Origin of the sequence: Algibacter sp. 2305UL17-15 (assembly GCF_040720935.1) — a bacterium.
Lineage (GTDB): Bacteria > Bacteroidota > Bacteroidia > Flavobacteriales > Flavobacteriaceae > Jejuia.
In genome coordinates this window covers 173015-229912 of the sequence record NZ_JBFDAE010000004.1, presented here as the reverse complement: position 1 = coordinate 229912, position 56898 = coordinate 173015, and the positions used below count along the sequence as shown (strand labels likewise).

The window sequence follows — 56898 nt, the reverse complement described above, 5'->3', positions numbered from 1 at the left end:
TTAATACTGTTCTTAACCAATTGTAGTAATGGCGATGATACTTCTACCGACCACTTAATTAGCCCTTCAGATGCAAACGCAATAAGCCAAGTTTTAGTATTCCCTAATGGAAGCATAGCAAACAACGGTAATCCTTTAAGTCCATCATCTGAAAACAATGCCCCAACTTTTTCCAGCCTAACTAGTTCCTTGAATACTTCTAATGGTACAACCATACCTTTGTCTTTCTCGTATTCGAATGCTAATTCAAATTTAGCTGGATTTATATTCAGGTTGAAGGTGCTTCAGACTTTTTTACAGTCCCAATTAATACTGCATTTAATAGCTCAGGAAATTTACAATTACCAATCGGTATTCCTGAAAACATAATGGTGAGTTTTGTGTGAATACTTGTGTTTATGCGATAGTGGCTTAGTAAGCAATGTTTCTAATACCTGCATTAGTGTCATAAGAAGTGACATTTCTTTTTCTGGTGGTTCCGGTTCTATAAGTTGCAAAATAAATGGAGCGCAATTTTCAGCGGAGAATAAGCAAGGAGGCTCAGAATAGGTTGTTGCATTTTTATTCAACAGCTCAAATACATTAATTATTTCAGGGTTTTCCGATATAAACAACACAAATAATTCTCAAATGGTTTCGTTGTCTCTACGTACAGAAGGCGGCTTTCTTAATACAATTAATACAGGTTATGAATGGAATTCTATCAATCAAAGTCTAGGTGATTTTCTACTTGGTCAATACCAATTTGTTGATGGAAGTGAAGAAGTTATTACTGATACAGATTATGGCGATGGTTCAATATATGTAAAAATCACTTCAATCGACAAAGTAAATAAAACAATATCATTGGAGTTTAATTTTACATCATTTGACAATGGCAACAATAAAATTTATTCAATTACTGATGGTGTCTTTAAAGATGTAGTTTACTCAACTAGTTTTTAATTACTAAAACAAAATTTAATATTGGCTATTAGTTGATTCTTTAGAATCAAAAACAATGAAAACAAGATTAAATTTCCTGTTCCTCCTTTTTATCTTATCTGGATGTTTATTGTCAAAAAGCTTCGATTTTATTTTTATTTTTCAAATTATCCCCTTTTTTCATGAATGTTATACTATCCTTTTTGTGCTTCATATTTTGACTTTGTACCAGCCAAAAAATTTAAAAAGATGAATACAATAAAAAGAGGTTTCTGCATGAAAAATGAATTTACATCTACCAAAGTAAAAAATTTTAGACAAAAAATACTTTGTATGAAACAAAATACGGGAATTTACGGATTGCAGTCCTAAACCATATCCCGTAATATTGAATAACAAAACCCGTCCCAAAATCTTCCTTTTTAAATTACCTGCCAAAGTTATTGTAACAATTGCTATTAACTCTTAAATAACAATAAAGATGATATTAGTCTATCATAAATTTTCTTTCGGCGTTTTGGAATTATTTTCTTCAAAACCTCTTTTTACCCACGCTAAACATTTTAATACACTAATCTTAAATATTCAACCATGAAAAAATCAATTTTTATCTTTCTTATTGCCATTGCGGGACAATTTACAGCACAAGCACAAATGACTGAAGCAGGTTCTTTTGGAGCGGGTTTAGCTTGGACTTCCTTAAATTATGGTGCTTCGCTTAAATATAATTTTACCGAGAAACACACTGGGCAAATCATTGTAGGATCTGCAAATTATGGCTATAGTTTTTCAGGTCAGAGTAGCTTTTCATTCACAGGAAGATATGCTTATAATTTTGAAGAAGGAGATGTGAGCTTTGCAAGCTACCAACCTTATTTATATGGCCAACTGGGATACTGGACTTATAAATATGATTTTGGAGCATTTGGCTCTGAGAGTCAAAATTCCATAGCTATTGGAGCTGGTGGTGGTGTAGAATGGTCTTTTAATGATTTTGTTGATGGATTAGCTTTCTCTTTTGAATTAGGCTATACCAATGTTTCCTTTGATGGCGTAGGCTCCATTGGAGGGTTTAATGGTGGTGGTGGTATCCATTATTACTTTTAATTTTTGTAGTTGAGCCTTAAGATAGCTCTGTTTTCTATTTAAAGATGCAAGCTTAAAGAAGTATTGAGTCTTGCATCTTTTTTCCAAAAATTCCAAATATCAAATAGTATGATACGACTAAAACCATTATACATTCTCATCTTATTCCTATTGCTTTCAAACATTGTAGCACATGGGCAAAATCTTGATAACTATATTAACACCATTAGTAGTTCTCTTGAAACAGTTGAAGCTTCAAAACTGGAGTATTCGCAAGACTTAAAACTTACCACTACAAATTATATTGATTATAGATTAACTGAGGTTGACACAAAAGGTAAAAGCGAAGAAACCGTATATAATTTCAGTTTTGCAGATATTGATATCAACACCGTTAGAACCATCACGAAAAAAGACGTTATTTTAATTCAATTATTAATTAAAGGAAAACAAAAATTAATAAAAGAAACAAGTAATAACGGAGAAAAAGTTACTTACACAGATAACCTTTCACTTTATGCAAAAAATATAGAAAATGGAAGAGTTTTAGTGGATGCCATTAAAAATGTAATACCAGTTAACGAAACTCTCGAAAAAAACAAACTTGCGCTAACCACATATAGCGACCATATAGATTGGCTTCAAAAAAACATTCAAGATGTAGAGACTCCTAAAACGCAATTTATTCAAAAAATTGAAACAGGTAAATTAAACAATGGGCATTTAAAATTGTCCACAACTATAAATTCCAAGAGCAAAACCACAACCTACGACTACGAGTTCAATCTTGCCACCTTAAATCCCAACAGTCTAACCTTTAAAATAAATAGTGATGAATTTTATATTGAAGCCAGTAACAGACGAAACATAAAAGCGATTAAAGAATTTAAGGATGGAGAGCAACAAAATTACACTAATAAAATACGGTTTTATAATAGCAGTATAGAAAATGCAAAAGACACTTATAAAGTGCTTAAAGCCGCAATTCCTCTTGCTGAAAAAGCTTTTTTAAAAGCGAAGCCCAATACCGCTTCTACACCAAGCGCTTACAAATACATCAATACCGCAATACAAAACGTAGTTACCAACGAGCAAACCTATACGCAACATATAAAAGGTTATTGTGTAAGCAAAATAACCGTCAAGGAAGCCAATTTAAAGGAGACGGTTGAAAACGTGTACAGCTTTAATTTTAGCGATATTAACCTGGACAATATTGATTACAACTCTAGTAAAAACCAATTATATGTTGAAATAAATACGAGAAAGCAAGCTAAATTCATCCGTTTTTTAGAAAACAACGAACTTCAGAACTACACCAATTCCTTTAAAATTTATGTGAATAGTATTGAGGAAGCAATGATTACCAAAGAAGCATTGCAAAATATTATAAAAAACTGTGAAGACGCAACACCAAAAACCAATTTCAGTTCTATTGCAAATGCTTTGGAAGCCTTACAAAAAGAAATAACGCTGGTTAAAATTGGAGACAATAATTACGATCAATCTTTAGAGGTTGTCAGTACTTCGCCTTATGTCGTTAAAATAACATCGGTATTCTCTAACTTAAAAAGTAGCAAGGAAACCATTTATGAATTTGGGCTTGCCGATATCAACTCTAAAAACATAGCTATAGTTACATCTGGCAAAGAAGTTCTGGTAGAATTAAATACCAAACATCTTGAAAAAATAATAAAAACCTATCAAGATGGGAGCATAAAAAGTTATGCCTATAAAATTGCTGTTCAGGCTACAGATATTGAAAATGCTAGAAGGATAGTGACCATACTAAAATATATTACTCAAAAATTAGAATAACCAACTCAAAATTATAACATATGAAAACCATATTAAAAACTACACTTTTAGTATTCATACTAACAGCTTTTGGATGTTCTACTACCAATGATAGTCTAGACAATGAGTTTTTAGGGAATGAAAAGTTATTTGCAAAGGTTAATGGTGAAAGTTTTGTTTCTGGCGACGATTATATAGGGGCTAGTTACAGATCGACATCTAGTGCAAGTGCTTTAGCAATAATAGCTACAGATGTTGAGAATCTAAGTTTTGGTAAAGCCATAGGCATTACGTTTTCAACTGCCGATAGTGAATTTGAACTTCGTAGTGGGCTTGTATTTACAAGTGACGACCAAGACATCTTGCTTGTTGGTGTATATACTTTTACCGGCAACGATGATGATTTTCAAGAAAACACCTCCATGCGCCTTGAAATAACTAAGGTTGATACGGTCAATAAATTGATTTCAGGAAAATTCAATTTTACGGCTATTTATAAAAATAGTAGTGGAAATCAAAAAACTTATAACGTAACTGATGGAGAGTTTAATGACGTCTTATATAGTGATGATTCATAATGAAACCGAAAATATCACAAATAGCTTCTTTGCTGTAAACCATAATTAATACTTAGACATGAAACCAAAAACAATAACAATATTCATTATTTCACTATTCACGTTAATCTACAGTTGTTCAAACAATGATGACGCCACAAATTCAATTCCTTTGGAAGGTTCATATCTTGAAGCAAAAATTCAAGGAAAATCTGTAGTGATAAAAAAAGGCGAATTGGGGCACACATTAAACGGTGTTGCACTTGGCATTGGTTCAGAATTTACCTTTACAATTCTTGGCAATATCATAAATTTAGACAGGACAGTAAATCTAGATATTGAATTTACTGGAGAGAATTTTGAAAACTTAAAAGCAGGTGACACTTTTTCACTTGACACTAATGCTGATATTGGATACGCTAATTACAGTACACTTTCCGATGATGATAATGACACCTATGGCTCTACAACTCTAAATTCAGAACGTTATATAAAAATCACAGTAATTGATACTGAAAATCGTATAATTTCAGGTGAATTTAGATTTTCCAATATCAAAGATTCTTCCTCTGATAAAACATATACTATCGAAGGTAGCTTTAATGAAGTGACATACTAGTCTAACTTTTAAAACGATAAAAATGAAATCTAAACTGCTTTTATCACTTTTTCTGTTTTTAACTTTACATACGTTCTCCCAACAATACACCTCTCCTGTACCCAAAACATGGTATATTGACACTCCTGATGGTGCTGGCTGGAAAAATTTTTCTCATATAGAGTATGAATTTAATAATGATTGTTTACCAACTACAGTAACTGCACAGGCTCTTAATTTCGTTACCGACAATCTTGAAAACAGTACTCTACTCTTAATTACTTATGAAAATGGAAACCAAAAGGCTACTGGCATCAACCATACTTGGAATGGGACTGATTGGGATGAAACACAAAAATTTGTGCACACCTACACCAATGATATTATACTTGAAACGATAAACTATGATTGGGATAACGGAGATTGGGAAAAAACAAAGAAAATTTCATATAGCTATGACGGTTCAAATCGTACTACAGAAATTATTACATACCTATGGAACGATAGTATTGATGACTGGGTAAATTCAGAAAAGCAAAATTACATCTATTATAACAATACAATGTATTACGAAACGGAATTAGGTTATGAACATGATGGTACAGATTGGGTAAATTCCTATAAATCAACCTATACATTTTCTGCATCTACACTTATTGAAGACCAAGAGCACCAAGACTGGGTTAATGGAGATTGGGAAGAAGACTTTTTTATTGAATATAATTATGATGTAAATGGGTTTTTAACCGAAGAATTATGGCATGATTGGAACGAGAGCTCTAACCAATATGTTGAAAAAACCAAAGAAATTATTACCAACAATGCTCAAGGGCATCGCACAACTGTGATAAGCCAAAGCTATATTTTAGGTTCATGGACAAATACGTCTAGGCAACGCTTTACCTATCCAACATGTTCTGCTTTATCAACACAAGAATTTAATGATCAGGCTCTTACTTTATACCCAAACCCTACTAAAGATCAAATACATATAAATTCCCCAAACCAGCTTAAGGAATATTCTATAATAAATGTAAATGGTCAAGTTTTGAAAAAAGGAAGGTTTGAAAATAACAGTAACTCTTTAGACATTTCAAATTTCCCGAAAGGCATTTACTTTTTGAACTTTAAAACAGAAACTGGAGTTATCTCAAAAAAAATTATAAAAAATTAAAATACAGCTATTAATTAATCCTTTAAAATTATGAATTATGAAAACAAAATTGACTTTTTTAGTAATTGCTTTACTATTCACTTGTTTAGTAAAAGCCCAAACTGTAATTACAGTTGACAACTCTATTGGCGCAAATGCCCAATATAGCGATTTACAAAGTGCCATTAGTGCCGCCAACTCTGGAGATATAATTTACGTACATGCTTCAGAAACTAATTATGGAGACATAAATATAGATAAATCCATTACCCTTATTGGTTTTGGTCATGGCAGTACTGACAAGAAAACACTAATTGATGAAATCACACTGCTAGACAATGCCTCAAACACTAGAATATCAGGGTTTTATATTACTAATGACCTAAATGCTAATAATAATACTGTTGAACTAAACAACATAACTATTGAAAATAATTATTTTGAAGACGGTAATTTCTATTCAGGTGATGGATATGCTGGAGTAAATCAAATGATTATTAGGGGAAATATACTCTATGGAATAGCAAGCACTACTAGCATATGGTCTAACTTTAAAAATACAATCATTTCTAATAATATTATTAGAAGATGGGTTTATATTAAGTACCATGAGTCGGTTACAGTTAAAAATAATATTTTTCTTGGTCGCTACTTTCCTGTAAACCATGGCAATGCTTCGGGAGATTTAGAAGTGCAAAATTGTATTTTTTATGAGTCTTCGAGTTCTACTACAAACATAAACAGTACTGGGGTGGTTTACGAAAACTGCCTAACCTATAACATTGGTTCTGGAAGTTATAATACCATCTCTGGGACATCTAACTTAAATAATCAAGACCCTCTTTTTGTTGAAGATAATGATAATAAAGTTTTTGAAGTTATAGACGATTTTCATCTCCAAGCTGGTTCTCCTGCAATTGATTCAGGAGCTGAAGGTGTAGATATGGGAATTTATGATGACAGTACTTTTACATTTAACAACTTTGGTTACACCAATGGTATTCCAAGAGTAAAAATTACCAATATCACAGATAGAATTGCTCCAGGAGCTAACTTAAGCGTTACTATATCCACAAATGCCAATTAAGATGAAAAAGATTTTATTGTTACTTTTTACTTTGTTCAGCTTAACAAACCATTCGCAAAGTATAACATCAGCAGAATACTTTTTTGATACAGATAATGGTGTCACATCAGGAACGCCTCTTACGGTAGATAGTAATACAGGACAACTTATCCAAACATTTACGATTCCAACTACAGGTCTCACAGATGGCTTCCATAGCCTTTACGTAAGAACATACAATAGTGCTAAAAATTGGAGTTTATATGACAGGCAAACATTTTACCTAAAAAGTTTTGACACCTTTACCATTTCCGATGCCGAATACTTTTTTGATGAAGATGAAGGTATTGGCACAGGTACACCTTTAGCTATAACCGCTGGTTCTGGACAAGTAACGCAAACCTTTCCAGTCTCAACGGCGGGTTTGTCAGAAGGGTTTCACAGTTTTTATTTGAGAACGAAGGACAATGCTGGCCATTGGAGCCTATACGACCGACAAATCATCTACATCAAGGACTTTGATTTTTCGCCCGATGACGTTTCGGCTGCAGAGTATTTTATTGATACAGACCCGGGTACTGGCAATGGTATGTCCATCACCTTTGATAATGCATCGGAAACCACCCAAGTGCTGAATATCGATTCAACAGGTATTCCCGAGGGCGACCATATTTTTTATGTTCGGGTACAAGACTCTAATGGAGATTGGTCTATTTACGATTCGGCAGTTTTTACAATAGATAGTAATTTAAGTACAGAAGATAGTTTATTTGAATTGGTAAACCTTTATCCTAGTCCTTTTAGCAATCAACTGACTATCAATACACCAAATAACATTGAAATAACAAAAACTGAGATTTACAATGCTTTGGGTCAAACAGTATATTCCAGCACAGAGAGCATAAAAACATTAGAATTATCAACCCTTAAAAGCGGCATGTACATTTTAAACCTAAAAACAACTTCAGGCAAGGCCTCATTCAAAATCATAAAGAAGTAAATTGCTATTCCCAAAGCGGTCTGCTATAATTGGGGATACATAAAATGCGAACTGAAAAGTTCGCATTTTTTTATAAACTTATTTTAGAAGTTTCATTTATTCAAGAGATGCCCTCATAAACTCCTCTGCCTTTTCTACCATATTTTTACTGCCACAAATAAACGGTACACGCTGATGCAATTCGGTTGGCTCAACATCCATAGTTCTTGTAAACCCATCACTTGATTTACCATTAGCTTGTTCTGCTAAATATGCCATCGGGTTACATTCATACAATAAACGTAACTTTCCGTTAGGGTTTTTAGAACTTTGGGGATATAAATAAATACCGCCCTTAATCATATTTCTATGAAAATCTGAAACCAAAGACCCAATATATCTTGAAGTATAAGGTCTTTCTCCTTCTTCTTGTTGGCAGTATTTAATATAATTTTTTATCCCTTGTGGAAAATGGATATAATTCCCCTCGTTAACCGAGTAAATATTGCCATCTTCTGGAAACTGCATTGCAGGATGTGATAAATAAAATGAGCCAATTGCTGGGTTTAAGGTAAATCCGTTAACACCATCGCCTGTGGTATAAACCAACATTGTAGAAGTACCATAAACCACATAACCTGCGGCTACTTGCTCACTTCCCTTTTGTAAAAAATCTTCTAGCTGAACGGGAGTACCAATAGGCGTTACCCTTCTATAAATTGAAAATATGGTTCCCACAGATACGTTTACGTCAATGTTAGATGAACCATCCAAAGGGTCAATCAAAACCACATATTTGTTTTGATTATTTTCATCTTGACTATTAATAGTAATAAAATCATCCTCTTCCTCACTCGCTAAACCACAGATAATATCCCGTCTTGTAAGGGTTTGGATAAATTTTTCATTGGCATACACATCCAGTTTTTGCTGGTCTTCACCTTGAATATTTGTATCGCCGGCAGCACCAATAATATCTACCAACCCCGCTTTATTAACTTCATGGTTTACTATTTTGGCCGCTAAACGTATGGAATTCAATAAACTGGATAATTCTCCAGAGGAATATTTGAAGGAGGATTGATTTTCAATGATGAATTCTCCAAGGGTTTGTTTTTTATGAGCCATAGATATAGATATTTAATGTTGCTAATATCCGTAAAATTTAACAAACTACAACGTTTTCGCCCTACATATATGTTATAAAATCTGAACTTTAAACTATATTTGAAATTAATTTAACTTTTATGGAATTCACGATTAGAAACGCCCAAAAAAGCGACATGCAACAGGTGCATGGTTTGATTAAAGAACTTGCTATTTTTGAAAAAGAACCCGATGCAGTTGAAGTCACAATAAAAGATTTGGAAGAAGACGGTTTTGGAGCGCAACCCCAATTTCATTGTTTTGTAGCCGAAGTAAATTCTAAAATAGAAGGTATTGCGTTAGTTTACAACAGATATTCTACTTGGAAAGGAAGAGCTATTCATTTAGAAGATTTAATTGTAAGTGAGTCCATGCGTGGCAAAGGATTGGGTTCTAAATTACTGGACGAAGTTATTAAATACGGACATCAATTAGGCGTAAAACGTATCAATTGGGAAGTATTGGACTGGAATGAACCGGCTATTGAATTTTACGAGAAAAATGGCGCCATCGTCATGCGCGATTGGGATGTTGTGCAATTAAGCGAAGAGGGCATAAAAAATTATATTTCAAAATTAAACGGCTAAATTGGCTCCTAACTTATTGAGTTATCTTGCGCCAATAACCCAATAACAAATATTTTAATAACATAAAAAAATGCAAATATTTAAGTTTGGCGGTGCTTCAGTTAAAGATGCCGAAGGTGTAAAAAACTTAGCCAAGGTATTGCAAACTGTAGGTTACAAAAACACACTTATTGTGGTATCTGCAATGGGTAAAACTACCAACGCCCTGGAAATTGTAATTAAAAATTATTTTGAAAACAAGGCAGAACTAAAAAGTGCTTTACAGGATGTTATAAAATACCACAACAATATCTTATTAGATGTATTTGATAACGAAACCCATCCTATATTTAAAAAAGTTTCAAACTTATTTAGAGAAATAGACGATTTTTTACGCACCAACAAATCGCCTGATTATAATTTTGTGTACGACCAAATTATCGGTTATGGCGAATTGGCTTCAACCACAATCATAAGTGCTTATCTTGAAAAGATTGGCATAAAAAATAATTGGACAGATGCACGAGAGCACATAAAAACAGACAATTATTACAGACGTGCCAATGTGAATTGGGAAGCAACGCAGCAAAACATTGCTTCAACGTTCAATAAAAACAGAATAAACATTACCCAAGGTTTTTTGGGAAGTGACGCCAATAACTTCACAACAACTTTAGGTCGCGAAGGAAGTGACTATACAGCAGCTATTTACGCCTATTGTTTGAATGCCGAAAGTGTCACAATCTGGAAAGACGTGCCCGGGGTTTTAAATGCAGACCCTCGTTATTTCGAAAATGCGCAATTACTCCACCAGATATCATATACCGAAGCTATAGAATTGACGTTTTACGGTGCTTCAGTAATTCACCCTAAAACCTTACAACCATTACAGCGTAAAGAAATTCCGCTTTATGTAAAGTCGTTTTTAAATCCAGAAAACCCTGGAACAAGAGTTGGTAAGGGCATCACTTTAAAACCCAAAATCCCTTGTTTCATTGTTAAAAAAAATCAAGTATTAATCTCCCTCTCTTCTCTCGATTTTTCGTTTATTGTAGAGCATAATATAAGCGACATATTCGGTTTATTGCATCTTTATAAAATGAAGGTTGATGTCATTCAAAATTCCGCAATAAGCTTTTCAGTATGTATAGACAATATCTATGATAACTTAGAAAAATTGTTGCAACACCTAAAAGCAAAATTTAGCGTAACTTGTCACGAGAACGTTTCGCTTTACACGATTAGACATTATAACACTACTGTTTTAAAGGCACTAGAGGAAGACAAAACAGTATTATTAAAACAATTAACACAAGAAACAGTTCAAATAGTTACAATACCAATTTAATTATAAAGTGAAATAAATAGTTATTTATTACTTTTACAGCCATGGGTAAACAAAAAGATACTGGATTGGTAACCGCAAAAGAAGTCGCAAAAGCCATACAACTTGACAAGTATGGATTTATAGGTACTTTTATAGGTTGGATTTTAATGAAAGTTCTTAAAATATCCACGCTCAATAAAATTTATAAGCGGAATAAGCATTTAGGCGATGTCGAATTCTTAAATGGCATTTTAGATGATTTTCAGATTAAATTCGAAATCCCAGAAGAAGATTTAAAGCGTCTGCCAAAAGATGGTGCGTATATTACAGTTTCCAATCATCCGCTGGGAGGTATCGATGGCATATTGCTTTTAAAATTGATGTTGGAACAGCGCAAGGATTTTAAAATTATCGCAAACTTTTTGTTGCACCGTATTGAACCCCTAAAGCCTTACATCATGCCCGTAAATCCTTTTGAGGACAGAAAAGATGTAAAATCAAGTCTTGCAGGGTTTAAAAATGCCATTATGCACTTGCGCGAAGGACATCCGTTAGGAATTTTCCCCGCAGGAGAAGTATCCACGTATCGCGATGGCAAATTAGTTGTTGACAGACCCTGGGAAGAAGCCGCAATGAAACTTGTAAAAAAAGCCGAAGTGCCTATTGTTCCAATTTATTTTCATGCTAAAAACAGTAAGCTTTTTTACAAATTGTCAAAAATCAGCGACACCTTCAGAACCGCTAAACTGCCTTCGGAACTGCTAACCCAAAAGCGACGCACCATCAAAGTTCGTGTGGGGAAACCTATTTCTGTTACCGATCAAAAAGAACATCATACTTTAGAAAACTTTTCAGAGTTTATCAGAAAAAAAACCTATATGTTGTCCAATGCTTTTGAAGACAAACCTAAGATACTAGACAATATTTCATCGACACTAAAAGGTCCTAAACATCCTAAAAATATAGTTACTCCGGTTGACAATGGGTTAATGACAAAAGAAGTTGATGCACTTAGAAAAGGAGACGCTAGGCTTTTAGAAAGTAAAAATTATGAAGTGTTTTTAGCCCAGGCCGAAAAAATACCGAATATTCTTAGAGAGATAGGCAGACTAAGGGAAATTACCTTTAGGGAAGTTGGAGAGGGCACCAATGAAGCTATTGATTTAGATCCTTTTGATAATTATTACCACCATATGTTTTTGTGGGATAACGAAGCTAAAGTACTAGCAGGCGCTTACAGAATGGGCTTAGGCTCTAAGATATTCGCGAAATATGGTATTGATGGGTTCTATTTGCAAGACTTGTTTCGTTTTGAGCCCGAACTTTATAAAATGATGAGCGAATCCATTGAAATGGGGCGCGCCTTTATTGTCAAGGAATACCAACAAAGACCCATGCCTTTATTTTTACTTTGGAAAGGTATTGTGCATATTACTTTACGCTATCCAGAACACAAGTTTTTAATTGGTGGCGTAAGCATCAGTAATCAGTTTTCAAACTTCTCAAAATCATTGATGGTGGAGTTTATGAAATCTCACTATTACGATCCTTATATTGCGCAATACGTACATCCTAAAAAGGAATTTAAAGTAAAATTAAAAGACGCAGATAAAGATTTTGTATTTGACGAAGCCGAAGCCGATTTAAACAAATTTGACAAGTTTATCGACGAAATAGAACCAGGAGCTTTGCGGCTACCTGTACTCCTAAAAAAATACATAAAACAGAATGCAAGATTAGTAGCCTTTAACGTTGATCCTCTGTTTAATAACTCGGTTGATGGGTTGATGTACATCCGGATTGCCGACCTGCCCGAAAGTACCGTAAAACCAGTAATGGAAGAATTCCAAGCCGAACTGGAACGTAAGCTTTTTGGGAATAATGAGACTTAAAACTTCTGTTTTATTGTATTTAATTGTGGTTTGAATGAAAGCGTTTGAATCGATAAAAGACTATTATAGACCTATTCAACCTTCAACCCGAAAAGAGGGGGATTCTGTTACATATCAAGAACTCGTTCCTGATGTTTCTTTAGAAAATTTCATCTACTGCTATTGGCAGTTAAGAACAAAACAACCATTAGAAAACCCATTCATTTATCGTGTAGTATCTGATGGTTGTATTGATGTTTTCTTCAACCTAAACAATCCCCAAGAAAGTTTTGTTATGGGCTTTTGCCGAAAATACACGGAGTTTCCAATTGGGACTGACTTCAATTATGTCGGCATTCGGTTTTTGCCATCAGCCTTTCCTTTGATATTCAATAGCAACGCAAAAGCATTGAGCAATAAAGATCAGGAATTGAAATTTATTTTACCTGAAATGGCAAAAGCTATTCAGCAACATATAGTGCCACATCAAAATTTCTCTATAGTTTCAGAAAAACTCCATCTCATAATTGCGCCCTATATCGTAAATAAAACATTTGATTTTGATAAGCGATTCTACAATGCACTAAATTTAATCTTTAAAACCTCCGGAAACATAGAAACCGAAAATGGTTTGGATACAGGTTTAAGTCCCCGACAATTAAGACGTGTTTTTAATTTCTATGTAGGCACAACCCCAAAAGCATTTAGTAAAGTAGTACGGTTTCAGCAGTTTTTAAATATGAAACCTTCTTCGCAAAGTTTGAAAGCTCAAAAGTTGTTTTTTGATGTTGGCTTTTACGATCAGGCGCATTTTATAAAAGACTTTAAAACGTTTTATGGTGTTACACCTTCGCAAGCCTTTAGATAGAGTTTGTCCGTTTTATACAATTTCCGTACAGCGTTTGGTTCTAAATTTGTCATAACAAAACATCAGAACCATGAAAACAATATTCATTTTAGCTTTTACAGTAAGTATAGCGCAGAGTCAAGTTGAACATCAAAATTTAAAAACCATGAAACTAAATGCGGGAATCATTACCGAAAAATTAGACGACACGAAAAAATTCTACACCGAAACCCTAGGATTTGGCGTAGCCTTTGAAAACGATTTTTATTTACTCATGCATACACCAAATGGAGCAGCAGAAATTAGTTTTCTAAAACCTAAGCATCCTAGTCAGCAACCTATTTTCCAAGCTCCCTTTAATGGAAAAGGTGTTTATATTACGATTGAAATTGATAACGTTGACGAAGTTTACAGGCAATTAAAACAAAAGGGCACAAAAATAGAGTTTGACATAAGAACCGAACCTTGGGGCGACAGGCATTTTGCAATCGTGGACCCAAATGGAATCGGCATTGACATTGTTACTTATACAAAACCAGAGGAATAATGGAAACGTCAATTACATTACGCAAAGCAAAAAATATAGGCGCAACCATTGAAAAGCGACTAAACGAAATAGGCATTCACACCTTGGCAGATCTTGCAGAAACAACTGCTAAAAAAGCATATAAGAAGATATGCCAAAAACACCCAGATAAAACCATACCAAAGTGTTACTATTTATACTCACTTCAAGGCGCTTTAATGGATTTAGATTGGAGAAAACTTCCAGAGGATATTAAAAAGGAATTAGTGAGTTAGTAAAAAAGAGGCTGTCTGAAAAGTGATTAATTCTTGTCAAACTGGGCGCAGTCGAAGTTTTAACATGTTGAACATCCACGTGTTTCTATAAAGCTATGCTTCGTACCTTCAAAACAAAAAATATTTTGTTTCTCCGCTACCGCTAAGCTCCTGCTTAGCGGCAACAACAGTAAGTAAAACAATCAACCTAAAAACCCAGTACTATCAATCTCTAAAACGGTATGGTCATCTTGAAAATTTCGTGCACTAGAGTATTTCCAATCTACAGGATTGGTAACAAAACCAGTTTCTACAGGGTTATTATGAATATAATCTATCTTTTGTTTTATAACTGAATCAGTCCATAATTCAATTGGCTTATTATGATGTTGCCAAAATTGATATTTAGAACCATTACTTTTCTTTTTTGCAGCACGTTCAAAAAACCATAATAAATACTCTTTTCTGCCTTCTCGCGGATTAGATTCAATAGCTTCAATCATTTTTTTAGAAGTAAAACTTTTAAAATCTCTTAATAATCCGTCTGGTTCATGAATACTCGACCTAAAAATTAAATGCAAATGACTGGGCATAAAACAGTAGGCATATAATTCCATACCTTTCTTGGCTCTACAATAGTTTATGTTTTCTATCAGTACATCAAAATAAGCTTGCCTTGTAAAAACGTCCAGCCAATTTACAGTAGCGAAAGACACAAAATATAACCCTGATTTATTATGAAATTTATAATTTCTACTCATTAATCTAAAATACAAAAAGCTTTTAATTCATAAAAAACAGGTTATAAAAGCTTCCATTTTTCTTACTCATACCGCCACTAAGCTAGAGCTTAGTGGTAGCGAAATAAATAAATTCGTTAAGACTAAAGCCAACTAGTTCAACCTAGAAAAAACAAACTTCATCTCCCTCGCTATTTCCAAACTTCTATTAAAATAGGTTTCGGTTTGCTGTGGTGTCCCATCAGATTCTTTTGGGTCTTCGTAAGTTACTGCTATGCGTTTTTCGCACCCAAAAACCATAGGGCAGCCTTTATCTGCCGAAGAGCAAGTCATAACTGCAGCAAATTCTGAAGCTGGATTAAAAGCATCACTAAACTGTTTTGAGAATGCTATCACAGCTGGTTCGTTTTCTGAAAACTTGATACTGTAAACAGGATTATTTCCTTCTGAAAGTTTATTGATTTTAAAACCTTGATTAATCAAGGTCTCTCCTACTTTTGGGAACATTGCTGTAGCTTCAGTCCCTCCGGAATAACACGATACATTATCGATATTATAATAGGCAGCCATAGTCTGCGCCCAAATTTGGGATAAATGACTTCGTCTTGAATTGTGTGTGCAAATAAAATTTAAACGAATAGATTGCTTAGATTCAATTTTATGTTTTAAATAATCTATTAATGGCTTAAGTATCGCCTTTCTATCTTCTGAAACTTCATTATTATCTAATGAATTTATAGTATTAGAAATAGCGTCAAACAACTTTGTATTTTTCATATGATGTATTGGTTAACAGCATCCTGAACTAGGAGAACAACAAGATTCAACTTTTTCAACAACACTTTCGGCGGCTTCAACAATTTTTTCAGGTACACCGCAAAGTTCTTTGGCTTTACAATCTGTTTTTTCAACGGCTAATTTAAGGATTAAGTTATTGTCCTGTATTTCGAAATCGTTAACAAATAATTGTGCGGTATGGAATGTGGTGTTACTATATTCAAACTTTACCTCAGCCTCTAAAACATATGGTTTCATTTTACCCACCTTGTTTAAAATCCCTAATGCTTTTAGTACAGACATATGCGCTGTTTTGCTTTTTTCCAACGGACTTTCCCAAAGCTGAATAATGGTTTCCTTCCAACTATCAGTTTGCGCGCCACAATCTACAGCATCTACCGTAATGTGCTTTACTTCCGTGATGTGATAGTTTGCGCCCACAAATCTAGTTGGGGCGTATTCAAACAATAAGGTTTTCCCTTTGTTTTCTTCTAATATTGAAAATAATTCTTGAGTTTTCATGGTTTTAAATTTTTATTCAACTGAATGATTTTATAAAATCTCTTTGAGCGTTTAGCAACAATTAGATTTAGTTTTATTAAAAAAACTATTAAGCTGCGATTGAAATTCCTGAAAACGTTCAACATTCAAACAATAGCAAATACTCTTACCTTCAAAATTTCCTTTGAGCAAACCAGCATCGTTTATCACTTTTAAATGCTGGGAAATGGTAGGTTGCGAAAGCCCTATTTCATCTACAATATCATTGCAAATACAAGACTCTTGCTTACTTATATATTGCAAAATTGCAACGCGTGCAGGATGCGCAAACACTTTGGCCATAGCTGCCATAGTGGTAATGTCTTCGGAATAAATATCAAGTTTTGATGCTCCCATAGCTTTAAATTTTATACCAAATAAGCTTCAAATTGATGGGTTAAATTCGTTTCTATTTCATTTATACCTACCAGCTGGCAGGTTTCAACATAAAATAGAACCGCAACTAAGGCTATGCTTATATTTTCTATCTTATCTAAAAAAAATATAATTCAAATTTAACATCAATAATTTTGATATTCATTTGGTATTGTACAAATATACGATTAAAATGTAATATTGCAATATTACGATGTTAAATAAATTAAAAAAAACCAAAAACAAATCTGCTTCTGGCTTTAAACTTTTTATAATCCCTTAAACCAATTCTGGAAATGCTCTCCTAAAACAGGCGTAGGCTTCTTTTCGCCACTTAATGCTCCTATGAGACTTAAAACCCACAATACCAATATTAATATATTGAGTATCCATCCAATAACAGGGATAAACATAAAAACAAGAGATAGGATTAATAATCCTAACATTTGACGAATGTAAAAAGACCCTAATTCAGACCTATCTCCGTTATTCATCACTAGAGCTATAATCCATCCAATTAAGGTAATATGTGCTATAATAGCAACATTTTTACCATCACTTAGCACTTCTTTCGCATCATCAGCAAATTCAGCAGCGGTTTCTTTCGCCTCATTTGCAAATTCTTTTGCTTTTTCTTTTGCTTCCCCTGCTAGTTCCTTAGCGTCATCTGCTAATTCACTTGCTTTACCACTTACTTTATCGGCTGCTTTTTTTGCGCCATCTTTAGCATCGCCTAACATATCATCTAGGTCATCGCTTAAATTTTTTTTATCTGACATTATCTTTAATATTTAATTAGAATTTAAAAGTAATAAAAAATAAACTTACTACTAACTATATGTGTTTCAAAGTTTAAAAACGTTACATTAATTTATCCGAATAACATAATGATGCCTCCAAGAGCGGTAATTATAATTATAAATCGCCTGTAATTTACGTTTGAAATTAGCTTTACCAAACGTGTTCCTAAAAAAAACCCAATAACAACTGCTGGAATTAAGATTAAATTTAAAACCAAGCTTTCTTTGTTTACTGTTTCCCAAACAAAGAAATGAAACGGTAATTTAAACACATTGATAATGAAGAATAACCAAGCAGCTGTTCCTATAAACTCATTTTTGGGAAGACGAACTGCTAAAAAATAAATATTTGCAATAGGGCCCGCTAAATTGCCTATCATGGTTGTAAAACCGGCTAAAAACCCTGCGGTGTTTGAAAACCATTTATTTTGAGGGACGCTGGTAGATTTTCGCTTCTCAAAATACCACATAATCAAAATAGAAACGATGATGATAATAGCCATGATGCGCTTAAATACAAGTTCTGAAATAGCATCGCCTACCCAAACACCAACCAAAACACCAACAATCATGGCAGGCATTAATTTTTTAATAAAACGCCATTGGGTATGTCTGTTATAATAGGTTACCGCCAAAATATCTGCGCCAATAAGCATGGGCAATAAAATTCCTGTGGACGCTTTTTCTCCAAAAACAAAGGCTAGAATTATGATGATAACAATGCCGACACCCTTAATTCCAGATTTAGAAAAGCCCAAAACAAAAGCGGCCAAAAAAACCGCTATCCATTGAAACGTAGTTAAATTATAGGATTGTAAAATGTCTGTTATACCCAAATCATATTATTTAAAAGCAGCATCAATAGGTTCCCAAAGTTCAATTTTATTGCCATCGTTATCCAAAATCCAACCGAATTTTCCGTATTCATACTCCTCTATTTCTCCAACAATGGTTACACCTTCTTCTTTTAAAACCTTAAGCAGTTCCTCTAAATTTTCAACACGATAGTTGAACATAAAATCCTTCTTGGATGGCTCATAATATTTGGTGTCTTCTGGAAACGGGCTCCATTGTGTGGAACAGTCTTTTCCGTCCTTATCTTTCCACCAAAAGGTACAGCCATAATCATCGGTATTGAATCCTAAGTGCTTTTTGTACCAATCTTTTGATGCTTTCGGGTCTTTTGTTTTAAAGAACAAGCCTCCTATTCCTGTTACCCTGTTTTTCATGTCGTTTTGTAAAGAATTATACGTGTTGGTCTATTAATATGGTATTTCCATCAGGATCGTTTAATACTGTACTTGCAGGTCCAGAGGTGCTTTCGTCAGCTTCCTTTTCTAGCTTTATGTTGTTCCTTTTTAAATGTTCTTGAATGGTTCTAACATCATCAAAAGATTCCAATTTAGTGGCATTTTCATCCCAACCTGGATTAAATGTTAAAATATTTTGTTCAAACATCCCCTGAAACAGACCTATTAAGGCATTACCGTTTTTCATGATGAGATAGTTTTTTTCAACATCTCCTGCAAATTGCGAAAACCCAAGGGTTTCGTAAAATTGTTTTGAAGCCTTAATATCTTTCACACTAAGGCTTACTGAAAAAGCACCCAATTTCATAATTTTTGTTTTTTTGATTATTATTTTTTAATAGCTGTTTCGTAAATAGCAATCCATTCCTCACAGGTCATTTTTCTGGTCAATTCTGCTATCAATTCAAAAGGAATTTCATCTACATATTTAAAGCGTACACAGCTTTTCCCCATATCCAGTTTGCGTTTGCTGTGTTTTGGAAATTCGGACACAAACCAATCGTGCAATTCTTTTTTAGCGTAAATGCCGCTATGGTATAAATTCACAGAGTTTTTTTGAGATGCAAAACTCATAAATGGCAAAGGTGTTTTAGGATCGCAATGGTACCCATCTGGATATACTGAATGTGGCACATAATAGCCAATCATTTTGTAAATCATGCCTTCCTCAAAACCCTCAGGTAAATTGGTATTTATAACGTTTCTTAATTTTTTTAAAGCCTCCTGCCTGTCTTCTGGAACTTGCTTGATGTAATCTTCCGGTGATGTAGCTTCGTATTGCATAATCTATTTTATTTACGTTGAAGGATTAACCCTGAAATTAAAGAAATTATAAATCCAAGAATTATAACTGATGCAAACATCATAAATGCCATAAAACCAGGACTGCCATAATCTTTCATTTGTTGCGTTAATTCAGTAGTTTTAACTTTTAGGTCTTCAGCAGATAGTGTCTCGCTCATTTTTTTTACGGAATACTCTAAGTACTGACTTGCAAAATCAGGATTTATATAGCTGGTATAAATATAATCGAAAACAGCAACACCTATGGCAGAAAACAAGGCTATGAGCATCCCGATTGCAATAGCCTTTCCTAAAGATACTTTTCCGTTGTTTACTTTATCTCGATAATGTTTGATGCCGAAATAAACAAACAATAATGAAAGTACCATTGCCGTGTAGCCTATAAGTTCTCCATAGTCAAAATCTACACCCATCCCTAGAAAAAAAGGCAGGCCAAATAACACGAAACCACTTATTAATGCATAAAGTCCGTATTTAAATACTGTATGTTTCATTTTAAACTTATGTATTGATTCGTAAACCAAAAGTAGTTTGATTGGTAGAATTGAGGCTCATACTAAAGTACTAAATTGCTAAGACTTTAGTGGTAAAGCTAATAAAAAAACTGATCTCGGTTGACGAGCTAGTCTTAAATTCCAAGAAAAAAATTCCAAATTCCAAAAAGGAAAAGCGCAATAAAATTAGAGGTGTGATAAAAAACAAAAAGTCTAAATAATATTCAGCTCTTTTGAAATTTGAATGGCCTGCGTGCGTCGTTTTGCGTTTAACTTTACAAGCAAATTAGAAACATGTGTTTTTATGGTGCTTTCTGAAACAAATAACTTTTCTGCTATTTCTTGATTGGATAATCCTAAAGCCACTTCTCTTAAAACTTCATATTCTCGTTTACTTATACCTAATACTTCAATTTTTTGAAGATCTATTTTAGTATTGGAAACCGGTTGTTGCTTTTGAGTTTTCTTATTAATGAATATTCCGATGCTTAAAAAAACAATAGCAATTATTGCCATAACATATTCAATTCTTAAATCGCCACTAATTAAAGTGTACTTACTAAATTGAAATAGAAGCAGCAATGCTAAAATAAGTAGTGAAAAAACGAGTATGGTTTTCTTCATTAATTTATGATGATTTTCATGTCAGTGGGAGTGATATGACGATAGGAGCATTGTATCGAGAACCTTTCGTTAAATTAAATTCTTCTAAGCTAATTTAAAAAACTTCTCGAGACATCATGCTTTGGCGTGACACTCGAAGTGATAATTCTAACAAAATTTCGCTTTAATTTTATCAACAATGGTTTGTGCTAATTTTTCTTTGCTTTCAACCGTCCAACCTGCAACGTGAGGTGATAATATTACGTTTTCTGAATGTATTAAATATTGGAAAGCTTCGGGCAGGTTTTCAATGGCACTTCGACTGCGCTCAGCGTGACATTCGTCAATTACAGAAGGTTTGAACAAGTTTTCAAAAGAGGCTTTTTCGTATTCCAAAACATCCAATCCAGCTCCTAAAATTCTACCAGATTTTAATGCTGAAACTAAATCTTGAGTGACTACGCTTTTTCCTCTGGCGGTATTTAATAACCAAAATGGTTTTTTAAATTGATTGATGAATTCTGAATTCATCATATTAAGTGTTAGGGATGTTTGCGGCGTGTGCAAGCTTACAACATCAACCTTATCTTGAAATTCTTTTAAGCTGACTTGTGTTGCGTTGTTATCGCCAACGTTATCTTTTATATCGTAACACAACACTTCAACATCAAAACCGCGCAGTTTTTTTGCAAAGGCTTTTCCCATGTTGCCGTAACCTATAAGCCCGACGGTTTTTCCATCGAGTTCTATACCTCTATTTTCTTCTCGCAACCATTTACCTTGTCGTACTTCTTCATCGGCTTTATTCAGTTTGTTGAAAAGTGATAATAACATCCCTAAAGTATGTTCACCAACTGCATTTCGATTGCCTTCTGGGGCTGAAATTAAATAAACACCCTTTTGTTCGGCATAATCACAATCTATGTTTTCCAGCCCTGCACCTACGCGACCTATGAATTTTAAATTTGTTGCTGCATCTAAAAATGTTTTATCTATTGTGAAACGACTGCGGATAATAAAACCATCGTACTCATGGATTTTTGCTTCTATGTCTTCTTTTGAAGAGGTGTAATCTTCATGGTTTATAAACCCTAAATCGTTGAGTTGGTCTATTAGTAATTCGTGGTTGGTGTCGAGGTGTAAAACTTTCATTTGAATAACTTAGGTTACAAAAATACGATGTTTTTGCGTTAGGGATTGCAACGGCATCCTTTTTGTGAAGCTATAGAAAGCAAATATTATTGTTTGAAACGAAGTGTTAATTAATTAACGAGATTCCGAAACAAGTTCGGGACTGCTTCGCAGAAAGATATAGTGGAAAGCCCGACCCTTGTGGTAACGCCCAAATAAACTAAATGGTAAATTCCAAGAATAAAATGCTAAATCCCTAAAATCATCTTAGCAATCCAGAAATAAAGCAGAATTCCTAAAATATCATTACTTGTAGTGATGAATGGCCCTGTGGCGATGGCTGGATCAATACCACGTTTGTTTAAAAATAATGGCACAAACGTACCGATAAGTCCCGCAACAATTATGACTGCAACGAGCGATACCGAAATGGCTAATGCGGTTATGATTTCGCCTTTGAAAGCCCACACGAACAAAAACAGAAATAGGGCCAATATAAAACCATTGAGGGCTGCGAGCAGCATTTCTTTTATCAATCGGCTATTGACGCTTCCACGGACATCATCGTTTGCCAAACCTTGCACGATAATAGCACTAGATTGTACGCCTACATTACCCGCCATAGCTGCAATTAACGGTGTAAAAAAGAATAAAACGACTGCTTTTCCTGTAAAAAGCCCTTCGAAACCTTCCATGATTAAAAACGCACCTATACCACCAACTAAACCTAAAAACAGCCATGGTAAACGTGCACGCGTGAGTTCTAAAATTGTATCATCCGCTTCCACATCACCTGTTAAACCTGCAGCCATTTGATAATCTTTATCGGCTTCTTCTTTTAGAACATCTACAATATCATCAATGGTAATTCTGCCTAAAAGTATTTGGTTTTCATCAACTACCGGAATCGCCTCTAAATCGTATTTTGCCATAACTTTTGCCACAGCTTCTACATCATCATTTACATTAACGGAATCCACATTAACCTTTACTAGATCTGATATTTTTTGCTCACTTTTAGCAACAATTAAATCTTTCAAGGACAGGCGACCAATCAACTTTTCTTCCTTATTGACGACGTAAATGGAATGTACACGCGTTACTTCTTTGGCTTGTCCACGGATTCTGCGCATGCAACCGGCAACCGTCCAAGTTTCATAAACCTTTACCAACTCTTTTGCCATGAGTCCACCTGCGGTATCTTCATCATAGGTTAAAAGCTCTGTAATTTCGGCTTTGTGCTCTTCGTCTTCAATTTGGTCTATTACGGCTTGTTGACGTTCTTCTGATAATTCTGCAATAATATCTGCCGCATCATCGGTATCCAACTCCTCAACTTCTTCGGCAATTTCCTTGGCAGAAAGATTTTTTAAGACCTTTTCTCGATTGTCCTCATCGAGTTCCATTAGGATGTCTGAAGTGGTTTCAGAATCTAACAATTTTATGACATAGATTGCCTGTTCTAGATTGAGTTCATCTAAAATTTCGGCAATATCGGCATAGTGAAACTCGTCTAGTAGTTTTTTAAGTTCCTTATCGTTTTGTTCTTCAATAAGCAACTCTACTTGCTCTAAAAGTGCATCCGTTAGCTCAAATTGTATGTTTTCTTTTTCCTCTTCCATCAACTTGATTGTTAAAAGGCGTTTCTATGAAAATATATGTATGTCAGTTCGAGTGTCACGCCTAAGCGCGATGTATCGAGAACTTATTGTTTATTTTCTCTAGCAACTAAGTCTCGATACAATTTTAATTTGATTATCCTCAAATTAAAATTGCTCGACCTGACATCGTTCTTCTATTATTTTCGGTCGTTTTCTATCAATTGCGTCAGTTCTACAAACTCTTGAACTTGCAATTGTTCCGGACGCCTGCCAAAGATAACATTTGCTTTTAAATTATCAGATAAATCGAATGTTTTTAAACTATTACGCATGGTTTTTCGGCGTTGCTGAAAGGCTGCTTTTACGACTTTGAAGAATAATTTTTCGTCGCAAGCTAATCTAAAATCTTTTTTTCGGGTAAGTCGTAACACGCCTGAATCTACTCTTGGCGGCGGATTAAAGACTGTGGGCGGCACGGTAAATAAATACTCTGCATTGTAAAATGCTTGCGTTAATACCGATAAAATGCCATATACTTTATTGCCTTCTTTGGAACAGATACGTTGGGCTACTTCTTTTTGAAACATCCCTGAAAATTCTGGAATTTGATCACGTAACTCTAAAGTTTTGAATAGGATTTGTGAAGAAATATTATAGGGGAAGTTTCCGATGATTGCCAAAGGCTCTCCTTTAAATACTTCGTTTAAATCGAATTTCAAGAAGTCCTTTTCTATGATTCTGGGTGCTAAATTGAGGTAATTGGCTTGTAGATATGCTACCGATTCCCTGTCAATTTCTATAACGTAGGTAGTGGCTTTTTTTTTGAGCAAATACTTGGTAAGTACGCCCATGCCTGGACCGATTTCCAAAACATTGGTGTAGCCTTCTAAGGAAAGAGAGTCCGCTATTTTTTCAGCGATACTTTCATCTTTTAAAAAATGCTGACCTAAGAATTTTTTTGGGTTTACTGACATGGTTTTTCTTTATCGCGCAAAGTCGCCAAGGCGCAGAGCTTTGTTTGTTTTCAGACCCTTCAGGTTTTTAAAACCTGAAGGGTCTCCACTAATTACTTAAAATTCACGGTATATTCATCAATAATTTGAAGCTCTGTTCTAAAAGACAACATTTTATCGGCAAACTTTTTTAAGCCTTCAGTTCTTAATGTATCGGCATCTTCTTTATAATAGGCATCTAATGCTTCTCTGGAATACGACCTGTACTGAATAGAATAGGTAACAGCTCCCATATCTTCTTCTACCAAAACTTTCGTAAGGGTTGCTTTTTCAAACTTTCCTGTCGCTAAAACTTGTGGAATATGTTCTTTTATCCAGGTTAGCCATTCGTCGTGAATGGACGCTTCAATATTTACGGTGACGTTGTATATATACATTTATCCTACGATGTTTACAATTTTTCCAGGCACTACAATGACCTTTTTAGGGGTACGTCCTGCTAACTGTTCTTGTGTTTTTTCGTTTGCCAGAACCGCTTTTTCAATGTCGTCTTTACTCAAATCTAATGGTAATTCCATTGTGAAACGCATTTTACCATTAAATGAAATTGGGTAATTTTTACTGCTTTCTACCAAATGATTGGCGTCGAATTTTGGGAAAGGTGCTGTTGAAATTGAACCGCTATGTCCTAATTTGCTCCATAATTCTTCAGCAATATGTGGTGCATATGGCGATAATAAAATCAATAAGGGTTCTAAAATTTCTTTTGAAGTACATTTTTGAGCGGTTAACTCATTGGCAGCAATCATAAAGGTTGATACCGAAGTATTAAAAGAGAAATTCTCGATATCTTCTTGAACCTTTTTAATGGTTTTATGAAGTGTTTTAAGAGCCTCCCTATCCCCATCCGACTTCCCCAAAGGGGAAGAGTCAACGTAAAAACTGCCGTTTTCTCCTTGGTGGTATAGTTTCCACAATTTTTTTAGGAAATTGTGAACTCCTGTGATACCTGCGGTATTCCATGGTTTGTATTGCTCTAATGGCCCTAAAAACATTTCGTAGAGACGTAAGCTGTCTGCGCCATAATCTGAAACAATGTCGTCTGGGTTGACGACGTTGTATTTTGATTTGGACATTTTTTCTACGTCTCTACTTACTTTATAAACACCTTTTCCATTTTCAATAATTTCTCCTTTTTCACCAATAAAAATTGCGTCCTTATACTCTGGCCTCCATCTTTTAAATCCCTCTACATCTAGTTCATCAGATGAATTAACTAAGGAAACATCCGCATGCATCAATGCTATATCCATATCGTAATCAATATAGGGCTCATAAGCTCGATTACTTCCTTTATGCATAGTCTCAAGTTTCGTATGAACTAAATTAGGATCATCTTTATACATTTTATAGTAGGATTCCGAAATAAATAATTTCGGATACCTTCTAGACCCAAAAAAATTGTGTACAAAAGCACTAGTCCCCAAAATCATCCCTTGGTTAATCAACTTTTTAGCATACTCGTCAACTGGCACAACGCCTTTATCAAACAAGAATTTTTGCCAAAAACGAGAGTATAATAAATGTCCTGTGGCGTGTTCGCTGCCGCCAATGTATAAATCGACATCTTTCCAATAATCCATTGCTTCTTTTGAAGCGATTTCATTTGGGTTGTCAGGATCCATATAGCGGTTAAAGTACCACGAACTTCCTGCCCACCCAGGCATGGTGTTCAATTCTAGAGCCCCTCCTAACCTCCCCACGGGGGAGGAATTCTCAAACTCCTCTTTAGAAACTATTTCTGCTTTATCGCCGTACTGCAACCAATGCCATTTCTTGGCATTGCCTAATGGTGGCTCACCTGTTTCGGTTGGTAAATATTTTTCAACTTCTGGCAATTCTATGGGTAAAAATTGTTTGTCTATCATTTGAGGCATCCCGCTCTCATCATAATATACTGGAAATGGTTCGCCCCAATAACGCTGACGACTAAACACCGCATCACGCAAACGGTAATTGGTTTTACCTTCGCCTTGTCCTATTTTTTCCAATTCGTAAATAGCACGTTTGGTCGCTTTTTTATAGTTCATTCCGTTTAGGAAATCACTATTACCAATAACGGTTTTTGCTTTATCTGAAAACGCTTCTTCTGAAATATCAACACCATCGAAAATATTAGGGATTGGGATATTGAAATGTTTTGCAAAGGCATAATCGCGCTCATCGCCACATGGTACAGACATGACTGCTCCAGTACCATAACCAGCCAAAACATAATCGCCAATCCAAATCGGAATTAACTTTTCTGTAAACGGATGAATCGCGTAAGCCCCAGTAAACACTCCAGAAATGGTTTTTACATCAGCCATTCTATCGCGCTCACTACGTTTTGCAGTAGCTTCAATGTAAGCGTCAACAGCTTCCTTTTGCTCAGGCGTTGTTATTTGTTGCACCAAATCATGCTCTGGTGCCAAAGTCATAAAACTAACGCCGAAAATTGTGTCGGGTCTTGTTGTAAAGACTTCTATTTGATGAGATTGCTTCGTTTCACTCGCAATGACGTTAAACGACACGCTTGCACCAACCGATTTTCCAATCCAGTTACGCTGACTTTCCTTTAAGGCATCTGTCCAATCTATTTTGTCCAATCCTTTCAACAAACGTTCTGCATAGGCAGAAATACGCATGCTCCATTGGGTCATTTTTTTTCTAATTACGGGATGTCCGCCACGTTCTGAAACTCCGTTTACAATTTCATCATTTGCTAAAACCGTTCCTAAAGCAGGGCACCAGTTGACTTCGGTTTCGGCTAAATAGGTTAATCTATATTGTAATAATATTTGTTGTTGTTTTTTCGAATCAAAACTATTCCATTCTTCAGCAGAAAACGGTTCTATAGTATCATCACAAACGGCATTTACAGTTGCATTTCCTTCCAAAGAAAAAATAGTCTCTAATGTTGAAATATCTTCAGCTTTATCACTTTCATTATTATACCATGAATTGAACAATTGAATAAAAATCCATTGTGTCCATTTGTAATAACTCGGATCTGAAGTTCTCACCTCACGAGACCAATCGAATGAAAATCCTATTTGATCCAATTGACGACGATAGGTTTTAATATTTTCGGCAGTAGTAATTGCTGGGTGTTGCCCTGTTTGAATCGCATATTGTTCCGCAGGCAATCCAAAAGAATCATACCCTTGGGGATGCAACACATTGAACCCTTGATGACGTTTGTAACGTGCATAAATATCTGAAGCAATATAGCCTAATGGATGTCCAACGTGTAACCCCGCACCACTCGGGTAAGGGAACATATCCAACACGTAATACTTTGGTTTATCGCTTTTGTTTTCGGCTTTAAACGTTTGATTGTCTGCCCAATATTTTTGCCAATCTTTTTCTATTCTCCTGAAATCGTATTTCATAAACTTCTTTTTTCTCGCAAAGGCGCAGAGGCGCAAAGTCTTACCTCATTAATTCAGAAAAACTTTGCGTCTTCGCGTCTTTGCGAGCCATTTTAAAAAACGCAAATTTAAACTTATTATAACACTATTGAAAGTTTAAACGTTGTTATACCAAACGAAACACTATTCTTTATTATTTTTACACCATTAATCCATTAGTTTATGAGTTCATCTTTTGAGAAACACCAAAAACGCAGGCTTGTTTCTTCATATATTTCGGTAGTGATAAGCATTGCGCTTGTACTGTTTTTATTGGGCTTACTGGGCATGTTGGTTGTAAACGCCAAAAAAGTTTCCGATCATTTTAAGGAACAGGTTGTTGTCACAATTTACCTGAAAGATTCGGCTAAAGAAGTAGAACGCAAACAACTTGAAAAAAGTTTAGCAATGGCAGATTACGTAAAATCGACCGAATACGTGTCTAAAGAACAAGCAGCAGAGTTTATGAAAGCCGAAAATGGCGAAGATTTTATGGATTTTGTGGGCTATAATCCGTTGCAAAATTCTATCGATGTGCATTTAAAAGCAGATTTTGTAACCTCCGAACATTTAGAAAAAATTTCAGCGGAAGCTTTAAATAAAAAGTTTGTCGAAGAAGTTACTTATGACAATGACTTGGTAAACCTGATGAACGACAATGTTAAAAAAATCAGTTTTTGGGTGTTGGTGATTAGTGGGTTGTTCACTTTAATTGCGGTTTTATTGATCAATAGTTCGTTGAGATTAGCGGTATATTCTAAACGCTTTACCATTAAAACCATGCAAATGGTTGGGGCTACAAAGCGTTTTATTCGTCGCCCGTTTGTTTGGAAAAGTGTGCGCTTGGGTGTTCTTGGTGCTGTTTTAGCATTAATAGGAATGGCGATTGTGCTGTATTATGTCAACAAAACATTCCCTGAATTGGAGTTATTGGCAAACCCAATTTTAATGATAGCTTTATTTGTAGTGATTTTTGCTTTAGGTATCGTCATTACTTGGATAAGCACACATTTTGCAACACAACGCTTTTTGAATTTGAAGACGGATGAGCTGTATTATTAACCATTTATTTAATATGAAACAGATTTTATTGATTGTATTATTATTTTTCACATTCATCTCATTTTCTCAAAATTCAAAATTCAGTTTAGAATTAAATTATCCACTTCCAATTGACGATAATCTAATTGGAAGAAATAATAATGGCATAGTAGATGCTGGACTTAAATATTCTTTCTCTAATCTGAGGTTATTAAATATTGGTGCATCATTAAATGCAGGCATATACAAAAACTCGAAAGATGATCGTGTGCAACCCTTTGATGTTACCACTTACTTAATTCAACCTAAAATTTTTGCTGAATTAAATATAAAATCTTTAACGAGTTTACATCCTTCAATTGGTTTAGGTTATACTTTTTTAAGTGCCAATGTATCCGATATAACTAGTTTTAATATGGGAAACAATGCTTCTGTTAGTTCAAGTGAAACAGAAAGTGGCATCAATTTTAATTTGGGGTTAGCTTATGATATTAGCAAGAAGTTATTCGTTCAAGCCCAGTATGATTTCGTAAAAATTGGTGTTGATGAAGATGCTCCCGATATAAAGTATAACACCAACATTAACCTCTTCAAAATAGGATTGGGTTATCGGTTATAAATGATGAAAGAACATAAATTAAAAAACCATTAACACATTGGGTTAAAATAAATCAGTTAATTTGCATTAATATTGAAATTAGTGATGGGAGAAAAAAAACGAAAAGAAGCTACAAAACCTGTTTTTGTATTTGGTAAAAAGAATTACAAATTCATGTTTATTGGTTTAGGATTTATTGCATTGGGTTTTATCTTGATGTCTGGTGGTGGTAGCGATGACCCAAATGTTTTTAATCCTGAAATTTTTCATTGGAGACGTATTCGATTGGCGCCAACTTTAGTGTTGATTGGTTTTGGTATCCAGATTTATGCTATTTTGTTGAATCCCGATAAGAAGTAGTTTTTTATTCCTGCGAAAGCAGGAATCTAGTTTTTAATATCCCTATGGATTCCTGCTCCTGAAACTTCGGTACGAGAGGAGTGACAGCACAATAATAATCTTCATTCATTTAAAATAGAACTCCTATTTTTAAAGTTTAAACGATAAAAAGGTATTTATTGCACTATTTTAATATTTTTGCGCCATGGAAATTATAGACGCAATTATATTAGGTATTGTTCAAGGACTTACAGAGTTTCTACCTGTTTCTTCTAGTGGGCATTTAGAATTGGGAAAAGCTATTTTGGGTGATAATTCTGTTCCTGAAGAAAGTTTATTGTTTACAGTAGTGCTTCATTTTGCTACTGCATTAAGTACTATTGTCGTTTTTAGAAAAGACATTTTAGACCTTATAAAAGGTGCTTTGAAATTTAAGTGGAATGACGATTTACAGTTTATTTCAAAAATTGCACTTTCAATGATTCCTGCCGTTATTGTCGGTTTGTTTTTTGAAGAACAATTGGAAGCCCTTTTTGGTGGGAATATTTTATTGGTTGGCTGCATGCTCATTGTAACAGCCATTCTTTTATTTTTGGCAGATAAAGCCAAAGACACCAATAAAAAAGTAACTTTTAGCAATGCATTTGTTATCGGTATTTCGCAGGCCGTTGCGATGCTTCCAGGGATTTCGCGCTCTGGGGCAACAATTTCCACTTCTGTTTTATTAGGAAATGACAAGACTAAAGCCGCACGTTTTTCATTTTTAATGGTAGTGCCTTTAATCTTTGGAAAAATTGCAAAAGATGTTTTGAGTGGTGATATTTCTGCTGAAAGTCAAAATTTTACCGCACTATCCATTGGCTTTGTTGCAGCTTTTGTTGCTGGCTTATTTGCTTGTACCTGGATGATTGCTTTGGTTAAAAAAAGTAAACTATCTTACTTCGCCATCTACTGTGTTATTGTTGGTCTTATTGCCATAGTTTTTGCTTTAGCTAATTAATATGACTGCTGAAGATTATCTTTCTGGTCAGGTTTTATTGATTGATAAACCTTTGAATTGGACGTCCTTTCAAGTGGTCAACAAACTGCGTTGGGAAATACGACAAGCCTTCAACATTAAAAAAATAAAAGTGGGTCATGCTGGCACGCTAGATCCTCTTGCCACAGGTTTATTGGTAATTTGCACAGGAAAAATGACCAAGCAGATCGACACATTTCAAGGACAAACAAAAGAATATACTGGTACTATTGTTTTAGGAAGCACCACACCTTCTTTTGATTTGGAAACTGAAATCAACAAAACCTTTCCAACCGAACATATTACCGAAGATTTAATCCATGACACTACGAAACAGTTTATTGGCGAAATTCAACAATTTCCTCCTGTTTTTTCTGCAATAAAAAAAGACGGAAAACGCTTGTATGAATATGCTCGTGCAGGTGAATCTGTGGACATAAAATCAAGAACAGTTTCTATTTCAGAATTTGAAATCACAAAAATTGATACTTCGACTGCGCTCAGTACAAGCGCAATAAATATAGACTTTAGGGTGGTTTGCGGTAAAGGTACTTACATCCGCTCTTTGGCTAATGATTTTGGGAAAGCGATGAACTCAGGTGCGCACCTATCAGCACTTAGACGTACCAAAATTGGTGACTTTAAAGTCGAGAATGGCACGTCTATTGCAGCCTTCATAGAAAGCCTAAAAGGCTAAACACTTTATTTTTACGTATATTTCAGCACAAAAGCATTGCTAAATCAGAGATTTGAACCTAACAAATCAACATAAAGCCCTATTATTAACCTTTCTTATTACTGGAACGGTTGTCATGTCTATTTTTAATCTCAGCTTAAAAAGACACACCGAAAACATGGCAGAAAGCTATTATGAAATCGAGCCTGAAAAAGAGCCGACCGAAGAAGAAATGAAAATTCAGGAAGCTCTGGAAAATCAAAATAACGCTAAAGCCGAAACCAACAAGGCCTTTAACGAAACCAAAAACAACAAACATTTTGCCCAGGCTTATAAAACTATTGCGCCACCAGAAGATTATGTCCCAAGATCTAGTGATGTTAATAATTCTGATGCTTTAGAAAATTATAAATCAAAATACAAAAATTCCAATCCCGCAAAGTTAAAAAACAAAGATCTATCTTCTTTTAGTAAAGTAAATGATTTGTTGAAAAAACAAAAGGGGGAAGGTTCTAATACGAGAAGCACCATGTCTTACTCTTTAGTAAACCGCTCACATTACTATTTACCTACACCTGTTTATCTATGCGAAAATGGCGGGAAAATAGTGATTAATATTACTGTAAATTCAAACGGAGATGTGATTGATGCTTATGTAAACACGTCGTCAACATCCTCAAATGAATGTTTGGTGGAGCATGCGCTTCAATATGCCGAAGATGCCAAATTCAATAAAGACGCTTCCAAGGAAAGGCAAATTGGATCTATCACTTTTAACTTTATTGGTAAACCCTAGATTGTAATTTACCTAAAATTTCAGTAATATCATCAATCACATTTACACCTTTATTTTTGTTGTACCAATGCTGTAAATCTTCTTTAAAACCTGCAGTAAGCATGTTGTTCTTAGCCTTAAATCTTTTAACATAGCCTGTAGCTTCACTTGGTCTTGGCCCATAAGTAGTCATTACTTCACCTGTATCATTATCAATTATAATTAACTTAGGAATCGCTCTGTTTCCATTCGTTAAAAAAGCATCCATTAATTCAGGATTTTCATCTCGAAGTACCACTCGGTAATTTACGTTGTCATTTAACTCCGCTATTTTATTTAGCACTGGCAATACGTGTGCCGCATCACCGCACCAACTCTCTGAAATAACTAACCACGTCATTTTATGATTGAATTCAGAAATTTTATGTTGTGCTTCCTCTGGGACTTTTACCGTTTTATCCCAACGTTTCATTCGCCTGTCATTAAGCATTGTATAGTTAATCAAAGCTTCCGTTTTTTCAAGACCAGTAGTAGAATTAGTTGCTACCAATCGTTTTAGCAGCTCACGATAGGCAGCGTAAGACATACTTTTTTCTAAACTAGATTGTATTATGGGGCTCATAAAGGCATATTTTAATTGATTGGCACTAATTTAGTATCTTGATTTTTTATTTAAGATGATTTTTGTCATACTTTTAATTTAAACCTTACAATATTATATGAATGCAAAACACAGATGTGGTTGGTGTGAAGGCGATGCACTATATGAAGCGTACCATGACGAAGAATGGGGTGTCCCTATCTATGATGACGACAAATTGTTCGAATTTTTGATTTTAGAAACCTTTCAAGCAGGACTAAGTTGGATTACAGTTTTGAGAAAGCGCGAAAATTTCCGAAAAGCTTTTGATAATTTCAACTATAAAAAAATCGCGAATTACCAACAGGATAAAATGGATAGTTTATTGCAAGATGCAGGAATCATTAGGAATAAACTAAAAGTTAAAGCTACGGTTACCAATGCACAAGCCTTTATAAAAATTCAAGATGAATTTGGAAGTTTTAGCGATTATATTTGGGGATTTGTGGATGGCAAGCCTATTAAAAATGTATTAACCGATTATAAAAAAGCCCCTGCAAACACGCCTTTAAGCGATACTATTAGCAAAGATTTAAAAAGGCGTGGCTTTAAGTTTGTAGGTTCTACCGTTGTTTATGCACATATGCAAGCTACTGGAATGGTAAACGATCATGAGGTAAATTGTTTTAGATATGAAGAAGTTTAACATTCTAATTTTTCTATGCTTTACGTCGTTATGTAGTTCTCAATCCAAAAACGAGAAAGAAGAACGTATTCCTATTTCTGAATTTCCAGAAATTGCCCAGAGCTATTTTAACACCATTTCCCATGATGTAAAATATTTGAAATTTTATAAAGAAACCGATGGCGACAAACTTAGTTTTGAAGCTAAATTCAAAATTAAAAAACTGTATTATAGTGTTGAATTTGACACACTTGGAAAGCTTGAGGATATTGAAATCGTAATCAAAAAAAAGTACATCCCAAAAAATACTCTAAAAGAAATATTAAAATACTTTGACACCAATTTTAGAAAGTCCCGATTTTTAAAGATTCAGAAACAATATGTGAATTATACGAAAAAGTCGGACAAGCAATTTATACAGCATATCGTAGATAACCCCAACGATAAACATACCCATTTTGAAATTATAGCCGAAATTAAAACCAAACAAAAACATGAATTACGAGAATTTATTTTCGATAAAAACGGCATATTTAAAACCTCCAGAATAGTAACCTCATCTTCGTACGAGCATGCATTATATTAAAAAACTCTGTTTTGGGCTACTTTTCGTTGCTTATACTACTGTATCTGCGCAAAGTAATTTTGAGTCTTTAGGGGAATCTTCAGTCTCTTTAAACCATAAAGTATCCAAAGAATATAGCATGAATTTTGCTTTTAGAAGCCGGTATGTGTTGTATAATGACGATGGTTTACAATACCAACAACAGCAGGTAGATGTATATCATTTTTCTACTTTTAAACTGAATTACAACCATAAATTAAGTTTTGGAGTCTATTACCGCAACAGAGATTGGTTTGAAACTGGAAGTGACGAAACGCGTTTTACACAACAATTCAACTTTACCAAACAAAAATTAGGCGTGCGGTACGGACATCGTTTTAGGGCAGAACAGCGTATTTTAGATAATAAAACAATTTTCAGACAACGTTATCGGTTTGCGGTAGATTTTCCATTAAATGGCGAAAAACTGGATATTGGAGAAGCTTATTTGGTCAATGCTGTGGAAGGACTATTAAGTTTGAGTAAACCAGACCTTCCAGAAACAGATATTAGAATTTCATCACAAATAGGTTGGCAAATAACCGAAGCTTTAAAATTACAAACAGGTTTAGAACATCGGTTAGAAGCTTTTAATTTAACTGCTAAACATTATTTGTTTGTTTTGACTTCGGCGGTTTTGAGGATTTAGTGGAGGGGGTTGGTTTGACGTTGTCTAAAAACTGTCTTACTATTTAAGTATTAAATTTAGCCAAATAGAAAGTAGAATGCACCCAAAATTTTAGACGAATTTATAATTAATTTTATATTGGTGTCGTCAAATCGTTTTTTACAATTCAAAGAAAGAGAAAAAAGCACGTTTGAAATTCAAAGTTGTTCTTTCTTTATTTTCAAACTCATTTACCAATCTAGCTTCAATACTCTTTAACTTCTCATATTCCTCCATTGTAATAGTATGAATAGTTGCTGTTGGTAATTCATTAACTATTTTCTCAACTTCTTTGGGTTTTCTCCCTTTCAAACTTATAACTCTTTGATAAACAACAGATTCTTCTGTTTGTTCTTTAATTTCAAAACGAGGTTGAATTTTAGTTACTGCCATTAGTTTCTGAATTTAGTTGTTCTATAATATCATAAATACCATCTGCTACTCCTTCCAAAATAGCTGGTAAATACTTGCTTTCAAATGAATTGGGTTTATCAGAGTCAACACAAATAAAACCATGACAATCGTAGTTAATGTTGTCCTTTGATTTAAGTGGTATTATTGGATGCACTAGTTCACTATGATAAGGTAATTCCTGATTATCATAACACTCTTTACTTGTATTTCTGTAATTCTTTTCGTTATTCACATCGTTATTGATGTAAAACTTTTCTGGGTTATTTTTCAAAACTCTATCCAGACAATTTGAGAACGCTGAATTACCAATTATCGTATGTTGAGTTTCTTGATATTTTTTAGTGTCTCTTGCAGAATTCTCTGTATTTCTTGTCAAGTTTTTTAATACTGTATGTTCACTTACTTTAGCATCTTTAATAGGCACTTTAATCGATACAGAGCAATTTGATTTGGTTATTTTATCGTAAATGATTTTCAAATTATTACAAAATACCATCATTGACCTCATAAAATCCTCATCTTGGAATTCAGGCGTTTTTCTATAATAATGTGCTTCTGCAAAACTTTGCTTTAAAAGTATGATAGCATCTCCATAAACTGATTCTTTATAAATAGAATGAAAATATTTAATAGACTCTTTTATCGCAATAGCAATAAATCTAAATAAATAAAATGCTCCAAAAGCATAAGCAGAATATTTTATTGCAGTAATATAATCCCATTTCCAAACTTCTTTACCAAAAGGAATAATAACACTTGTTAAAATTCCGAGTCCAACTGAAATAAACCATTTTCCTATATTCCATTTAAAAGCAGAAGTAAATGCTTTTAATAATACTTTTAATAATTGTTTAGAGTTTATCTCCATATTTTTTCTTCAAATATTTCTTTATGTTTGGTTTTGAAAAATATTAAATAAATATACGATTTTTTCTTTAGTGTTTGCTAATGTTTCTTACGGATACGAAATCCATTTTAATGATTTATAGCCGACATTAAACGAAGTTAGCTGCAATTTTATACAAAACCAAGTTCCCTACCCCTTCAAATACCTCAAAAACTCATCCCTAGAAATAGCCTCAGCACCCAAGCTTTCCAAATGATTCGTATGCACTTGGCAATCTATCAACTTATAATCTGTATGCTGAATAAAACTAATAAATGCCACTTTACTGGCGTTACTTTCTTTTGAAAACATACTTTCTCCAGAAAAAATACCATTCCCCAAATCGATACCGTAAAGACCACCGATTAATGTATCGTTATCCCAAACTTCAACAGATTTCGCATAACCTAACTCATGTAATTCAGTATAAGCTTTAATCATATTTTTAGTAATCCATGTGCCCATTTGTCCATTGCGTTTTGCAAGTGCACATGCTGTGATGACTTCATTAAAGGCCTTATTGACAGTAACTTTATAATCCTTATTCCGAAGTACTTGCCGCATACTTTTAGAGATTTTCAATTTCTCTGGAAATAGCACAAATCGAGGATCCGGACTCCACCAGAGAATAGGTTCATCTGTTTCAAACCATGGAAATATTCCAGACTTGTAAGCCAATAATAAGCGGGCAACAGACAAATCGCCACCAATGGCTAGAATACCGTCTTCATTAGCTTCTGTTACGTCTGGAAACGCTAAGTCTTTGGTTAAGAATTTCACAACAAATTAATTTAGGACTTACAATTTTTTATAAAAATAAGAAACCTCAATGTCTTTTAAAACATTGAGGTTTGATTATAAAATGCTTCGACTGCGCTCAGCACGACATTAAATTATCCTAAAACGGCAAATCGTCGTGATCTTCTTTGTTTAAATCGCCTGCAGGCTCAAAAGCATCAGCAGGAGGTACTGGTGGGATGTTTGCTCCAGCAGCTTCTTGTTGTAATGCTTCTATGCGCCAACCTTGGATAGAGTTGAAATATTTAGTCTCCCCTTGTGGATTAACCCATTCCCTACCGCGTAAATTAATGCTAATTTTTACTTGTTGCCCTACTTGGTGATTGTTTAACAAGTCTGTTTTATCTTGCACAAATTCCACCATTATATGTTGTGGGTATTGCTCTTCTGTGGTTACTACAACTTCTCTTTTTCTAAACCCGTTACTCCCAAACGTTTGGGTTTCACCAATCATTTTAATTCTTCCTTGAACTTCCATTTAATTATTTATTTAATCTATATTAATTTTAATAGTATTATTTAGATTCCTGTCTTCGTAGGAATGACACTCTTTATTGATTTTTTAGCTTAATAATATTTTCCAAGCACTTTGCACATCGCCAAAACTTAAATACTTGCGTGCCAACGTATGTTTTTCTCTGTGCGACGCTTCCTTAATCTTCGGATATCTTGATCCTGAGTCTTTAACAAATATAGCAACATCTTCCTGTGTTGGTAAGGCTTCAACATTTGCCAACATTCCCAAGTCATTCCCTGTTAAAATCATACTGTTCTTAACATAATCGGGAAAACTATCTACACCTATACCTAATTTTAACGTTGGCTTTGGTATTTCAAAAAACCCTTTATTTGCCCTACTGTAAACATCTCCTCCTGCCCTGGCTACTAAATCCAATTTCTTTTGGTTAATAGTTTCGTCTTCATTTAAAAACTCATCATCTATATGAAACTTAACCACCTCACAAATTACTAAATTTCCAGCACCGCCTTCAGTTCCCAATCTAACAATTTCATTCACTTTACATTCAAATTGTACAGGCGATTCAGCAACTCGAAAAGGTTTTACGGCATCCGATTTCAACATCGTTAAACCTGCTTTTTCAAATTCATTAACATCTTCGGCAAATTCTGCACTTGTTAACGACATTTGATGTACCAAATCAAAATTCACAACATTAATTACCACTTCCATTGTCGCTTCAACATTGTGCAATGTATGCTTCGTTGAATTATCCCGTCCTCTGCGTGCAGGCGAAAAAATTAAAATTGGAGGATTTGCACTAAACACATTAAAAAAGCTAAATGGTGATAAATTCGGATTCCCATCTTTATCTAAAGTACTCGCAAAAGCTATAGGTCTCGGTGCAATAGCACTCAACAAATAACCATGTAATTTACTGGTAGATAATGATTTTGGATCAAAAGACGCCATCTAATTTTTCAATTTCAACAAAAGTAACTATTATAGTATTCATCTAAAAACCGATTTACTAACAACTTGGACAATAATATTAACAGATTTGCATTATATTACTGTTTAATTAATTTTTGTAAATGATTTTTACTAAATACTCGAATACATTTCGTTGGGTAATGATTGCTGTTTCCTTCGTTATCGTATCCCTCATTTTATGGAATACATATGTGTTTTTTCAGAATTTTAAGGAAGAAGAACGTATCAAAATGGAAATTTGGTCCTTTGCCCAAGACGAATTTGTAAATTCTGACACAAACACCAATTTAAATCTTAACCTTAAAATACTTAATAGCAACACCACCACGCCCATGCTTGTTATTAATACTGACGGTTCTATTTACAGTCATAATAATTTAGATGACAAAAAACTTGACGACCCTAAATATGTTGATAAGTTAATTGAGCGTTTTAAGAGCGAAAACGAACCCATAGAAATTAAACCATTTAGCACTATCTATTATGGCAACTCGCCTTTACTTAATAAACTAAAGTATTATCCGTTAGCTTTACTACTTATTCTCTTGTTATTTAGTGGCGTTATTTTCTTTTTCTATAAGAGTAATAAAAATGCGTCACAAAACAAGTTATGGTCTGGAATGGCTAAAGAAACGGCGCATCAAATTGGCACACCACTTTCCTCTTTAATTGGTTGGACCGAGATTTTAAAAACTGAAAATGTAAATCCAGATTATATCGTTGAAATTGAAAAAGATATTGACAGGCTGCAAACCATTACAGAACGTTTTAGCAAAATAGGGTCTTTACCAACACTAGAAACTGCCGATATTGTTGCAGAAACATTAAACTCTTACGATTATTTAAAACGACGTTCCTCTAATTTAATTGAATTTGACATTATTACTCCAAAAGAGGAAATTCCGGTAAAAATCAATAAACAGTTGTATGGCTGGACTATAGAAAACCTCGTAAAAAATGCCATAGATGCCATGAAAGGTAGAGGTAAACTTAAGCTAGAAATTTCCCAAACAGAACATGATGTAAAAATTACTGTTACGGATACGGGAAAAGGCATTTCAAAGAAAAATTTTAATAGAATATTTGAACCTGGCTATACTACAAAAAAGAGAGGTTGGGGATTGGGTCTATCACTTACAAGACGTATTATTGAAGATTTCCACGACGGAAAAATTAAAGTTTTGGAATCTACCATTGGAAAAGGTACTACAATCCAAATCAGTTTAAAACGTTTGAATCAATGAAAACGGAAAAGCTTATTCCAATAAAAAAAGTTGCGTTAAAAAACAACTGTCCAGAATGTTTTAGTAAAAATGGTTTACAGTTAGTATTTAAGCAGAAATTCGTGGAAAATTCATTTCATAAATCTATTACTGATGCTATTAGTTATGAGATAAATTGTGATACATGTAATAGCATTATTTATCCTGAACGTTGGACTGATGATATAGAACGGATGTTTAGGTATCAACGAAAAGCATTTACACCCAGACCCACATCAAGGGCTTTTAAAAATTTATTCTGGGGTATGGTTATTACTGGAATCGTTCTGATTTTCGCAGGAATAATTTTATGTGCTCAATTTTTATAATGAGATTACAAATACGACTTTATTGCATTGGCTGTTTTTTCAAATTCTTCTGGAGTCATTTTTATTTTAGTGATAAATCGAGCGTCATCCATAGATTGCAGCGGAATTAAATGCACATGGGCATGCGGTACTTCAAGACCTATAACACTTACACCAATGCGTTTACACGGAACAGCCTTTTTTAAAGCCAAAGCCACTTTTCTGGAAAACTGCATGAGTCCGTTATAAGTCGCTTCATCTAAATCAAATATTTTATCCACTTCTTTTTTTGGAATACAAAGTGTATGCCCAATAGCATTGGGATTCACGTCCAAAAAAGCAATAAACGCTTCGGTTTCAGTTATTTTGTAACACGGAATTTCGCCGTTAATTATTTTTGTAAAAATTGAAGCCATAATTTATGTTTTCAGACCTTTCAGGTTTTAAAAACCTGAAAGGCCTATTAAATTGATAAAAATAAATTTCCGCCTCCCGATAGTTATCGGGAGCGGGAATAGAAAAAGTATTACTTATCTGGAAATTTCAATAATATCAAATTTCATCACGCCATTGGGCACTTGGATTTCGGCAACATCCCCAACAGATTTTCCCAACAATCCTTTTCCGATAGGAGAATTAACAGAGATTTTACCCGAAGCCAAATCTGCTTCGCCATCGGCCACCAACGTATAGTTCATTTCCATACCATTGGTTTGGTTTTTTATCTTCACTTTAGAAAGCACTAAAACTTTAGAGTTATCTAATTGAGACTCGTCTATAACTCTTGCTCCTGCTAAAGCGTCTTCTAATTTTGCAATACGCATTTCTAGCATACCTTGCGCTTCTTTCGCCGCATCATATTCAGCATTTTCACTTAAATCCCCTTTATCTCTTGCTTCCGCAATAGCCCTTGAAGCCTTTACACGCTCTACATCTTTGAGCTGTTTCAACTCCCCTCGTAATTTTTTCAACCCCTCTGGTGTATAGTAAGATACTTTACTCATAACTTCATCGTTTAAATTAAAAAGATGCTGGAACTCCCGAAGATTTCAGGGCAGCATCAAAAAAATCCCGCTTACACGAGATTGTACTACAAATATACAAAATATTTAAGTCTATTTTGTTTTTGTTGTAAATTAGCATTCTAATTTTTAATGATTTATGAGACTATTTTATGCCCTAATTTGTTTCTTGATTTTAACTACTTGTAGCAAAAACTCTGTGAATGATGAAAATTGTCAGTTTTTATTAGAAATTGGGATTAATGAAACAATTAATCTAGGTTTACCAGAATTTGGAAATTTAAGAACCTCCCCTGGTGCTATGCTCATTCCAAGTGCTCGAAATAGAGGTCTAATAGTATCAAATACAGGAAATAATAATTTTGTTGCTTTTGATGCAGCAGATCCTAATCATATTTTTAATCCATCATGCTCCGTTTTAACCGTTAAAGGATTTACTGGAGTATGTGGATGTGAAGAAAAAAATGAATTTGAATTAATAAATGGTTTACCTACTAAATCAAATTCAGATGAAACATCTACTCGCTGTGGATTAAGACGTTATCGTGTTGAAAAAAGTGGTAACTCCCTGATCATTTTTAATTAAAAAAAAGCCTCCCCTAATCCCTCCATGGGAGGGGAATAGAAAAGTTTATAAAATAATTTGGGCGTTACCCCGAAAAGGGGTCAGGCTTTCCGCTACAAGTCCTCGCACCTCCTACGTCGGGCTGTGGGCTTTTCACTTCAATCCTTAACGCGGGTAAGTCCGCAAAAGTAGATTTCATCCCATAATTCGAAACCTTTTACACTATTATTTATTACAAAAAAAGACCTGTTAGGTATTTAAACCTAACAGGTCTTTTTTATAAATTAAAACTTCAATGTAGCTCCTACTAAAAAATTTGTAGTTGCCTGCGGATAGTAGAAATTTTCTGTTATTGGGGCATCAGTCGATCCTTCTGGTCTATAGTAATAACTATAGGTATAGCCATTGGATACATATTCCGAATTAAACAGATTATTTACCAATAGGTTTAACGCTATTTCTTTAATCCATGTTGGTTGAAACTTATAGGATATATTTAAATTATTGACAAAATAAGCATCAATACTTTTAGCATCACTAGATGTATTATCCAAGTATTGCTTCCCAACGTATTTAGACAATAAGGCTATACTTCCGTTTTCAATTGGAGAGAACGTTAAAGTATTTCCAAAAATGACATTTGGCGAAAAGGAAATATCCGTATCGTTAAATGTTGTAACTACCGGTTGGTATGATACCGTTTCAAAGGTATCTGGATTATATTGCGTATCGTAAACCAAATAATTAAATGCCTTTATTTTATTTTGACTGAAGGTAGCATTGGCATCTATTCGTAAGTGTTCTGATACTTTATAGCCCGCTTGCAACTCGATTCCTGCTCGATAACTCTTATCTACATTTTGCCTAATAGGATCACCAACATCATCTAAATCGCCAGTTAAAACCAATTGATCGTCATAATTCATATAATATAAATTGGCTGTTGCATAAAAATCTGAAGTTTTCAATTTATAACCAAATTCAAAATCATGCAAACGCTCTGGTTGTGGACGCATAGGGTTTTTAGTTAAATCGTCTCTATTTGGTTCTCTATTACCAACAGCGTACGACCCATAAATGCTATTGAAATTATCTATTCTATACGTTAATCCGAATTTAGGATTGAAAAAATCATAAGATTCCTTGACATCAATATCCAATAAATCTGAACTTGTTCCAACCGACTCATAATCTACTCTTCTGAATTGTAAATCTAACAATGCAAATAGATTAGATGTGATATTATATTCAGCTTTTAAGTATGTATTATAATCTTGTTTGTCGCCATAACTAAAATAATAGTTGCTTCTAATTGGAACATCTGAAGGAAACGAATCCCAAATCACTTCTCCAAAATGATCGCCTTTATAGGTGTTATAACCACCGCCAAGATATACGCTTAAATTATCTTTTTTATAGTTAAGTGAATACACCAATGCGTAAAAATCATTATCGAGCCAACGTCTTCTAATAACATCTCCTTCGTCTGAAGCATTTGGGCTTTCTGGAAAATAATCGCCTAGATCCTCACCGTCTTTATATTGTTCAAAATACCCTTTCCCTCGGGTGTAATTTCCTGAAACATTAGCTGAAAAGTTAGCATTAAATTGGTGTGAAGCATGTAATTGATAATGGATTTGTTCGTAATTATCTACCTGATTATCATACGTATAAAAATTATATGTTCTACCAGAATTTAATAAATTTTCAGATTCGGCATCAGAAGAAAAATTTCTATCAATAAACGCTTGAATTCCAGCTCTATCATTATCAACAACGGCTTTTGGAGTTCCGTACCACGATTGATAGGTTTCTTGATGTCCTCCAAATACAATCCCTTTTACGGATGTTTTTTCGTTTAAAAATCCAGCTTCTACGTAATATGAATTCATATCGGCTCTCGCTCTGTCAATATATCCATCACTTTGAATATTTGAGAGCCTTCCCTCTGCATAAAAATTGTTTTTAATTCCAGAACCGATTCTAATATTATGCTTTCTTGTACCAAAACTTCCAACTGCATTGGTGGTGGTCGCATAACCTTCGGTTGAAGGATTTAAAGTTTTTAAATTTAAACTTGCACCAAAAGCGGAAGACCCATTAGTTGATGTGCCTACACCGCGTTGCAATTGAATATCTTCTACTGAAGACACAAAATCTGGCATGTTTACCCAAAATGTACCCTGACTTTCTGCATCATTGTAAGGTATTCCATTTAAGGTTACGTTTACCCGTGTGGCATCACTACCCCTAATACGAATCCCTGTGTAACCTATACCTCCACCAGCATCACTAGTGGTTACTACGGATGGTAATTGATCCAATAAAATAGGCAAATCTTGTCCTAAATTAATAGATTCCAATTCTTTTTTAGTAATGTTTGTAAATGCAACTGGTGTTTTGTCTTTAGCTCTAGTTGCAGAGAGTAAAACTTCGTCTAGCTTTTCTGTTTTAGTAGAATCTTGAGTTTTTTGATTTTCTTGTGCGCTCGCACAGACCGATAACACAAAGAGTGTTAAAAAAAGAAAAATGTTTTTCATTACGATTATGGTTATAATCGAATAAAAAGAGGTAATTATTCTTTGTTGTTAATAAATTAGTTTGCGAATTAAAAGTAGAGATTGCCGCGTTATTTTACAAACAACTCGCAATGACGCTGTTAATTCAAATTCCTAAACAGCATTACCTGTTCTAGGTTCAATGGGTATGATCTCAGCCTTTCTGAAGTTAAAAATTAAAAGTTAAAAGTTAAAAGTCTAAATTTAGACTGCGAACTGAAAACTGATGACTGCTAACTGAAAAAGCACCCCTTTTTTGAGAACGCTGCAAAGATAAAATAGATTTTTGATTTCTGATTTACGATTTCTGATTTTTTTGAAGGATAAGACCAAACCAACAAACGTGATATTGCAATATTACGATATCAATATCCCGTCAATCAATATCAGGCTTTCTTCTATTGGCCTTTTTCCCAGAGTGACTTCGCTTATTTTTTAAACGCTTTCTTATTGCAGATCTTGGGATTTTAGTCGGGCGACGCTTTTTTGGGACAATTAAAGATGTCTTTATCAATTCCAGAAAACGTCTTGTAACAATCTCCTTATTTCTATGTTGGCTTCTACTTTCTCCGCATTGCAACATGAGCAAACCCTCATTTGTCAATCTGTTTTGAAGTTTCTCTTGAAGCAATAGTTTCTGCGCGTCATTAAATACTAGAGACGCGTTTAAATCAAAGGTCAATTCTACCTTTGAAGCTACTTTATTTACGTGTTGCCCACCGCTTCCTGAACTTCGAATGCCCTTAAAGGTTAACTCTTTAACTAAAGTTTCTTCATCAATCATTTTGAACCTTGATGTGCGGGTTTTAATAAATCGTTTACTGTTTTTACGGGGTTGAAGGTCTCAACAGGAACCTCAACAAAAATCGAATTCCAATATGCCATGCTTCCGTTCCATAACCCAGGACGTTCCAATGCTTTTATATCCACGCCGTTTTGTGTTTTCATGGTAATAAAAGCAGCTTCGGGATCCATGTAGTCTAATAGATTAAAAGTTTCGCCTTTATAATTCCGAATCCCACAAACCAAATCCGTCGGGTTAAAATGAGTCGCTTTATAAACTATGGATTGTTGTCCTTTTTTACTGAAGTCAATTTGAGCAAACTCAACTATTTGTAACGACACTTCGCCGTCCTTATCTTTAACCCAAAACGGCCCTCCGCCAGGTTCGCCTTCATTTTTTACCATCCCACAAACTCGAATCGGACGGTTCAATTTTTCTCTTAAATAGGCTGTTTTTTGTTCAAAATTGGAATCATAAAAACCAGAATCTATGGCAATATTTAACTGTTTTCTTAAAAAATAAGCCATGGCAGTTACATCGGCATTATCAATATTGCCTTCATCTAATTGTCTTAAAAAGTCAAAAACCTGATTTTGTGCTTTTAACAAAGCTCCTGCCAATACTTTTTTATACTTTGTGTATTGAATATTCTGATGTTCAACAACGATATTGTCAATATTTTTAATGAAAACAATATCACTTTCTAAATCGTTTAAATTCTCTAAAAGCGCACCATGACCAGCTGGTCTAAACAAAATAGAGCCATCATCATTTCTAAAAATATTTCCATTAGTTGTAAGCGCTACCGTTTCCGTAGCTTCTTTTTGATATGAGAAAGACACATTGAAATTAGTGTTTTCTTTAGCTTCTAAAGCTGGCTTTACCGCTATAAGTTCCTCAAGAAAATAATTGTGGTGTTGTTCTGAAACCGTAAAATGAAGATTTGATTTATTTTTAGACGACGCATATAAAGTCGATTCAAACAAATGCTCATAAAATGCCGTAACTGTTTGATCTTCGTAAGCATGAAACGGCAACAATCCTTTAGGGAAAAAACTATAATTCAATCCATCTGGATTGAGCATGGTTTTTACGAACTGATAATATTGTTCTTCTAGTTTTAGACTTTTATAATCTATTTCTGAATCTTTGATTTTTTCAATAACCTCATTATAAAATGGAAATTTGTCTAAGTTAGACACAAACGTTTTGATTAAATCGTCCCCATGTTTTTCAGCATATGTTTTAATAGTATCTTTTGAAGGATTGAAAAATTTTAAAAACTGAAATAAAAACTTGAACATTCTTGTAGCAGCCCCAGAGGCTGGCACAAATTTTAAAATATCTAAATCATCTAGTTTTGCATTGTATAAGTTTACTAAATCATCAAATTCATCTTGTTCAAAACTCTGAATCCCTCTCCCAATGGTTGCCGCAGACACCAGATTAGAATGCGTCATTCCGTCTTTTAAACGCTCTACCTGTGCATTAACCTGATCTAAGCCAATACCTTTAGCACTAATTTGTTCAATATCTTTATCCGTAAACATTATGTCTTCTTATTTAATAATTTATCAATATGGGAAACAGCAGTTTCCAAACGTTTCTTTTTATCTCCTTTTAACACAACAAAAGACCTGTTTTGTTTTAACAATTCATTTTTAAAAGCCTGAAACATGTTTTCCCTATGTTCTGGTTTGTCTCTTAAATCGTCTGCTTCCCAAGGGGTGTCAATATATGTTAAAAAATACAAATCGTAGGTGTTTTCTAATGCATATTTTTCTAGAATTGGGTCGCAACTGCCATGATAATAAGCCTCGGAATATACTTTGGTTTCCAGCAAATCTGTATCACAAATTAAGACAGAATCTGTTTTTTGAGCCAACTCGTTTTCCAATTTCATTTGTCCTTCTGCAATGGGCAATAAATCTTCTGGCTCGCAGGTTTTACGTTCGTTATTCCATTTATTCTGAAGATACTCACGAGCGTATTCTGGTACCCAAACAGAATTATAATAACGTGCTAACTGACGCGACAATGTTGTTTTTCCTGTTGACTCTGGTCCAAACAACACTATTTTTAAGCAGTTACTGGGTTGTTGTCTATACTTTTCTTCCATGCTAAATATCCAAAAATGGCAATAAATGTAAATCCTAAATACTGTAAGCTTGTAAATGTGAAACCTTTGTAAAGATACAATGGTACAGAAATGATATCTCCAATAATCCAGAACATCCAATTTTCTAGTTTTCGTCTCGCCATCAACCACATCCCTACAAAAAATATAGCTGTAGTAATGGTGTCTATATAAGCAACCCAACTCGTCCATTTATCAAACGCTCGGTAAACTAAATAAACAAATAATAAGGTTGCTAAAAATATGGCTATACTTATTTTTATTTCGTTGAAAGTCATCCTGGTAATTGGAGTAACATGTTCATTGTCTATTTTTCTTGTCCAGATATACCATCCATAAACACTCATTATAAAATAGTACCCATTAATCATCATATCCCCTAACAATTCCCACTTAAACAATAAATACACAAAAATAACAGTACTTATCATACCCGTTGGAAACACCAAGACCTTGTTCTGTTTTGAAAACCATACAGAAAGAAAACCAAAAAATACAGCTATTATTTCAAGAACAATATCAATGGTTTCGTATTCGGAATATTGCCCGAAGAAAAAATCAAAAATGGGGCTCATAATCGTGTCTATCAGATTTTACTATTTTCATGTAAAGTAAGCCTTTTTCAATGAGTTCGAAAGCTTCTTTTATTTCAGTAGTAAGCAGATGCATTACCTCATCATAATCTCCATAAACCTGTGTACTTAATGGGTTTTCGAGGACTTCTAAATTTGAAGCTCTTAATTTTTTTATAAAATGAATAATTGCAGGTTCAAAATCGTCCTGCAATGGTGTTAATGTTAATTCTACTGATATTTTCATATAGCCCCTCTTAATCTCCCCAAAGGGGGAGAAACTGTTGTGTGTTAAACTTCTTTTTGTCATTCCCGCGAAGGCGGGAATCTATTTTTAGTTTCGCCACGAATTCACGAATATGTTTCTTTTTAGCATACATAGATATTCGTGTATTAATGGCTGTTTTCTATTTATTACTGTGATGCTGAAACTCCCGAAACTTCGGGACAGCATGACAAATTACTTTCGTAATTTGTCAAAAAACGATTCATCTTCTTCGAAAGCAGTTCCTATAACTACCATATCTGCACCATATGTATATGCATTTTTCATTTCATTTTTACTTCTAATTCCTCCACCAACAATCAAAGGAATTTTTAATTCACTTTTAACAGCGGTAATTATTTCATCGTTTAATGGTCGTTTTGCGCCGCTTCCAGCTTCGAGATACATTAATTTCATTCCTAAAAACTCTCCTGCTTTTGCAGTATCAATTATATTTTGAATATTTTCTCTGGGCATAGGTTTAGTATCTGTGACCTTTTCAACAGCAGCTTCTTGTCCACTTTCAATTAAAATATATCCCGTTGAAATTACTTCTAATTTTGAATGTCTCAATTTTGAAACTGCTTCAACGTGCTTCCCAATTAAATACTCTGGATTTCGCCCTGAAATTAGGGACAAAAATAATAAAGCATCGGCTTTGTTGGTAATTTGGGTTACATCTCCAGGAAATAATACTACTGGTAAATTTGTATGCATTTTTATTTCAGCAACTAAAATTTCAGTAGCTTTTTCTGCTACACTACTGCCTCCAACAAAAATATGTGTTGCGACAGATGCATTTACTTTTTCAATAAAAGATGTAGTGTTTTCAATTGAAAACTTATCAGGGTCGATTAAAACTGCCAATAATTTTTCATCATTAGAAATTGAATTTAATATGCTTTGATATATACTGTTATTTACCACAAACTGACTGCTATTTTCTTTATTCTATTTTCTATGCTCTTTTTTCTCTTCTTGTTATTCTTTTTTCTACTCAATAGCATAAGCACAAGTAAACCCTTCAAATTCTAGAAATTCAATATTATAACGGTACTTTTGTTCTTCATAATCAATCCAAGCAACTGTTTTATCATCTTCAATGGCAAAAGGGATTACCAAACAATGATTTTTAAAGCTCAGTCCTGGTGTACAAAACAGTTTGTATAATGATTCTTTTACGCACCAAATAGCAGTTAGTTTTTTAACGTAATCTGAAGCTTCTTCTTTCAAATAATCCAATTCGTAATCAATAAACTTGTGTGCTATAATAGAAATTTTATCACGTTGTTTTTCAACATCAATACCAACTATTAAATCGCTTATGATTATTGCCGAAAAATTGAATGAATGCGTGATCGATATTTGTTTCCCGTCTTTTAAATGTGGCTTTCCGAATTCATCATAAAACAAATCAGCATCTGTATATCCAAACTCCCGCAATAAATGGCGCACACTTAAAAACCCACGCTGATGCAATTCACTTTTCATACTTAAAACACGCTCTAAAGCAACTGGTTTTAAATTAACCTTATCCATCAAATCTTCATAAGATTCGGTAATCTTCCAGATTTTAACAGTAGTTTGTGAATTTGGAGTAATGGTTTTATATAAAGGCATTTAATATTCTGAAAGTTAATAGTTATCTTTGCACCGCCTAAAGCGGATTAAATTATTTGGTTAGCGAATTTAACCAAATTAAGCACCATTCACAATCAAGTTTTAGGTTTTTAAACAAAAGAAAAAACACTATGAGTACAAAAACAATTCCTTACGTAGCTAATAAAGTTAAAGATATCTCTCTTGCAGATTGGGGTAGAAAAGAAATCGAATTAGCGGAAGCTGAAATGCCAGGGCTAATGAGTCTTCGTGAAGAATACAAAAACGAACAACCTCTTAAAGGCGCTAGAATTGCTGGATGTTTACACATGACGATTCAAACGGCAGTTTTAATTGAAACCTTACAGGCTTTAGGTGCGGAAGTAACTTGGAGTTCTTGTAATATTTTCTCAACACAGGATCAAGCTGCTGCTGCCATTGCTGCTGCTGGAACTGCGGTTTATGCTTGGAAAGATATGACTGAAGAAGAATTTGATTGGTGTATCGAGCAAACTTTATTTTTTGGAGAAGACAGAAAACCATTGAATATGATTTTGGATGATGGTGGCGATTTGACCAATATGGTTTTGGATAAATACCCAGAATTAGCTTCAGGAATTAACGGATTATCTGAAGAAACCACAACAGGTGTTCACAGATTATACGAGCGCGTAAAAAACGGAACGTTACCGATGCCTGCCATTAACGTTAACGATTCGGTTACAAAATCTAAATTCGATAACAAATACGGCTGTAAAGAAAGTGCGGTTGACGCGATTCGTCGTGCTACAGATATCATGCTTGCCGGAAAACGTGTAACCGTTTGTGGTTATGGAGATGTTGGAAAAGGAACAGCAGCCTCTTTTAAAGGTGCAGGAAGTATTGTGACCGTTACTGAAATCGACCCTATTTGTGCGCTTCAAGCGGCAATGGATGGTTTTGAGGTTAAAAGATTGGAAACTGTTATTGCCAATTCAGATATCGTGATTACAACTACAGGAAATAAAGATATCATTCAAGGCCGTCATTTCGAAGCTTTAAAAGACAAAGCCATCGTTTGTAATATTGGGCATTTTGATAATGAAATTGATATGGCTTGGTTGAATAAAAACCACGGACATACCAAAAACACCATCAAACCCCAAGTTGATAAATACACCATCGACGGAAAAGATGTTATTATTCTTGCCGAAGGGCGTTTAGTAAATCTAGGTTGTGCTACCGGACACCCAAGTTTTGTAATGAGTAACTCGTTTACAAACCAAACTTTAGCGCAAATCGAGCTTTGGACTAACGCCGATGCTTACGAAAACGACGTGTATATGCTACCAAAAGCACTAGACGAAAAAGTGGCAAAATTACACCTAGAAAAAATTGGCGTGGAGCTTACAGAACTTCGTGAAGACCAAGCAAGTTATATTGGCGTAACTGTTGATGGACCTTATAAGCCAGAGCATTATCGTTATTAGGATAACGAAAATTCCAAAATACAAACACCAAATTCCAAAAATCCCAAGCAGCAATGTTTGGGGTTTTTTTATTTGGATGCCTGCCTACCGGTAGGTTACCTCGAAAAGGGAGCGGGCTTAACCAAAGAGGTCTTTCCCTAAAAGCAAGTATTTATTTAACCGACTTAGCCTTTTCTTTAGCAGATTCGTTACGCTCAATCGTATGCTCAGGTCGTGTCCATTTTGGTTTTTCACCTAAAGCTTCATATTCAGAATCTTTAGCCTCAACAGTTTCAGGCTGCATTTTCTTGATAAAAGGTTTTTGCGGATTTAATCCCAATAATTTAAACATTTCCATATCCTCATTCACATCAGGATTAGGAGTCGTCAATAATTTATCACCGGCAAAAATAGAATTAGCACCAGCAAAAAAGCACATAGCTTGCCCTTCACGTGTCATTTGTGTTCTACCGGCACTTAAGCGTACTTGGGTTTCTGGCATTATAATTCTGGTAGTTGCTACCATGCGCACCATATCCCATATAGAAACAGGCTGTTGGTCTTCAAGCGGTGTGCCATCTACAGCAACCAAAGCATTAATTGGCGTAGATTCTGGTTGCGGATTTAATGTAGAAAGTGCCACAAGCATTCCAGCCCTGTCTTCAATTTTTTCTCCCATCCCAATAATGCCACCAGAACACACGGTAACATTAGTTTTACGAACATTATCAATAGTTTCCAAACGGTCTTCATAACCACGTGTAGAAATCACTTCTTTATAATATTCTTCGGAAGAATCTAAATTATGGTTGTAAGCATATAAACCAGCTTCGGCCAAACGTTGTGCTTGGTTTTCGGTAATCATACCTAAAGTACAACACACTTCCATATCTAGTTTATTAATGGTACGTACCATTTCTAAAACCTGATCGAATTCCTCGCCGTCTTTTACATTCCTCCAAGCAGCTCCCATACAAACGCGAGAACTTCCGCTGGATTTTGCACGCAACGCCTGCGCTTTTACCTGCTGCACACTCATTAAATCATTGCCTTCAATATTGGTATGGTAACGTGCGGCTTGCGGACAATACCCACAATCTTCTGGACAACCTCCAGTTTTTATAGATAGCAATGTGGATACCTGTACCGTATTGGGGTCGTGGTGTAAGCGATGTATCGTTGCTGCTTCATAAAGCAACTCCATTAAAGGTTTGTTGTAAATATCTAGAATTTCCTGTTTGGTCCAGTTGTGTTTAGTCTCGCTCATAAATCTATCAGTTAGTTAAAATCAAAAATACTAATTAAAATAGTATTGATTACGCTTTTGATAACAAAATACTTACCGCATTACCGCCAAAGCCTACTGCGTTAACCATAATATTTTCTATTTTTTTTGGAATCTTTTGATTCTTCAAGTAAGGAATGTCAATAAATTTTTGGTTTTGTAACATGAGGACTGCAAGTTCAATACTCAAAGCTCCAGATGCGCCAAACGTATGCCCTAACTTCCATTTGTTCGAAGTTACGGCGGGAATATTTTCTTTAAAAACAGCTTCAATCGCTTTAATTTCAGAACTATCACCTTTTACAGTTCCTGGCGCATGCATAACGATAACATCAACTTCGCCAGGATTCATAGTGTCCAATGCCATTGTCATAGATTTTTGAAAACATTGTGCATCGCTGGAAATAGAAATGTTGTGTTTTAGAATTTCGGTGGCGTAACCATACCCTTTAATTATTGCTAATGTATTATTTTGTATTCCAGATTCTAAACAAGCCATTGAAGCACCTTCGCCTAAAATCATTGTGTTTTTAGTTTTTTCGAGGTCTAAAGCTTTACAGGGGAAAGGTTCTTTTTCTTTAGAATAAATTTTTAAAGCTTGCATTTGAGCAATAGTGAAAGGGGTTAATGGTGCTTCGCTACCTCCAACTAAAAATTTATCGCACATACCTGAGTTTATCCATGCAATGCCGTTAAGCATAGAGTGCAATGCCGTAGAACACGTTATAGAATGACTTATTTCTGGGCCTTGCGTTTGTAAATCGTGCGCTACCCAAGAGGAAATATTACCCAATGTGGTTGTTGGCGAACTTAAGGTTTCGGCTTTATTGTTTTTTAAGAATGATTCGTGATAGGTTTCAAAAAGTGATGTTGCGCCTCTTGAGGACCCAATGTTAATCCCAAAATTATCTGATGGTTTCCAGTTTGCATCTTTTATGGCTTTTCTTGAAGCATAAATAGCGTATAAAACGGTATTGTCTAAAGATTTGTATTTGTTGTCAGACTGTTTTAATAACTCAATGTCTTGTTTTGTGTCTTCTGATAATTTAGAAACCCAAACATCTTTATCCAGAAATTTTTCAGAAGTGATATAATGCTGATTGTTTTGATAACTTTCCCATGTTTCACTCGTTGATTTTCCGATTGATGAAATGGATGCTATGGCGGTTATGGAGATTGGTTTTTGCATGTTTTCTTTTGTCATGCTGTCCTGATAACTATCGGGATTATTTCAGCATTTCATATTAATATGAATTTAAAACACCCATTATTATAGTACAGATGGATGTTTAAGGTGCAAATGTAGTATTTATGGATTATATTTTAAGTTTAAAAAGTTTAAAGTGTGTATGCCAGACCTGCCAGGTTTTAAAAACCTGACAGGTCTCATTAGATTACAAAACAAAATAGCGTTCTAAACTATTTCCAAAGCATCCTCAATAACGTGATACACCTTTTGCAATTCAGATTCTGAAATCACATACGGGACTTGAATATAAATGGTGTTTCCGAGTGGTCTTAAAAATACACCTCTCTCCATAAAAAAATAAAGAAGTTTGTCGCGTAAATTGCCGTAGCGTTCCATTTTTGTGTTGAGGTCTAAGGCGAAAATAACACCCAAATGTCGTGTTGTTTTTACTTTTGGATGGTTTTTAATACGCTTTTCAAAATCACGATGCGAATTTATGATACTTTTGATGTTATCTTGAATTTCTGCAGAAGTCAAAAGCTCTATACCAGCAATAGCGGTAGCGCAAGCCACAGGATTTGCAGAATAGGTATGGCAATGAAAAAAGCCCTTGGAAATATCGTTACTCAAAAAAGCATCGTAAATTTTTTGGGTGCAGGATGTAATTGCCATTGGTAATAATCCTGCGGTTAAAGCTTTGCTAAGGCAGATAATATCGGGTTTTGTGTCTATATAATCTGATGCGAAATATTTACCTGTTTTGCCAAAACCTGTCATCACCTCATCGGCAATTGTGAGTATGTTTTGTGCTTTTAAAAACTTTAAAATTTCGTTTAAACCTTTGGCATGATGTGTTTTCATACCAGCAGCACCTTGTATTAAAGGTTCGTAGATGAATCCAGCAACGTTGTGGTTTTCGGTAAGGTTTTTTAGTTGATTTAATATGGCGTCATGATTTGAGCCATCAGGCGTTGGAATGCGTTCTACCTTAATTAAAAAATCCTCAAAAGGCCCATTGTAAACAGATAAACCAGAAACACTCATGGCGCCAAAGGTATCGCCGTGAAATCCGTTTTCAAAAGCAATAAAGGTGGAGCGTTTTTCGTCTAAGTTAAAATAATATTGAAGTGCCATTTTTATAGCAGCTTCTACAGCCGTTGAGCCATTATCGTTAAAATAAATCTTGTTTTGATTTTCTGGAAGTATTTTAATGAGTTCTTCCGATAGTTTAACAGCAGGTTCGTGTGTGAAATCACTAAACATCACTTGATCCAATTGTAGCATTTGCTGATGCGTTTTTCCTATAATGTAATCATTGCAATGCCCATACATGCATGTGTACCACGAAGCAATGGCGTCAATATACTCGTTGCCGTTTTCATCTGTTAAAATACACCCTTTTGCTTTTACGATGGCTAAACTATCAGGATGCAACTGATGTTGTTTTAGCGGATGCCAAAGGTGTTTTTTGTCGCGTTCTTGTAAATTCATCTTTTGTCATTCCTGCGAAGGCAGGAATCTATTTTTTTAAATTTTTTAGTTGTTTTGTGGATTCCTGCTTTCTCAGGAATGACAACTATAAGTTATTCTTAAACAATTCAGCATACTCCATAACCACATTCTTATCAAAATAAGGTTCTTCTTCAATGCGACCAATAATTGGAACTTGAGTCATTTTTTTGATAATATCTTCCGTCGTTTTATGTTCATTCCCACTAAAAATGATCGCAACATCAAATCCTTTTTCTTTTAAAGTATTTACGGTTAAGAGTGTATGGTTGATGCTTCCTAAATAATGTCTCGAAACAACTATGACTTTGTATTCTGGTTTTATTAAATCGAAAACCGTGTTTTTGTCATTTAGTGGGACTAATAAGCCACCTGCACCTTCAATGACTAAATGATTATCTGTTTTTGGAGACTTAATTTTATTTATTTCAATTTCAACACCATCAATATCAGCAGCTCCATGCGGACTCATAGGTGTTTTTAGAGCATAGGCATTTGGGTGGAATTTAGACCTAGAATTTGAAACTAACCGTTCCACTTTTTTTGTATCGCAATTCTCTAATTCTCCTGCTTGTATGGGTTTCCAATAATCGGCTTCCAAGGCTTCGGTTATAATTGCTGAAGCTATTGTTTTACCAACATCGGTTGAAATTCCTGTGATGAAATATGTGTTCATTTTAAATCGAATTCTGTTTTACATGCTTCACATTTATACTTATGTCTTGTATAAAATGGAAGTGCCGAAAACAATACCCCAAAAATAAACCAGAATAATGATTTAGCGTCTTTTATAGTAGAAAACAATTCTATTTTTTCGCTTTTACACTTTGGGCAACTGATAGTATTTCCTGCATCATCAATAGAATATTTGCTTATAGAATCTAAAATATGTTGCGCTTTTAATGCATCTTTTGATAATACTTTTAATTTAACACCTCCAATAGCGTTGCTTACCAGAGGGTCGGTGTCTATGGTTAGATTATCAGATAAAAAAACTTGAATACCATCAGCCTCTAACCGTCCTTTTATAATTTGGGCTTCGGTAGAATATTGAAATCTTGCAATGGTTTTAAAGGTGTCGCTCATTTAGTAACAAAATTAGCAAGTGTTCTTAAAACTTCTGAAATTTGTTTTTCGGAATTATAACTATGTAAACAAAAACGTAAACGTTCCTGATCTTTTGGAACAGTTGGCGATAAAATAGGCTTTACATTAAAACCATTGTCTTGCAGTTTTTTGGCGATTGATTTCACGTTTTCGTTTCCTGGAATGATACAACAATGAATGGCTGAATGCGATTCAATAAATCCCCATTGTCTCCCGATAGCTATCGGGACGGACATTTCCCCTGAGGGGAAAACAGAGAAATTGAGTTTTTCAATTTCAGACTTAAAGAATTTAATGTTTTGCTGTAGTTCGCTTTTGTTGTCAGTAACAACTAATTCATTATAAGCAGCATGTATAGTTGCCAAACTATGCGGTGGTAATGCCGTAGTATAGATGAAACTACGTGAAAAATTTATTAGGTATTCTTTTAAACTATTGCTTCCAAGAATAGCTGCACCATGGCATCCTAAGCCTTTT

67 protein-coding genes (2 of these 67 only partly in view) are annotated in these 56898 nt (G+C 34.5%); 28 read left to right on the top strand and 39 right to left on the bottom strand.

Annotated elements, in window-relative coordinates:
* The 9 genes from ABXQ82_RS06245 to ABXQ82_RS06205 all read left to right on the top strand — a co-directional run.
* On the top strand, positions 1-369 hold the 3' portion of the coding sequence (locus ABXQ82_RS06245) for a hypothetical protein (protein WP_367056495.1). Its footprint begins 27 nt before the window's first position; the window shows 369 of its 396 coding nt (coding positions 28-396); the start codon falls outside the window, past its left edge; its stop codon occupies positions 367-369.
* Between the two features lie 270 nt (positions 370-639).
* On the top strand, positions 640-945 hold the full coding sequence (locus ABXQ82_RS06240) for a DUF6252 family protein (RefSeq protein WP_367056492.1): 306 nt from the start codon (positions 640-642) through the stop codon (positions 943-945).
* Between the two features lie 570 nt (positions 946-1515).
* Positions 1516-2031, top strand: coding sequence for a hypothetical protein (locus ABXQ82_RS06235; RefSeq protein ID WP_367056489.1), 516 nt, complete (start codon positions 1516-1518; stop codon positions 2029-2031).
* Positions 2032-2139: 108 nt separating this feature from the next.
* Positions 2140-3828 (top strand): hypothetical protein, encoded by a 1689-nt coding sequence (locus ABXQ82_RS06230; protein WP_367056486.1) that lies wholly within the window; start codon positions 2140-2142, stop codon positions 3826-3828.
* A gap of 20 nt (positions 3829-3848) precedes the next feature.
* Positions 3849-4385 carry a hypothetical protein gene (locus tag ABXQ82_RS06225; RefSeq protein WP_367056483.1) on the top strand — a complete coding sequence of 179 codons (537 nt, stop codon included), beginning with the start codon at positions 3849-3851 and terminating at the stop codon, positions 4383-4385.
* Positions 4386-4443: 58 nt separating this feature from the next.
* Complete coding sequence (locus tag ABXQ82_RS06220) at positions 4444-4983, top strand: hypothetical protein (protein WP_367056480.1); 540 nt, start codon at positions 4444-4446, stop codon at positions 4981-4983.
* 22 nt (positions 4984-5005) lie between these two features.
* A complete protein-coding gene (locus ABXQ82_RS06215; RefSeq protein WP_367056477.1) occupies positions 5006-6136 on the top strand; it encodes a T9SS type A sorting domain-containing protein in 1131 nt (376 codons plus the stop codon).
* A gap of 37 nt (positions 6137-6173) precedes the next feature.
* A complete protein-coding gene (locus ABXQ82_RS06210; RefSeq protein WP_367056474.1) occupies positions 6174-7202 on the top strand; it encodes a hypothetical protein in 1029 nt (342 codons plus the stop codon).
* 1 nt (position 7203) lies between these two features.
* Positions 7204-8181, top strand: a complete 978-nt coding sequence (locus tag ABXQ82_RS06205) for a T9SS type A sorting domain-containing protein (protein WP_367056471.1) — start codon at positions 7204-7206, stop codon at positions 8179-8181.
* Positions 8182-8277: 96 nt separating this feature from the next.
* On the opposite strand, the gene fbp is transcribed toward ABXQ82_RS06205, so the two are convergent.
* A complete protein-coding gene (fbp, locus tag ABXQ82_RS06200; protein ID WP_367056468.1) occupies positions 8278-9288 on the bottom strand; it encodes a class 1 fructose-bisphosphatase in 1011 nt (336 codons plus the stop codon).
* A 119-nt stretch (positions 9289-9407) separates the two neighbouring features.
* Here fbp and ABXQ82_RS06195 point away from each other — a divergent pair, with 119 nt between their 5' ends.
* The 6 genes from ABXQ82_RS06195 (at position 9408) to ABXQ82_RS06170 (ending at position 14718) form a co-directional block, all read left to right on the top strand.
* Positions 9408-9893, top strand: a complete 486-nt coding sequence (locus tag ABXQ82_RS06195; RefSeq protein ID WP_367056465.1) for a GNAT family N-acetyltransferase — start codon at positions 9408-9410, stop codon at positions 9891-9893.
* A 70-nt stretch (positions 9894-9963) separates the two neighbouring features.
* The gene (locus ABXQ82_RS06190) at positions 9964-11220 is read left to right on the top strand and encodes an aspartate kinase (RefSeq protein WP_367056462.1); all 1257 of its coding nucleotides are present in this window, start codon (positions 9964-9966) and stop codon (positions 11218-11220) included.
* Between the two features lie 41 nt (positions 11221-11261).
* Positions 11262-13091: a lysophospholipid acyltransferase family protein gene (locus tag ABXQ82_RS06185; protein ID WP_367056459.1), complete on the top strand. Its 1830-nt coding sequence runs from the start codon at positions 11262-11264 to the stop codon at positions 13089-13091.
* 34 nt (positions 13092-13125) lie between these two features.
* Positions 13126-13938, top strand: coding sequence for a helix-turn-helix domain-containing protein (locus tag ABXQ82_RS06180; protein WP_367056456.1), 813 nt, complete (start codon positions 13126-13128; stop codon positions 13936-13938).
* A 145-nt stretch (positions 13939-14083) separates the two neighbouring features.
* Positions 14084-14464, top strand: a complete 381-nt coding sequence (locus tag ABXQ82_RS06175) for a VOC family protein (protein ID WP_367056670.1) — start codon at positions 14084-14086, stop codon at positions 14462-14464.
* Positions 14464-14718: a TfoX/Sxy family protein gene (locus ABXQ82_RS06170; protein WP_367056453.1), complete on the top strand. Its 255-nt coding sequence runs from the start codon at positions 14464-14466 to the stop codon at positions 14716-14718. Before ABXQ82_RS06175 ends, ABXQ82_RS06170 begins: the two co-directional genes overlap by 1 nt.
* A 182-nt stretch (positions 14719-14900) precedes the next feature.
* On the opposite strand, the gene ABXQ82_RS06165 is transcribed toward ABXQ82_RS06170, so the two are convergent.
* From ABXQ82_RS06165 to ABXQ82_RS06090, 16 genes are all read right to left on the bottom strand, one after another.
* Positions 14901-15458: a transposase gene (locus tag ABXQ82_RS06165; RefSeq protein WP_367056450.1), complete on the bottom strand. Its 558-nt coding sequence runs from the start codon at positions 15456-15458 to the stop codon at positions 14901-14903.
* Between the two features lie 132 nt (positions 15459-15590).
* Positions 15591-16214, bottom strand: coding sequence for a protein-tyrosine-phosphatase (locus ABXQ82_RS06160; protein ID WP_367056447.1), 624 nt, complete (start codon positions 16212-16214; stop codon positions 15591-15593).
* 12 nt (positions 16215-16226) lie between these two features.
* Positions 16227-16736 carry a DUF6428 family protein gene (locus tag ABXQ82_RS06155; protein ID WP_367056444.1) on the bottom strand — a complete coding sequence of 170 codons (510 nt, stop codon included), beginning with the start codon at positions 16734-16736 and terminating at the stop codon, positions 16227-16229.
* Positions 16737-16787: 51 nt separating this feature from the next.
* A complete protein-coding gene (locus ABXQ82_RS06150; RefSeq protein WP_367056442.1) occupies positions 16788-17111 on the bottom strand; it encodes a metalloregulator ArsR/SmtB family transcription factor in 324 nt (107 codons plus the stop codon).
* Between the two features lie 287 nt (positions 17112-17398).
* Positions 17399-17908 (bottom strand): YtxH domain-containing protein, encoded by a 510-nt coding sequence (locus ABXQ82_RS06145; RefSeq protein ID WP_367056439.1) that lies wholly within the window; start codon positions 17906-17908, stop codon positions 17399-17401.
* A 92-nt stretch (positions 17909-18000) separates the two neighbouring features.
* Positions 18001-18765 (bottom strand): sulfite exporter TauE/SafE family protein, encoded by a 765-nt coding sequence (locus tag ABXQ82_RS06140; protein WP_367056436.1) that lies wholly within the window; start codon positions 18763-18765, stop codon positions 18001-18003.
* Between the two features lie 6 nt (positions 18766-18771).
* Positions 18772-19158 (bottom strand): VOC family protein, encoded by a 387-nt coding sequence (locus ABXQ82_RS06135; RefSeq protein ID WP_367056434.1) that lies wholly within the window; start codon positions 19156-19158, stop codon positions 18772-18774.
* A 16-nt stretch (positions 19159-19174) separates the two neighbouring features.
* Positions 19175-19546: a VOC family protein gene (locus ABXQ82_RS06130; protein WP_367056431.1), complete on the bottom strand. Its 372-nt coding sequence runs from the start codon at positions 19544-19546 to the stop codon at positions 19175-19177.
* Positions 19547-19566: 20 nt separating this feature from the next.
* Positions 19567-20022, bottom strand: coding sequence for a DUF1801 domain-containing protein (locus ABXQ82_RS06125; protein WP_367056428.1), 456 nt, complete (start codon positions 20020-20022; stop codon positions 19567-19569).
* 8 nt (positions 20023-20030) lie between these two features.
* Positions 20031-20537 carry a DUF4199 domain-containing protein gene (locus tag ABXQ82_RS06120; RefSeq protein ID WP_367056426.1) on the bottom strand — a complete coding sequence of 169 codons (507 nt, stop codon included), beginning with the start codon at positions 20535-20537 and terminating at the stop codon, positions 20031-20033.
* A gap of 213 nt (positions 20538-20750) precedes the next feature.
* Positions 20751-21161, bottom strand: coding sequence for a response regulator transcription factor (locus tag ABXQ82_RS06115; protein WP_367056423.1), 411 nt, complete (start codon positions 21159-21161; stop codon positions 20751-20753).
* 147 nt (positions 21162-21308) lie between these two features.
* Complete coding sequence (locus ABXQ82_RS06110; RefSeq protein ID WP_367056421.1) at positions 21309-22292, bottom strand: 2-hydroxyacid dehydrogenase; 984 nt, start codon at positions 22290-22292, stop codon at positions 21309-21311.
* A 227-nt stretch (positions 22293-22519) separates the two neighbouring features.
* The gene (gene mgtE, locus ABXQ82_RS06105; RefSeq protein ID WP_367056418.1) at positions 22520-23893 is read right to left on the bottom strand and encodes a magnesium transporter; all 1374 of its coding nucleotides are present in this window, start codon (positions 23891-23893) and stop codon (positions 22520-22522) included.
* 176 nt (positions 23894-24069) lie between these two features.
* Entirely contained in the window at positions 24070-24846 is a 777-nt protein-coding gene (gene rsmA / locus ABXQ82_RS06100) for a 16S rRNA (adenine(1518)-N(6)/adenine(1519)-N(6))-dimethyltransferase RsmA (RefSeq protein WP_367056416.1), read from the bottom strand.
* Positions 24847-24938: 92 nt separating this feature from the next.
* Positions 24939-25262: a DUF4286 family protein gene (locus ABXQ82_RS06095; RefSeq protein WP_367056413.1), complete on the bottom strand. Its 324-nt coding sequence runs from the start codon at positions 25260-25262 to the stop codon at positions 24939-24941.
* On the bottom strand, positions 25263-28259 hold the full coding sequence (locus tag ABXQ82_RS06090; RefSeq protein ID WP_367056411.1) for a class I tRNA ligase family protein: 2997 nt from the start codon (positions 28257-28259) through the stop codon (positions 25263-25265).
* A 201-nt stretch (positions 28260-28460) separates the two neighbouring features.
* Here ABXQ82_RS06090 and ABXQ82_RS06085 point away from each other — a divergent pair, with 201 nt between their 5' ends.
* The 6 genes from ABXQ82_RS06085 to ABXQ82_RS06060 all read left to right on the top strand — a co-directional run bounded on the left by ABXQ82_RS06085 (position 28461) and on the right by ABXQ82_RS06060 (position 32745).
* Positions 28461-29339, top strand: a complete 879-nt coding sequence (locus ABXQ82_RS06085) for a permease-like cell division protein FtsX (protein ID WP_367056408.1) — start codon at positions 28461-28463, stop codon at positions 29337-29339.
* A 13-nt stretch (positions 29340-29352) separates the two neighbouring features.
* Positions 29353-29937, top strand: coding sequence for an outer membrane beta-barrel protein (locus ABXQ82_RS06080; protein ID WP_367056406.1), 585 nt, complete (start codon positions 29353-29355; stop codon positions 29935-29937).
* Between the two features lie 84 nt (positions 29938-30021).
* Positions 30022-30276 (top strand): DUF3098 domain-containing protein, encoded by a 255-nt coding sequence (locus ABXQ82_RS06075; RefSeq protein ID WP_367056403.1) that lies wholly within the window; start codon positions 30022-30024, stop codon positions 30274-30276.
* A gap of 184 nt (positions 30277-30460) precedes the next feature.
* Positions 30461-31255, top strand: coding sequence for an undecaprenyl-diphosphate phosphatase (locus tag ABXQ82_RS06070; RefSeq protein WP_367056401.1), 795 nt, complete (start codon positions 30461-30463; stop codon positions 31253-31255).
* Position 31256: 1 nt separating this feature from the next.
* Positions 31257-31970: a tRNA pseudouridine(55) synthase TruB gene (gene truB / locus ABXQ82_RS06065; RefSeq protein ID WP_367056398.1), complete on the top strand. Its 714-nt coding sequence runs from the start codon at positions 31257-31259 to the stop codon at positions 31968-31970.
* A gap of 52 nt (positions 31971-32022) precedes the next feature.
* Positions 32023-32745 carry a hypothetical protein gene (locus ABXQ82_RS06060; protein ID WP_367056395.1) on the top strand — a complete coding sequence of 241 codons (723 nt, stop codon included), beginning with the start codon at positions 32023-32025 and terminating at the stop codon, positions 32743-32745.
* On the opposite strand, the gene ABXQ82_RS06055 is transcribed toward ABXQ82_RS06060, so the two are convergent.
* Complete coding sequence (locus tag ABXQ82_RS06055; RefSeq protein ID WP_367056393.1) at positions 32729-33346, bottom strand: thioredoxin family protein; 618 nt, start codon at positions 33344-33346, stop codon at positions 32729-32731. The genes ABXQ82_RS06060 and ABXQ82_RS06055 overlap by 17 nt on opposite strands.
* Before the next feature lie 97 nt (positions 33347-33443).
* Between ABXQ82_RS06055 and ABXQ82_RS06050 the strand changes: the two genes are divergently transcribed.
* The 3 genes from ABXQ82_RS06050 to ABXQ82_RS06040 are packed head-to-tail and all read left to right on the top strand — an operon-like array spanning position 33444 to position 35242.
* Complete coding sequence (locus ABXQ82_RS06050) at positions 33444-34010, top strand: DNA-3-methyladenine glycosylase I (protein WP_367056390.1); 567 nt, start codon at positions 33444-33446, stop codon at positions 34008-34010.
* Positions 33997-34575 carry a hypothetical protein gene (locus ABXQ82_RS06045; RefSeq protein WP_367056388.1) on the top strand — a complete coding sequence of 193 codons (579 nt, stop codon included), beginning with the start codon at positions 33997-33999 and terminating at the stop codon, positions 34573-34575. The genes ABXQ82_RS06050 and ABXQ82_RS06045 overlap by 14 nt, the downstream gene beginning before the upstream one ends.
* A complete protein-coding gene (locus ABXQ82_RS06040; RefSeq protein ID WP_367056385.1) occupies positions 34562-35242 on the top strand; it encodes a DUF2490 domain-containing protein in 681 nt (226 codons plus the stop codon). The genes ABXQ82_RS06045 and ABXQ82_RS06040 overlap by 14 nt, the downstream gene beginning before the upstream one ends.
* Before the next feature lie 138 nt (positions 35243-35380).
* On the opposite strand, the gene ABXQ82_RS06035 is transcribed toward ABXQ82_RS06040, so the two are convergent.
* The 5 genes from ABXQ82_RS06035 to ABXQ82_RS06015 all read right to left on the bottom strand — a co-directional run bounded on the left by ABXQ82_RS06035 (position 35381) and on the right by ABXQ82_RS06015 (position 38790).
* The gene (locus ABXQ82_RS06035) at positions 35381-35653 is read right to left on the bottom strand and encodes a hypothetical protein (protein WP_367056383.1); all 273 of its coding nucleotides are present in this window, start codon (positions 35651-35653) and stop codon (positions 35381-35383) included.
* Positions 35640-36542, bottom strand: coding sequence for a hypothetical protein (locus ABXQ82_RS06030; RefSeq protein WP_367056380.1), 903 nt, complete (start codon positions 36540-36542; stop codon positions 35640-35642). The genes ABXQ82_RS06035 and ABXQ82_RS06030 overlap by 14 nt, the downstream gene beginning before the upstream one ends.
* Before the next feature lie 168 nt (positions 36543-36710).
* Entirely contained in the window at positions 36711-37340 is a 630-nt protein-coding gene (gene aat, locus ABXQ82_RS06025) for a leucyl/phenylalanyl-tRNA--protein transferase (RefSeq protein WP_367056377.1), read from the bottom strand.
* A 118-nt stretch (positions 37341-37458) separates the two neighbouring features.
* Entirely contained in the window at positions 37459-37836 is a 378-nt protein-coding gene (locus tag ABXQ82_RS06020; protein ID WP_367056375.1) for a DUF3127 domain-containing protein, read from the bottom strand.
* An 84-nt stretch (positions 37837-37920) separates the two neighbouring features.
* A complete protein-coding gene (locus ABXQ82_RS06015) occupies positions 37921-38790 on the bottom strand; it encodes a flavin reductase family protein (protein WP_367056372.1) in 870 nt (289 codons plus the stop codon).
* Positions 38791-38912: 122 nt separating this feature from the next.
* Here ABXQ82_RS06015 and ABXQ82_RS06010 point away from each other — a divergent pair, with 122 nt between their 5' ends.
* Together ABXQ82_RS06010 and ABXQ82_RS06005 are read left to right on the top strand one after the other, a co-directional pair.
* Entirely contained in the window at positions 38913-40055 is a 1143-nt protein-coding gene (locus tag ABXQ82_RS06010; protein WP_367056369.1) for a HAMP domain-containing sensor histidine kinase, read from the top strand.
* Entirely contained in the window at positions 40052-40402 is a 351-nt protein-coding gene (locus tag ABXQ82_RS06005) for a hypothetical protein (RefSeq protein ID WP_367056366.1), read from the top strand. Before ABXQ82_RS06010 ends, ABXQ82_RS06005 begins: the two co-directional genes overlap by 4 nt.
* A 5-nt stretch (positions 40403-40407) precedes the next feature.
* Here the strand turns inward: ABXQ82_RS06005 and ABXQ82_RS06000 are convergent, their stop codons facing one another.
* Both ABXQ82_RS06000 and greA read right to left on the bottom strand, forming a co-directional pair.
* Positions 40408-40797, bottom strand: coding sequence for an HIT family protein (locus ABXQ82_RS06000; protein WP_367056363.1), 390 nt, complete (start codon positions 40795-40797; stop codon positions 40408-40410).
* A 114-nt stretch (positions 40798-40911) separates the two neighbouring features.
* Positions 40912-41385: a transcription elongation factor GreA gene (gene greA / locus ABXQ82_RS05995; protein ID WP_367056360.1), complete on the bottom strand. Its 474-nt coding sequence runs from the start codon at positions 41383-41385 to the stop codon at positions 40912-40914.
* A 157-nt stretch (positions 41386-41542) separates the two neighbouring features.
* Between greA and ABXQ82_RS05990 the strand changes: the two genes are divergently transcribed.
* The gene (locus tag ABXQ82_RS05990) at positions 41543-41989 is read left to right on the top strand and encodes a hypothetical protein (RefSeq protein ID WP_367056357.1); all 447 of its coding nucleotides are present in this window, start codon (positions 41543-41545) and stop codon (positions 41987-41989) included.
* Positions 41990-42252: 263 nt separating this feature from the next.
* Here the strand turns inward: ABXQ82_RS05990 and ABXQ82_RS05985 are convergent, their stop codons facing one another.
* From ABXQ82_RS05985 to ABXQ82_RS05950, 8 genes are all read right to left on the bottom strand, one after another.
* The gene (locus ABXQ82_RS05985; protein ID WP_367056354.1) at positions 42253-44508 is read right to left on the bottom strand and encodes a TonB-dependent receptor; all 2256 of its coding nucleotides are present in this window, start codon (positions 44506-44508) and stop codon (positions 42253-42255) included.
* A 394-nt stretch (positions 44509-44902) separates the two neighbouring features.
* Positions 44903-45310 (bottom strand): alternative ribosome rescue aminoacyl-tRNA hydrolase ArfB, encoded by a 408-nt coding sequence (gene arfB, locus ABXQ82_RS05980; protein ID WP_367056351.1) that lies wholly within the window; start codon positions 45308-45310, stop codon positions 44903-44905.
* Positions 45307-46860 carry a DUF4301 family protein gene (locus ABXQ82_RS05975; RefSeq protein ID WP_367056348.1) on the bottom strand — a complete coding sequence of 518 codons (1554 nt, stop codon included), beginning with the start codon at positions 46858-46860 and terminating at the stop codon, positions 45307-45309. The genes arfB and ABXQ82_RS05975 overlap by 4 nt, the downstream gene beginning before the upstream one ends.
* The gene (locus ABXQ82_RS05970) at positions 46860-47429 is read right to left on the bottom strand and encodes an ATP-binding protein (protein WP_367056345.1); all 570 of its coding nucleotides are present in this window, start codon (positions 47427-47429) and stop codon (positions 46860-46862) included. Before ABXQ82_RS05970 ends, ABXQ82_RS05975 begins: the two co-directional genes overlap by 1 nt.
* Positions 47390-48022 carry a nicotinamide riboside transporter PnuC gene (pnuC, locus tag ABXQ82_RS05965; protein WP_367056342.1) on the bottom strand — a complete coding sequence of 211 codons (633 nt, stop codon included), beginning with the start codon at positions 48020-48022 and terminating at the stop codon, positions 47390-47392. The genes ABXQ82_RS05970 and pnuC overlap by 40 nt, the downstream gene beginning before the upstream one ends.
* Positions 48006-48266 carry a thiamine-binding protein gene (locus tag ABXQ82_RS05960; RefSeq protein ID WP_367056339.1) on the bottom strand — a complete coding sequence of 87 codons (261 nt, stop codon included), beginning with the start codon at positions 48264-48266 and terminating at the stop codon, positions 48006-48008. The genes pnuC and ABXQ82_RS05960 overlap by 17 nt, the downstream gene beginning before the upstream one ends.
* Positions 48267-48479: 213 nt before the next feature.
* The gene (locus ABXQ82_RS05955) at positions 48480-49211 is read right to left on the bottom strand and encodes a geranylgeranylglyceryl/heptaprenylglyceryl phosphate synthase (RefSeq protein WP_367056336.1); all 732 of its coding nucleotides are present in this window, start codon (positions 49209-49211) and stop codon (positions 48480-48482) included.
* 66 nt (positions 49212-49277) lie between these two features.
* The gene (locus ABXQ82_RS05950; protein WP_367056333.1) at positions 49278-49904 is read right to left on the bottom strand and encodes a 4'-phosphopantetheinyl transferase superfamily protein; all 627 of its coding nucleotides are present in this window, start codon (positions 49902-49904) and stop codon (positions 49278-49280) included.
* Positions 49905-50035: 131 nt separating this feature from the next.
* Between ABXQ82_RS05950 and ahcY the strand changes: the two genes are divergently transcribed.
* Positions 50036-51352 (top strand): adenosylhomocysteinase, encoded by a 1317-nt coding sequence (ahcY, locus tag ABXQ82_RS05945; RefSeq protein ID WP_367056330.1) that lies wholly within the window; start codon positions 50036-50038, stop codon positions 51350-51352.
* A 151-nt stretch (positions 51353-51503) separates the two neighbouring features.
* Here the strand turns inward: ahcY and bioB are convergent, their stop codons facing one another.
* The 6 genes from bioB to ABXQ82_RS05915 form a co-directional block, all read right to left on the bottom strand.
* Positions 51504-52598 carry a biotin synthase BioB gene (gene bioB, locus ABXQ82_RS05940; protein WP_367056327.1) on the bottom strand — a complete coding sequence of 365 codons (1095 nt, stop codon included), beginning with the start codon at positions 52596-52598 and terminating at the stop codon, positions 51504-51506.
* Between the two features lie 49 nt (positions 52599-52647).
* Positions 52648-53805 carry a beta-ketoacyl synthase N-terminal-like domain-containing protein gene (locus ABXQ82_RS05935; protein ID WP_367056324.1) on the bottom strand — a complete coding sequence of 386 codons (1158 nt, stop codon included), beginning with the start codon at positions 53803-53805 and terminating at the stop codon, positions 52648-52650.
* 225 nt (positions 53806-54030) lie between these two features.
* Entirely contained in the window at positions 54031-55296 is a 1266-nt protein-coding gene (bioA, locus tag ABXQ82_RS05930) for an adenosylmethionine--8-amino-7-oxononanoate transaminase (RefSeq protein ID WP_367056321.1), read from the bottom strand.
* 85 nt (positions 55297-55381) lie between these two features.
* Positions 55382-55990, bottom strand: a complete 609-nt coding sequence (bioD, locus tag ABXQ82_RS05925; RefSeq protein WP_367056318.1) for a dethiobiotin synthase — start codon at positions 55988-55990, stop codon at positions 55382-55384.
* Entirely contained in the window at positions 55987-56400 is a 414-nt protein-coding gene (locus tag ABXQ82_RS05920; RefSeq protein ID WP_367056315.1) for a DUF2007 domain-containing protein, read from the bottom strand. The genes bioD and ABXQ82_RS05920 overlap by 4 nt, the downstream gene beginning before the upstream one ends.
* Positions 56397-56898: the 3' end of a pyridoxal phosphate-dependent aminotransferase family protein gene (locus ABXQ82_RS05915; protein ID WP_367056668.1), read on the bottom strand. The gene runs 695 nt beyond the window's last position; only the last 502 of its 1197 coding nucleotides appear in the window; its start codon lies off the right edge, out of view; its stop codon occupies positions 56397-56399. The genes ABXQ82_RS05920 and ABXQ82_RS05915 overlap by 4 nt, the downstream gene beginning before the upstream one ends.

Excerpts from the sequence above, each read along its gene's own strand:
- ABXQ82_RS06000 (WP_367056363.1), bottom strand. The coding sequence starts at position 40,797 with ATGGCTTCAATTTTTACAAAAATAATTAACGGCGAAATTCCGTGTTAC.
- ABXQ82_RS06080 (WP_367056406.1), top strand. The coding sequence starts at position 29,353 with ATGAAACAGATTTTATTGATTGTATTATTATTTTTCACATTCATCTCA.
- ABXQ82_RS06235 (WP_367056489.1), top strand. The coding sequence starts at position 1,516 with ATGAAAAAATCAATTTTTATCTTTCTTATTGCCATTGCGGGACAATTT.
- truB (WP_367056398.1), top strand. The coding sequence starts at position 31,257 with ATGACTGCTGAAGATTATCTTTCTGGTCAGGTTTTATTGATTGATAAA.
- ABXQ82_RS05990 (WP_367056357.1), top strand. The coding sequence starts at position 41,543 with ATGAGACTATTTTATGCCCTAATTTGTTTCTTGATTTTAACTACTTGT.
- ABXQ82_RS06205 (WP_367056471.1), top strand. The coding sequence starts at position 7,204 with ATGAAAAAGATTTTATTGTTACTTTTTACTTTGTTCAGCTTAACAAAC.
- ABXQ82_RS05920 (WP_367056315.1), bottom strand. The coding sequence starts at position 56,400 with ATGAGCGACACCTTTAAAACCATTGCAAGATTTCAATATTCTACCGAA.
- ABXQ82_RS06195 (WP_367056465.1), top strand. The coding sequence starts at position 9,408 with ATGGAATTCACGATTAGAAACGCCCAAAAAAGCGACATGCAACAGGTG.
- ABXQ82_RS06070 (WP_367056401.1), top strand. The coding sequence starts at position 30,461 with ATGGAAATTATAGACGCAATTATATTAGGTATTGTTCAAGGACTTACA.
- ABXQ82_RS05985 (WP_367056354.1), bottom strand. The coding sequence starts at position 44,508 with ATGAAAAACATTTTTCTTTTTTTAACACTCTTTGTGTTATCGGTCTGT.
- ABXQ82_RS06015 (WP_367056372.1), bottom strand. The coding sequence starts at position 38,790 with ATGGCGTCTTTTGATCCAAAATCATTATCTACCAGTAAATTACATGGT.
- ABXQ82_RS06045 (WP_367056388.1), top strand. The coding sequence starts at position 33,997 with ATGAAGAAGTTTAACATTCTAATTTTTCTATGCTTTACGTCGTTATGT.
- ABXQ82_RS06040 (WP_367056385.1), top strand. The coding sequence starts at position 34,562 with ATGCATTATATTAAAAAACTCTGTTTTGGGCTACTTTTCGTTGCTTAT.
- ABXQ82_RS06010 (WP_367056369.1), top strand. The coding sequence starts at position 38,913 with ATGATTTTTACTAAATACTCGAATACATTTCGTTGGGTAATGATTGCT.
- ABXQ82_RS05950 (WP_367056333.1), bottom strand. The coding sequence starts at position 49,904 with ATGCCTTTATATAAAACCATTACTCCAAATTCACAAACTACTGTTAAA.
- ABXQ82_RS06160 (WP_367056447.1), bottom strand. The coding sequence starts at position 16,214 with ATGAAAAATACAAAGTTGTTTGACGCTATTTCTAATACTATAAATTCA.
- ABXQ82_RS06230 (WP_367056486.1), top strand. The coding sequence starts at position 2,140 with ATGATACGACTAAAACCATTATACATTCTCATCTTATTCCTATTGCTT.
- ABXQ82_RS06185 (WP_367056459.1), top strand. The coding sequence starts at position 11,262 with ATGGGTAAACAAAAAGATACTGGATTGGTAACCGCAAAAGAAGTCGCA.
- ABXQ82_RS06095 (WP_367056413.1), bottom strand. The coding sequence starts at position 25,262 with ATGTATATATACAACGTCACCGTAAATATTGAAGCGTCCATTCACGAC.
- pnuC (WP_367056342.1), bottom strand. The coding sequence starts at position 48,022 with ATGAGCCCCATTTTTGATTTTTTCTTCGGGCAATATTCCGAATACGAA.
- rsmA (WP_367056416.1), bottom strand. The coding sequence starts at position 24,846 with ATGTCAGTAAACCCAAAAAAATTCTTAGGTCAGCATTTTTTAAAAGAT.
- ABXQ82_RS06145 (WP_367056439.1), bottom strand. The coding sequence starts at position 17,908 with ATGTCAGATAAAAAAAATTTAAGCGATGACCTAGATGATATGTTAGGC.
- ABXQ82_RS06190 (WP_367056462.1), top strand. The coding sequence starts at position 9,964 with ATGCAAATATTTAAGTTTGGCGGTGCTTCAGTTAAAGATGCCGAAGGT.
- ABXQ82_RS06150 (WP_367056442.1), bottom strand. The coding sequence starts at position 17,111 with ATGGGAGCATCAAAACTTGATATTTATTCCGAAGACATTACCACTATG.
- bioD (WP_367056318.1), bottom strand. The coding sequence starts at position 55,990 with ATGAACACATATTTCATCACAGGAATTTCAACCGATGTTGGTAAAACA.
- ABXQ82_RS06115 (WP_367056423.1), bottom strand. The coding sequence starts at position 21,161 with ATGAAGAAAACCATACTCGTTTTTTCACTACTTATTTTAGCATTGCTG.
- ABXQ82_RS05970 (WP_367056345.1), bottom strand. The coding sequence starts at position 47,429 with ATGGAAGAAAAGTATAGACAACAACCCAGTAACTGCTTAAAAATAGTG.
- ABXQ82_RS06035 (WP_367056383.1), bottom strand. The coding sequence starts at position 35,653 with ATGGCAGTAACTAAAATTCAACCTCGTTTTGAAATTAAAGAACAAACA.
- ABXQ82_RS06020 (WP_367056375.1), bottom strand. The coding sequence starts at position 37,836 with ATGGAAGTTCAAGGAAGAATTAAAATGATTGGTGAAACCCAAACGTTT.
- greA (WP_367056360.1), bottom strand. The coding sequence starts at position 41,385 with ATGAGTAAAGTATCTTACTATACACCAGAGGGGTTGAAAAAATTACGA.
- ABXQ82_RS06210 (WP_367056474.1), top strand. The coding sequence starts at position 6,174 with ATGAAAACAAAATTGACTTTTTTAGTAATTGCTTTACTATTCACTTGT.
- fbp (WP_367056468.1), bottom strand. The coding sequence starts at position 9,288 with ATGGCTCATAAAAAACAAACCCTTGGAGAATTCATCATTGAAAATCAA.
- ABXQ82_RS06180 (WP_367056456.1), top strand. The coding sequence starts at position 13,126 with ATGAAAGCGTTTGAATCGATAAAAGACTATTATAGACCTATTCAACCT.
- ABXQ82_RS06085 (WP_367056408.1), top strand. The coding sequence starts at position 28,461 with ATGAGTTCATCTTTTGAGAAACACCAAAAACGCAGGCTTGTTTCTTCA.
- ABXQ82_RS05975 (WP_367056348.1), bottom strand. The coding sequence starts at position 46,860 with ATGTTTACGGATAAAGATATTGAACAAATTAGTGCTAAAGGTATTGGC.
- bioA (WP_367056321.1), bottom strand. The coding sequence starts at position 55,296 with ATGAATTTACAAGAACGCGACAAAAAACACCTTTGGCATCCGCTAAAA.
- ABXQ82_RS06220 (WP_367056480.1), top strand. The coding sequence starts at position 4,444 with ATGAAACCAAAAACAATAACAATATTCATTATTTCACTATTCACGTTA.
- ABXQ82_RS06165 (WP_367056450.1), bottom strand. The coding sequence starts at position 15,458 with ATGAGTAGAAATTATAAATTTCATAATAAATCAGGGTTATATTTTGTG.
- ABXQ82_RS06005 (WP_367056366.1), top strand. The coding sequence starts at position 40,052 with ATGAAAACGGAAAAGCTTATTCCAATAAAAAAAGTTGCGTTAAAAAAC.
- ABXQ82_RS06225 (WP_367056483.1), top strand. The coding sequence starts at position 3,849 with ATGAAAACCATATTAAAAACTACACTTTTAGTATTCATACTAACAGCT.
- ABXQ82_RS06175 (WP_367056670.1), top strand. The coding sequence starts at position 14,084 with ATGAAACTAAATGCGGGAATCATTACCGAAAAATTAGACGACACGAAA.
- ABXQ82_RS06125 (WP_367056428.1), bottom strand. The coding sequence starts at position 20,022 with ATGCAATACGAAGCTACATCACCGGAAGATTACATCAAGCAAGTTCCA.
- bioB (WP_367056327.1), bottom strand. The coding sequence starts at position 52,598 with ATGAGCGAGACTAAACACAACTGGACCAAACAGGAAATTCTAGATATT.
- arfB (WP_367056351.1), bottom strand. The coding sequence starts at position 45,310 with ATGATTGATGAAGAAACTTTAGTTAAAGAGTTAACCTTTAAGGGCATT.
- ABXQ82_RS06110 (WP_367056421.1), bottom strand. The coding sequence starts at position 22,292 with ATGAAAGTTTTACACCTCGACACCAACCACGAATTACTAATAGACCAA.
- ABXQ82_RS06130 (WP_367056431.1), bottom strand. The coding sequence starts at position 19,546 with ATGAAATTGGGTGCTTTTTCAGTAAGCCTTAGTGTGAAAGATATTAAG.
- ABXQ82_RS05960 (WP_367056339.1), bottom strand. The coding sequence starts at position 48,266 with ATGAAAATATCAGTAGAATTAACATTAACACCATTGCAGGACGATTTT.
- ABXQ82_RS06050 (WP_367056390.1), top strand. The coding sequence starts at position 33,444 with ATGAATGCAAAACACAGATGTGGTTGGTGTGAAGGCGATGCACTATAT.
- ABXQ82_RS06030 (WP_367056380.1), bottom strand. The coding sequence starts at position 36,542 with ATGGAGATAAACTCTAAACAATTATTAAAAGTATTATTAAAAGCATTT.
- ABXQ82_RS06055 (WP_367056393.1), bottom strand. The coding sequence starts at position 33,346 with ATGAGCCCCATAATACAATCTAGTTTAGAAAAAAGTATGTCTTACGCT.
- ABXQ82_RS06215 (WP_367056477.1), top strand. The coding sequence starts at position 5,006 with ATGAAATCTAAACTGCTTTTATCACTTTTTCTGTTTTTAACTTTACAT.
- ABXQ82_RS06155 (WP_367056444.1), bottom strand. The coding sequence starts at position 16,736 with ATGAAAACTCAAGAATTATTTTCAATATTAGAAGAAAACAAAGGGAAA.
- ABXQ82_RS06075 (WP_367056403.1), top strand. The coding sequence starts at position 30,022 with ATGGGAGAAAAAAAACGAAAAGAAGCTACAAAACCTGTTTTTGTATTT.
- ABXQ82_RS06170 (WP_367056453.1), top strand. The coding sequence starts at position 14,464 with ATGGAAACGTCAATTACATTACGCAAAGCAAAAAATATAGGCGCAACC.
- ABXQ82_RS06120 (WP_367056426.1), bottom strand. The coding sequence starts at position 20,537 with ATGAAACATACAGTATTTAAATACGGACTTTATGCATTAATAAGTGGT.
- ABXQ82_RS06090 (WP_367056411.1), bottom strand. The coding sequence starts at position 28,259 with ATGAAATACGATTTCAGGAGAATAGAAAAAGATTGGCAAAAATATTGG.
- ahcY (WP_367056330.1), top strand. The coding sequence starts at position 50,036 with ATGAGTACAAAAACAATTCCTTACGTAGCTAATAAAGTTAAAGATATC.
- ABXQ82_RS05935 (WP_367056324.1), bottom strand. The coding sequence starts at position 53,805 with ATGCAAAAACCAATCTCCATAACCGCCATAGCATCCATTTCATCAATC.
- ABXQ82_RS06135 (WP_367056434.1), bottom strand. The coding sequence starts at position 19,158 with ATGAAAAACAGGGTAACAGGAATAGGAGGCTTGTTCTTTAAAACAAAA.
- mgtE (WP_367056418.1), bottom strand. The coding sequence starts at position 23,893 with ATGGAAGAGGAAAAAGAAAACATACAATTTGAGCTAACGGATGCACTT.